Here is a 44,571-nt window from a genome sequence, read left to right on the forward strand (position 1 = left end):
TGGGGCCAGAGTTCATAATGATCTGGCACAGACCTTGAAAATCACTGACGTTGACCGCCACTCCGTTACCGGTGGCAGTGATGGAGGCCGAAACGGCCAGTACGATTCGGGTTACACCGCGCATTTACTCGCCCTCTTTCTTATCGGTGTCATCACCAGCAGCGGGAGCCGCCTCAATAACACCGATGATCTGATCCTTGGCCATGCCGCTGGCCACTTCCAGACCGCGCTGCTTGGCATACTCGAGCAGTGCAGGTTTGGTCCAGCTGGAGTAATCATTGCCGGTCTGCTCTTCCTGCAGCTCCACGCCATCTTCTTCGGTGGCCAATACTGCCTTGCCGCGATGGAGGAAGTTCTTGGCTTCCGCTTCGCTCACTTCCACCAGTGAACCAGGCTTGTGGATCTGGCCATCGATGGCGATCGCACAGGTCAGCTTCAATACATAACTTTTCATCCGGTCACCCTCTTGGATGTAAGAGGGCCGCCCTATCGAATGGAAGGCGGCCACCCCTTAATTACGCGACGTTCTGGCTGCCCCAGCAGAACGACTCCACACGGCGCAGGACAAAGTCAACGTCCTGGAATACCACGATGCGCAGGCCGCCGGATTTGCTCAGGCTGTACGGGTCAACGGTCAGATCCAGACCGCCCCACATACCGATCAGCATGTCGGCGAAGTTGCCGAAGAACACATCGCCTTGAGCGATCTGGTTGCTGATCTCGCATTGGTAGCCGTTGACGGTGTTACCAGGCTCCCAGATGGTCGCTTCGGTACCGGTGCCAAACTTGGCAGTTGACTTGCAGTTGCCGCGGAAACGGGCGTTACCGATGTAACCCATCTGGCCGATATCGGCGTTGTCTGCCGCGATCTCGGATTCCATCGCCACCAGCTCGGCATAGGTAGGCCACAGCGCAGCAAAGTCAACGGCGTTGATCCCGGTGTAGTTCTTGATGCCGCGCGGCTGGTTGCCAGCGCCGCTGCCGTAGTAACCGGCGTAGTCGATGGCCTGCGCCATGGCATTGACCAGATCACGGCGCACGATGCCTTCGGCATCCATGCTGGACTGCATCAGCAGACGGCGGGTGATATCGGTGTAGGCGCCCAAGGTCTTGGGAGACAGCTCGAGCTGACCGATGGTCGGGGTACCTTCTTGCGCATCTTCACCTTCACCAAGCCAGTAGGCGGTAGCGCCACCGGTTTGACGGGGGATATCCACGTTGCCGACCAAACCGCCCATGGTGGTGGCCAGGCGCATGATGGTGGTGCGGTTGCGCAGCATCTCGATAAAGCTGCCACCCATAAAGGTGGTATCAACCAGATTCTGGCCTGACTGCGCACCAGCCGGGGTATTGGCTGCACCGCCAGCATTGAAGGCGCGGGAATTCAGTACGTCCTGCGGGATCAGAATGCCCTGGGCGGTCTTGCCGAGTTGACGCTGGGCGGCCTCGGAACATTCGAGTTCGAATGCAGCCGCGTCGCGGTCAGCCCGGGTTGCATTGGGTTGCAGGGCGCGCACTGCACGGAAGATGGAGTAGTTGCACACTTCCTGATCGGTCAGGCCGATATCGGCGCTGGGCATCTCGGAAAGCGGAGTGCCGGAGCGCTGGGAAGGCTGGGCCGGTTGGCCTGCCGGCTTCTTGGCACCGCGGGTGTTGATGTGATCCAGCACCGCGGCGCGGAAAGCGTCTACGGTATCGCCTGCGGCAACGGCTTTTTCGGCCAGTTCACGGCAGTCGTATTGGGTACCCATCTGCAAAATGGATGCGGTACGCTCGCGCTCGGCCTTGGCCGCGTTGTTTTGGGCCGCACGAACATCTGCGCCAGCCTCTTCCAGTACCTCGAGCACCTCGAGGATCTTGCCTTCGGCATCAACCAGGGCGCGTACCAGATTGCCCTTGCCGTCACGCAGTGTTTTTTCCATCTTTCTGACTTCCTCAGTAGTTGAGTCTTTAGCGGTCGCGCCACTTTCAGTGATTGCAGTTTCACCAATGCGCCGTTTCCCATCCTCTTGGGGGATTTCCAGTGAGCGGCCCACGCCAACGTCATCATCTGCGGCGACAGAAACAAGGCTCACTTCATAGGGAGTCCATGACACCCGGAACACATCGACGCCATCACGCTCTTCAATAAGGCGCAGGCCATTAACGAAGTAGCCAACCGATACCTTGGTGACGATGTCATCAGCTACATCCTGAAATAGCTTTTCGCCGTCTTCTGAGCGGCTGAACCGAACCTTGCAGCGCCCCTTCTTGTCTTTGTCGATACGGGCTGTCCCCTGCTCGATCACGCCGCGCTGATCGTCCCAGTCGTGCATCCAGAGCAGAGGGGCCTTGTTGTTGAGGCGGGTCAGGTCGCATTCGCCAGCTTCATGACCAAGGATCTCGATACCAAACCAGCGCTCAACACCCTCTGTTTCGCTGCTGAAAGACAGCTCAACGGTGCGCGCCTCCTTGTCGATGCTGACCACGGTTGCTTCGCGGTATAAGGCACCACGGCTTTGAATCTCTTTCAGGCGCTGAGCCATGCGCTCTTGTGCTGTTTTTTTCATGCTTCGGCCTTATCAGCTGATGGTGTTGGTGCAACTTTCGGTTGTGGCCTGCCCATGGAGAGCAATACCAGTTCTTTGGCGGTGGCTTCGTCGATCCCTTCCGATTTGTAGGCCTCGATCATCGCGGCGACATCGCGGGCCGACTCTTGCCAGACGGTTTGCGGGTCTTGACCCTGCTCGCGGATAATCTTGCCCGGGCTGGTCAACATGTTGTTCTTGGCCTCGACGGCGGAGTTCACATCGGCGCGCGGGTCGATCCACTGCCAGCGGCGGGCTTGCCACTCCACCACCCGATACTGATCAAGGCGCTCGGCTGGCAACGGTTTGCCTTTGACCTTGATCAAACCAGCCAGCAGCGCACGGGGAAGCCATGCCTCGAAAACCGGTTCGATCAGGCTTTCGATCAGCCACTCCTGCAGATCCTTCCAGTGCTCCCGCTCATCGAGGGTGCCCTGCCTGATGCTTGAGAAGTTCACCCCTTCCAGATCACTGGCGAGGTTGTTGTAAAGCACCCCGAATCCGGCGGCCATGCCGCGCAGGGCTTGCTTGTAGAAGGGGGCGTATTCACCGGTAGGGTATTGCGGGTTACTCTCTTTGACGCGGGCACCGGACGGCAGCACTCTCCATTCGCCTGGCTCGCTGTCGATGGTCAGCTCTTCATCTTCGTCATTCTCTGGGCCGGTGTTCTCGTCCCACTCGATAAAGCCCATCTGGTTGGCGCCGGTGCGGGCCTTGATGATGGCCGCCTCTTCCATGGCGCCGAGCTGGCGCATGCGGAACAGAGCGGTTGCCATCCACGGCAGGCCGCGCTTCTGGCCAACCATGTCCTCGAGAAAACCGTGAATAATCTCTTCCGCCGGGATCCGCACATAGCTTTTACCGCCCCAGTGGTAACCGGCCTCGCTCTCGTCGGTGGTGGTGAAGTAGTAGGCCAGCGGTCGGCCGTATCGGTTGAACTCGATCCCTTGCCGGATAAAGGCGCCAGTGCGCGGGCGCTGGTCGTTGAGGTTGATCGGGCAGCGCTGCGGATCAAGCACTTGCAGGGAAAATCCCCACGGCCCTCCATCGGCACCAAACACCAGCCGCACCATAAACTCGCCATCTTTGGCGGCACTGGTGATGCAGTTGTTCTGAATGGCGCGCCATGAGCGGCGGCCGGTCACATCGCAGTTCTTGCGCTTGCCCCACTCCAGCCAACCATCTTCGATCGCCTGGTTGGCGGCGTTGTCGAGCTTGCCGCGGGCTGTCATGCTCTGGGCTTGCAGCATTACCCCTTTCGGGCCAACGATGTTTTGCCGGCACATGCGCAGGAAGGAGCGGCCGTAATCGTTGTTGGCTGACTGCTCGCGGGATCGGGCCACCAGCACAACCTGATTGCGATCAACAATTTCATCGGCGGTGAGCGGGGTGCCACCCCATGCGGTACCGAGCCGGTCTTGCCGGGCTGCGGCAAACATGCGGGCGCCGGTGCGGTTGCGCATAAAGTGGCGCTCTTGCTGTGCCGAGGCAGCTTCGCTTTTGGCGAATTTACGCTTGAACCATGCGAACATCAGCGGAGCCTCACTCTGACGGTGTTGCCAAACGGGTTGCGGCCGCAGGCGAGATCCTGCTCACGCTTGACCAGTCGAACATAGTGGTCGCGCAGCTTGAGCAGATCGGGGATTGAGGTGCGATATAGCTCGCGGTTGTTGATGCGGTACCGTTCCTGATCCAGCGTGGCCCGCTGGGCGATCACCGCCTCGATGGCATCGAGGGCGATCTGGTTTGGCGTCCGACCATCAAAACCAACAGGGGCATTGATCAGATCCGGGGTGATGGTGACTTGCCCGCACTCCACCTCGACCATTTCACTGGTCGCGGCATCAACGGCGCGCAGGGTGTACCAGTAATCACCGGGCACCCAGCCCGCTGTTTCGGTGACTTCGGCGCGAAAGCGATGCTGCGCCCCTTCCGATGTGGCGGTAATGGTCATTGCACCGGGGCCGCGCATGGATACAAAGACGCTCCACGCGGGAGCAGGGTATGCGGTTAATGTCAGCAACAGGTTAAACGTTAACCCGGCTCCGATTTTTGCAGGAAAATTGCAGCTCACCAGCCCCTCACCCATCCGCCTTTATTGCGCCCCGAGACGGATTTGGAGCGCTTGATCGTGGGTTTAGTCTGGGTTTGCGGGGGTTTTGCTTCCTCTTGGGGGATTTCCTTTGGTCCTTCCGGCTTGATGTGGCCGCCCTGCGCTGGCCGTTTGGCGGCTGTTTTATGGGTTGGCGCCGCGTCTTCATCAGGATTGGCGAAACGCTCGGCCAGCCGCTTGAATGACGGGTTCATGATCTTGAGCGCCGCATAGGCATACACCCGACAGTCAAGCGCCTCGTTGCGAGCGCGATCCGGTTTGTGCCACTCCCTGTATGGCTGTCCCTTCACATACTTGGTGACCAGTTTTTCGGCGGTGATCTGCTTGTACCACTCGGCATCACGATCTGTCGGGGTGTGGCAGTATCCGGGGCCGCTGGTTCTCTCCCCAGCGCCGACCGTGGCGGCCAGTCGGCGCATCACAATCAGCTTTCCTTCATCTACACCAACCCTGAACAGATCGACCTTGCGGGAGTTCTTGCCTGACTGCTTGCGCTGCGGCTTTTCAACGATGGGGCGGCCCCATCCAGGGATCCCCTTGATGGCGAACAGGCGGCGGCCCGTCTTGCCCTTGGCGTAGTCATAGGCCGCCTGGGTCATGCCGTTGGTACCACCAGTATCAAGACAAGCCGAGCTGATCGACATTATCGCTCCGGATTCGTGCTGATAGGTGCCGGCCAGCACATCATCCAGATCGTCCCATACATCCTGCTGCAGTGGGTCACCCCACAGCACGTAGTAAGCGATAGACCAGCTTTCATCTGCCTCGCCCCATGCCACAATTTCGCACTCGAGGCGGTCCATCTGCATATCGATACCAGCGGTCAGGTACAGGCCGCCCATCGGCACATCGGCGCGGTACTCTTCTGCGCGCAGTTGCAGCCCGGACGGATCAGCCTTCTCTCCCTTCTCGGCATAGACCTCTGCCAGCGAGACGTTGACGAAGGATTGCATATCACCCACCGCCAGCTTGTCGAGGTAGGACTGGACGATATCCCGCATCTTGCGGAAGGTGCTCAGCATCTCGGGGCCGTGGAATGAGGCATGCCCCCTGAATGGTTTAGCGGCGCGCCACCCTCCCCCGTTCTTCTCTGCATCCCGGATCGAGGCGATGCGCTCGCCATCAGTCCAGATCGCGCCGCATCCCTCGCAGGCATAGCCAGCCGTCTCCGGCAGGTGCTCCTTGCCGATATCCTCCTCTGCATCATCAATGCCGGTTGACAGGCGACCTTGCCAGGTGACGTTTTCCCACTTCAACACCTGGGCGTGGCCGCAGTGCGGGCACGGCACATAGAAACGGCGCTGATCCCCCTCTTCGTAGGCGATGGAGATCCGGCTCGAGCCTTCAATGGTTGGGGTGCTGGACTCGGTTCTCAGCGCTTCATCCCCGAACGATGCCGCCCGCTGGGCCAGCAGTTCACTGAAATCACCCTCTGGCAGCGGGTCATAGCCGTCGATCTCGTCCTGATGGATCACCGGGGCAGAGCGGCCGCGGGCTGTTTTCGGTGAGCCTGACCAGCAGAACATCAGCCAGCCTCCGATATAGGAGATCATCCTGCTGTTGTTGACCCCTTCCCGCCCGCGCTGCTTGGCCATGACGCTGGAAAGCTCAGGGTTGGCGTCCAGCATCGGGCGCAGCTTGGTCTCCTGAAATGTCTGGATGTCGCCCTGCGAGGGTTGGGCAAAGATCTGGGATTTCGGCTCGTGCTTGATGAAGTAAGCCGCGATGCACTGCTGAATGGTGGTCTTGCCCATCTGGGCGCCGAGCTTGTAGGTGACGCGGCGGATCCCGGGTTGCTTGATGACATCGATCATCCCGCGCTGTGGTGGGGCGTTATCAAACCGGATCGGGCCTGGCTTGGCGTTACCGACCGGGATGCGGACGTTATCCTCTGCCCAGACGCTTGGCAGCACATCCGCAGGTGGGATCAGGTTTACCGTCGCACGGCGCAGCGCCTCGGCAACAGCAACCGGATTGCTGAACTGGTGCGCCTTAGTCATCGTCCCCGTCTTGCTCCTCATCATCATCGAGCAGTTGGTCATCTTCTGCCGCTGTCTCCAGCGCCAGCACCAGCTCTGCTCTCAGCTTGGTTTTGAACTCGGTTTCATCGCTGCAGCCGATCAGCTGCATCACGGCGCGGCCTGGCACCTGCATCACGTTCTGCCGGATCACCGCCATCAATGCCGCGGTGGCCCGCTCAAACTCACGGACGGGAGCGACCTCACCCTTTGCCTTCGCCAGCTCCAACTCGGCTTTCTCAGCCTCCGCCGCCAACTTGCGCAGCTTGAGTTCTTCCTCTGACGCCTGCGCCGTGCCGCGGCCTTCATCCCTGGCTTTGTCGCGCAGCCACTTCATCACATCGGCAGTATTGAAGGTGGCGGCAACCCCGCGGGATCCTTTCTGAGTGATCGGGCAGCCGTTGCGCACCCATCCGTCAACAGTCGGTGGGCTCACCCCCATGATCACGCACAGCTCTGACTTGTTGACATTCTGGCCGGCGTTCTTGACTGCCATAACGAACCCTTATCGAGGCTTTAGTTATAATTAAAAATTCTTATCTGGCGGCCCACGCAGATATCAAATACCGCGGAGTCAATGCCCCCGCAAGGGAGGGGGGCAGAGGAAGGACCCAGCCGAAAACGAGTGGCAGAGTCATGGTTCCACACGCCCAGCGCGCAGCGCGTCGTAGGCCCGTTCACAGGCTAATCCTGCGGCTCTTGAGCGGTCATAAGCCGCTGCCAGCTCCCCCGCTCTCGCGTCAGCCCTGCCGAGCACGTCGGCGAGCACCACGCCGGGCTCTGCTGCTGTCGCGCCTGACTGGGTAGCTGCGGGATTGCTGGGGCACTTACCTGCTCTGGCTGCCAATCGCTTGGCTTGCTCGAGCACGCCGTCAGCAGCATCGCGGGCAGCAAGAGCATCACTCTCAGCCCGGGCAATCTGTTTTTCTGCATCGTCTCTCACCTTGTCGATTGAGGCTTGGCGGCGCTGTTCCTCCTCCCTCGCCTTCAACTCAGCCTTGGCCTTGGCTGTCGCCTGCTGTTCGGCCTGCTTATCCCACTTGGCTGACCATTCCAGATCTTTGGCATCAGCCCCTGACTGATACCCTGAGTGATGCAACCACCACCCGCAAACACCGATAGCGAGCATCAGGGCGATACCTAATAGGATCGGGATAAGGCGGCGCAACGCATCTATTCCCATGGTCTAACCTCGCCAACTAACTTCGAAGGCCAGGCAACGCCAAACCATGTAAATGAGCGCATGGCAACAACACCATCGAAACACTCTCCTTCCTCGATGTCAGCCATGCTGCATACCGGGTAATAACCGTCATCACGAAGCCCAAGGGCGACATCCTCCGTGATGTATCGCGGAGTCAGTAGATCGATGATAAAAATGGCGAATTCTTTCATAGTCAGTCCTTGGCAACCCATTTACCGACCGCTTCGACGGCTTGGGCATAGAGCGCATTCCAGGTGCTGCGGTGCGGCTTACCAGGGCGCCAAGTGCGGTAATAGAGATCCCATGCAGCATCAACATCACCGATGCGCGGCAGGCTCTTGCGATCAGTCCACAGCAACAAGCGGGCGAAGCCGGCGGCCAGCACATCATCACGCTCCAGCGCTTCATAGATGGCTTGCGCCTCAAACTTCACATTGCGAAGCTCGCACAAATGAATCGCGTGGTCGCGCGACATGCAGTGAGTCATCACGCCGCGTACACCACCGCCACACTCGAACTGCCAGAAGCCACGAGCAGGGCCGCCAATCTGGCGACGATGTTCAAATCGGCTCTCTTGCAGGCCTATCGCCAGCAACATCACCACCGCCTCCGGACTGGCAAGTTTCGGCTGACCATCAAGATCAAGCAGTGCCGGCCCAACGGCCGTTTCCAATACCTCTTCCAGCTTCATTGCATCACTCCGGCTTATTGGGGCAGTTCTTGCACCTGAGATGGCTCAGCACAAAGTCCCGCACCCGTGGGTAATAGGTTTTCATCCACCAATGGCGGATAGCCAAGGCGGCCACAGATAGATTCAGCAGCACCTCGGCATCCTGCCCGGGATTGCTCAACACCCCCAACGCAGCCAGCATCAGCAACAAACACAGCACCTTGCCGACGAGCCCATCGTTGATATCTGGCGATAGCCAGCACCAGAAGGCCCACAGCACAATGGCCGTCACGGCGATGGAGTTGATGAACATCATTGACCGCCTCCTGTTCGACTGAAGCGCTCTTTCACCAGCTCAATGAGATCCAGCCCCCTGATGGTGCGCAGGCCGGCAGACAGCAGCGAGCCACCAAACGCGCCCAGCAAAAAGCCGACCCCGCCTGATAAGCCGGGGTCGATGTTGTACATGCTGATCGCCAAAGGGGTGGTGAAATACGCACAAGCCGCGCCAGAACCGATGAAGACCAAGCGCCCTCGCCAGGTGCTCAGCTCCTCATGAAATGGTACGGCCACCAATGCGCCGATAAGGCCAGCAAGAGCCCATTCGGCATTTGTGAGGATCCGCTCGATTAGGCCCATACAGTGCGGGCCCCCATGTTATTTTTCATTGGCATAGCTCCGGTGCTCTTACACTTCGGAGTTTTTACAATATTTCTTGGCGCTGCCTCTTTGGTTATTTCCTTGCTGCAAATTGCCTCTATTACTTTTCTCTGGTCTGGCACTTCTTTTTTTCTTATTGATATAACCTGACGTTCTGAAAGTTGGAATGAAGCTGCAATTAATTTGGTTGACGCTCCGCTATCGATCATCACAGAGATCGCATCATTTCTGTTTTTTATTACTGGAGCTGGGTTGCTATAAAAATAAAGACTTTGCCCACCAAACTCATGAATTAGCCTACACGCATCGTTAACTCCTACAAGATTAACAAGCTGGCTATTTAGATTGCAGTGCTTTGGAATCCATAGAGTTTTTCTGTTGCGAACAGCTGCTGGTCTGCGCTTGTCTCTCTGGGCCTTTGCTGGCAAGGCATTTAGCACGAAAAATGCCTTTTCAGCACCTATTACTGCCGCCACCTTTTTGAAGTGATTAGACATAAGAGCAATTGAAGCTTCTTCATTGGCTTTCTTCTGGTCTGGCACTTCTTTACATGAAATGTTTAATACCTGTTTGACACTAAGGTTGTATCTATGTGCAAGTTCTTGAATTGAAACACCAGCAATGATGGCCTTGGCTATTCTTTCGTTGCGATGTTTTCTATATATATTCATGCAGTTGCCAGGGTAAAGTATTTCCCCTCCAAACGCACTTGAAAGTCGCTTTGCATCATCACTACCGAGAATTGAAACCAGCTGATGATCGTCAGTTAATTCATGAGGAACGTAAAGAGATACGCGACTTTCAACACAATTGTGATGCTTGCTCTTCACCTTAGTCCGTGGAAGGTTGGCAATCAGGTGAACAGCCTTGACCACCCCGATCACTTTCGCGATGGGTTGAACGCTTGCCGGAAGGTCACTCATCTGGATCATGCCGCCTCCTTCACTGAAATGGTCACCCGCAGTTCGCCACCCTTCACAACCTGGGCGCGCTCCACGCTCAATAGATCGATCTGGCTGTCATCCAGCCACACCCCGGCATGGGTCAGTGCGTCCAGCGTGGCCTTGAGCACGTTATCGAGATCCCGCGCCCGGCGATCCGGTGGGCAGGCAACCAGCGACACCGCAAGGCGGCCGGCCAGCTGACGGTTATTGACCCCGCCCAGCATGCACATCTGCGCGGCCGTGGTGCGAAACCGGCGGCCTTCCTCACTGAGCAGGGTTCTAGGCTTGCCCTTCACCGCCACATTGCGCCAGATCCGGTTGGTTGAAGGTGGCCACGGCAGCGTGACGGTGAATGACTCAGGCTTTTTCATTGAACACTCCCAAGGAGCAGGCGAGCTCCAGTGTGTTGATAACGTGCTTCAGCTGCGATCCGTTCTTTGCCTCCCAAGCCTTCCATCCCATCTGGTGCAACTCCATGTGCGGCTGGTGGGCGAGCGGAAAGGTGAAAATGTCGTGGGCCTTGCTGCCCATCACGCTCATGCCGTGGCCCACGACGTGGTGCGCCTCCACACCATCGCGGCTGCCGGTCAGCACACAAGGCAACTGGCGCACAAAGGCCAGATAGGGCTCGCACTCCCAGCGCTTGCGCTTCGGCTTGCCCATAAACAGGGCGGCGGGTTCAGGGTCGATATGGCGAACGGCCGGTTTGGCCTTGATGCGGGCGCGCAGATCGGCCAGCGGATCATCAGCCAGCAGATCGGCCTTGTTGACGCGATAGCGGGTGTCGGTCTCCTTGTAGCCGCGCCCTGGCACCAGCACCCGCTCAGGCTCCAGCGGTGGCAAGCGGCAGGCATCGCGCAGCACAGAGGTAGGAAGGCAGTGCTGCACCTTGTAGACGGTCGCCCACCAACAGAGGTCCCGCACACCCAGATCGACCTGCGACACCCCGCACCAGCCAGCCACCTTCTGCAGCACCACCCGGGCAACCCACTCAGACACCGCAGAAAGGGAGATCGGCAACTGCCCATCGTGGCGCTCGTTGTCGTGGTGCCAGCACAGCGGCAGATGAACTCCATCCACCTCGGCAGTGACCGACTCACCGGCGCAGTCATGGCCGATCACGCAGTGACCGGCATTGGCGGTCAGCAACTCCCCACCGGCGGCATTCACCACCTCTGCACAGGCCAGAGCGGCCACCAGCTCGGGGAACTGGCGCAGCAGATCGGCGCTATGGTCGCGCACCAGCCGCACCGGATGCCCAGCCAGATGGTGCTTGGTGGCAGCCAGGTTTTCACCCAGCTGCACCAGTGCCAGCCCCATAGCCTCAACAAAAACAGCGTTGGTGGTCACGAGGCGGCACTCCGGATCTGGTTCATCAACTGGCGGAACCACTCGCGGTGCTGCTCATCCACCGCCTCGATGGCGTCGATCACATCCTGCCGGCTGATATCGTTGCGGCGACGGCGCCAGAACAGCAGATGAGCCTGCTTTTCCAGCTCGATGCGCTGGCGGTCGTGCTCGGGGAGTTGGGCGAGGTTGTTAGTCATTACCTCCCTCCCCGCTTTGATTTGTTTTTCCGGCGGGTTGCTTTGCGCTTTGATGACGCTACGCAATCATTTCGCGGATCTGGCGCTCTGTATTGGTAGAACGGCTCAATAACTTGGCTTGATTGCCACTCATAAAGGCATCTTGAATTCAGGTTAAGAGCGGCAACAACCATAGCTGTATAAAATTTCATGCCGCCACCCCGCGCAGTACGCCTTCACGGATAAACCGCTCCACCAGCCACTGCTGGCCCTTGCCGGTGATCAGCGGGGTAAAGCTGATCCGCTTCTCCCCGTTCGAATCAAAGCTGCTCTCCCGGGTGGCGAAGTAGCCGCGATCCACAAACTCCTGCATCGGCAGGTTCCAGCGCTCACCGCGGCAACTCATCAGGATCTTGCGCTCGCGCAGCATGGCGAACAGCTTGGTGGGGCCAAGGCCAACTGTCTTGGCGAATGCAGACAGGGTAATCCCCTTCTCCACGCTGGCGATCTGCTTCGCAAACGCCACGGCCGGGGCATCCAGCGCCACCTTGCGCTCCAGCTCCATCTTCTGCTCGGCCAGCTCGGCAGCCAGGCGCAGCGCCTCCGGCAACGTCTGGGGGATCATCATCGCTGGACGGTTGGCCTGCTGCTCCAACTCCTGCCAGCGGCGAATGATGCGGATGCGCAGTACGGCGCTGTAGCCGGAGATCAGACAGATGGTCTCCTCCTTGTCCAGCAACATGCACGGCTGGGTGCGGCCACGGCCATCCTGATAATCTCCTGACTTTTCAGGAGATTGAATTTCCACCAGCATCCGGCGGATATCGGCCATCACGTTGTCGTGGCGCTTTCCGGTCAGCTCGGCGATCTCGATGCTGCTCATCACCGGATTGGTCAGTGCAGTCATGTTCATGCGGCACCGCCTTTGGCCTTTGCGATTGCAGCGTCAATATCAGCAATCAACCCCATCACGATACGGGCATCGCACTCCGTATACTCAAGGCGATAGCGCACATAACGCTGAGCCTCGAGCAGCAAACTGGAAAGCTCGTCTCGCCGCTTCTCAAGCGTTGCAATGCGTTTTTCCATGACGCCAAGCAAAATTCCGCCTTCGAGCTCCTCGTTGCTCATACCTTCACAGGCATTCACGCAGGCTGCGATGCGGCGGGCGTTTTCACGTTGGTCTTGGCCCTTGCAAATGGCCACATAAAATCCGTTGTTCAATTGGTCGCTTTCAGCGGCCACACAGGCCCCAGAAATAACCCACGGTTCTGGTGTGTGTTTACCCATCACTTCACCCCCATCGACACATTCGCGGCCAGATACACAGCCAAACCAACCATCACCACCAACATCAGGGTGCTCTTCATGAAATCGCGCATTTGATCATCTCCAACGTGGCGGGCCGCTGTTGCTGGCCGCGCAGGGCGTTTACAGCCTCAACTACATCTGCAGGGTCGTCATCCACCACCAGGTAATAACCGGCGTTGTGCGACCATGAGGTAGACCCAAGCTGATGCAGGCAATCCGACACCTCAAGGCGCACCTGCACCGGCAGCCAATCCTTCACCTCTGGATACACCGCAACCCGCACATGCTTGGCGGCCTTGATGTCCCGCTCGCAGGCTTCACTGAATGTCACTGCCATCACTGCACCCCCAGACAACTGATGTTCGCTATCAGAAGCGAGGCCATCTGCGCCACTGACGACTTGGTGATCACCTCGACCGATGACAGCTCGAAATCGTCACCTTCACCGACACAGGCCAGCACCAGCTCGAACTCACCGGCGTTGTTCGCCATGGTCCAGCTCCAGCCAGCTGGCGCCTCCGGGATCTCGATATCGAAGGTGCAGGGCCACATCTTGTGCAGCTGAGCCATGGCCGCATTGGCGATCAGCTCGTGTTTATTGGCCACCATCACATCACCCTCCCGCTGATCACCGCGCCACGCTGGCGCATCTCGCCCATAACGGCGGAAATCTCGCCTTGCAGCTCATCCCACCGCACGGCACCGCTGCGCATGAATACCCGCGCCTCGGCGATCATCTCGCAGGCCCTGACCGAAATGGTTTGTCCGATCGGCGCAGATGACTGGACTGGTGCCAGCATCGCCATCGCGGCGGCCTTGACCTCAGCAGGACGCGGAGCGAACTGGCGGGCGGTATCGTTGGCCAGCACCATCACCGCTTCCGAGATCTGCTCGGCAGTCAGGCCGCGCAGTTGCAGGCCCCACGCCGCGGCAACCCCGCGAACATTGCAGTCAAGCTGGTTGGCGCTGGCAGGCCACAGACCAGCCATCAGAGGCAGCAGCTCGTCAGCCAGGAACATGGTCATGCCGGTGCTCACCTGCAGCGGGTCTTGGGTAGTTGGCAGGCCAGATGGGTTACAGGGGAGTATTGCGGTCATAAGACACCCCCTGTTCGCGCAGGGCTTGCGCCTGCTTCTGGGCCTGCATCAGGTTGGAGAGGTGCTGCGGCTTGGCAGATGGGACGCTGCGCTTGGCAACCAGCTGATCCCACTTCTCGCGCAGCTTCTGCGGGGAGAGCACGTTGGCGCACCAGAACGAATCGCGGCTCACCCAGTCGTACAGCTCGCAAATCTCGCGGTGTGTACGCTTGTCAAGCTCGCGCATCTGGCGCACCACGTTGGCCCACTGCGCCCAGTTGGGCTCTTTCGCGGTCGGGTTGAGTTGCTGCACCCGCTTGAACATCCACTGCGCGGTTTGCAGGTCTTCAGCGGTGCCCCATGCTTTGCCGTTCGGGGTCTGGACTGCTGCACCCTCGATGATGCGGGTCTTTTGCTTTGCAGAGCCCTGCTCGGTCTGGCCTTGCTCAGCAGTGGCCAGCGCATCGCTTGCACCCTGCTCACTCTGCTGGTCTCGACTCGCGTCAGCGAGTTGGGACGAAGAGGGTTTAAGATCTTTACTTGTTTGATTGTTTATATTGTTTAGAGATTCGGCGTGAAACTCCGCGCCTAACTCCGCGCAATCAGATTGCGATACCACCTGCAACCCCATATCTGATGCGGCTTTAAACTCCGCGCCTAACTCCGCGCCATCGTGTTCTGAAACTCCGCGCTGATACTGGTCGTAATTGAGAACAGTTATCAACGTGTAACCCTTGGTTCCCTGCTTGCTGATGCGGGTGATCATCCCGTCGCGCTCGAAGGCATCCAGAGAGCGGCGGGCGCTATCTTCGGAGATGCCACAGGCCTCACCAAGTGAACGAGCAGAGCTAACCAGCTGGCCACGGCTCAGGGTGACGCGGTTGCCGTTGAAGGTATCCTCTGTGCGCTCGTGAGTGACCTCGAGCAACAGGTGCAGCCACAGGGACTTGCGAGCAGGGTCACGGTAAAACGTGGCATCCTTGATGCTCTTGTACAGCAGCACAAACCCGCTGCGGCGGTTCTCGTTCACGTTGCAGCCTCGCTGTGTGGTGGGTGCGCTGGCCGGTGCCAGGCGAACGACGTTACCCATGAGCCACCTCCTGCAGGTGCTGCATCAGGCAGTTCAGGTGACGCTTGGCCTGCTCTTTGGTTGCCGGGATCTTGATGCCGCGCAGCAGACCGCCATAGACCAGATAGGACTGGCCCTGACTCTCCACCAGACGCGGGATCACTGCCGGGATCACGTTGCGGCGCTTGCCTTGCGCTTTGGTGCCAGCTTCGGTACGCTTATCCATGTTGTTTTCTCCAAGAAAATTGACCGCGGGTCGGGCTGTTACAGCAGCGCCGGCCCAATCTTTTTGAACTCCATTCATCACTTCGCCCCTCCTTGCACAGCCACCGGCAACGGACGAACCTGACTTGCCACTGACTCTTCCAAACTCAACAGCTCCCTGATGGCGCGATGCACCGCCGCAGTAATCGCCTGACGCTCAATCGGGTCAATCACCCCGTCCTGACGCGCCAGATGCAGCTCACCGAACACGGCCCCCACCACCGAGGTGACGGTCATCACCTGGTCGGCCAGCTCTTCCTCGCTCACCGTGCTATCCGGCAGGGCCACCAGCACATGGCCACGAGACAGCGCCCAGGCTTGCAGAATGGCGTTGTCACCGGTCAGTTCGGTCACGGCCATAGCCTCAGACAGGGTCAGGTGATGGTCTTCGCACTGCGGGTTGAACTTGTTGTTCAGGGTGGTCGGGCGCTTGTTGCCCATCAGCTTGGCCAGCTCGGTGATGTTGTACCGGCGGCTCAACTGATAAGCGGCGTCAATAGGGTCAGATGCGTGGGAGTGATCCCGCTTGACTCTCGTGGTTGTTTTTTTGGCTTCTGTCATGATGGTTCTCAGCAGTTTTCAGGGGGGAATACATCGTTGATGGAGCACTTCACCCCCCAGCGATTGATGACAGACGCAATCTTTCTGCAGGTGTCCAGCCCTGGCTTGCGACGGCTCTTCTCGTAGTGAGCAACCGCCCCTTGAGTGATTCCGAGCTCGGCGGCCAAATCGGACTGCGTCTTGCCCGCCTTGTCGCGCAGTTCCTTGATGTTGTTCATCGACAACTCCGTTCTCTTTGGGGTGACTTAATACGATATGTACTATAACACGATTTGCAGCCATGACAATTTGTGCGTTGAGAAAAACAATACACAACGTAATATTTTCAGCATGGAAAAAGAGACATGGCACAGCCTGGCCAAGAGCCGGATGAAGAAGCTCGGCATCACTCAGGAGCAACTAGCTGAAAAGCTGGGGGTAACTCAGGGGGCGATCGGGCATTGGTTGAATAAACGCCGCGAACCAGCAATGGACGTGATCCTCAACATCATGAGCGTTCTTGATCTCAAGAGCATCAATATCGGGGTGGATGGCAATATCGTCGGCGACGAACCGAATATGGAGATGGCTCAGCCGGACATACACCGGATCCCTGTAATCAGCTATGTACAGGCAGGGGTATGGACAGCACCGAACGAGATCCGCGAGTGCGATGGCAATATGGCCTACATCACCACCGATCTTGAGCTGGGCGAGCGCGCCTTTGCCATCGTGATCCGGGGTAACTCCATGGAGCCGGAATTCACCGAAGGCGATCTGGTGCTGATTGACCCGGACGAACCGCTCCACCCTGGTGACTTTGTGGTGGCCAAGAACGGCGAGGAAGAGGCCACCTTCAAGAAGTACCGCCCCCGCGGCTACAGCGAAGATGGCAAAGAGATCTTCGAGCTGGCCCCGCTCAATGACGACTACGCCACCATGCGTTCAGACCGCCAGCCCATTCAAATCATCGGCACCATGGTGGAACACCGCCGCCGCAGACGACGCCGCTAGGGATAGACCATGGATGGTTTATTTCAGCGCCTTCCGTATCATTGCCAGCGCATCATCCTGCCCACGCTGGTAGGCCTTTTTCGGCCCGCTCACCATCACCTCGGCCAGCACATCAAACAACAGCGCGGGCTCAATCTCCGGCAGCCTGGCTGCAAAATACTCTCCGCACCGCTGGCTGTCCCAAGTACCCACTACCCCGTAATTCATTACCCGCAGCAGATCGGCCCGCAAAAAATCCCGTTTCGTGGCCCCGCCCTGCACTTCATCCTTACCCTTAACATCAGGATCAGACATGACAACCTCCAATATTGAACAGTTCGACATGATTGCCGGTAAGACCTTTGCCGCGCTCTATCAGGCCTTCCCGATGCCAATAGATATAGCACTGGAAGAATATACAGTACATGGTTCAGCCAGTGAAGACAGGGGCGATGGAATTGAGGCGATGACCGAAGAGGCATCACTGATCATGGCGTCATGGTCATGGCTGGTAGAGGCGGACTATATCGACGCGAACGTGCAGGATGATATCGGCCTGAAAGAGGCGGTACTGTCTGCCAAAGGGATATCCATTCTCAAATCAATGGCCCTGCCGTACACCCTGACGCTTGGTTATAGGTTAACAACCGCTATCGATGATGGTGATCAGGATAAGGTCAGAACGTTTGCTTCAATGGTCATAGGGTTTGGTATCAACACCTTAAAATAAAAAAGGAATAGAGCAATGGGATATAAAAACAAATCGGCAATTCTCGGGGTGATGTTATTCCCGATCTCTGCAATGGCTGGCTTTATCCACCCGATGGATTTTGATGGTTCTGAGGCCCAGAAGCAGGAAGTGATTAAGTACATCAAGGATCGCGTCCAGCAAGACTACTGTGAAAGCCAGCTCGATATGTGCCAGCCGTCAATGCTGCGCATGATGGAAGATCAGAACCTCAACTCATTCAAGAAAGCGACGCAGGCCACTGATCGCAAAGTGATGGATCGGGTTATCAACGATTACTGCAATAGCGGGATCGATATGTGCAACTACGACAACCTGCTGATGATGTACAACGAGAATCTAAAGGCAAGCAAAAAGGAGCTTAGCTGGTAATGAGTAACATGAAAACGCACACACTAACAAAACTTCTATCAGACTCTCCAAGCTCATTAAATGCCAGCGTAATATTGAAGGTATTAATTTCGCTTGAAATGGCAGAGAACGCAGAGTATGCATCGACTACGGGATCCGGTGAAATAAAAACATTTTATAGGCTTATCGGTGATGGATTGAATTACGGTAAGAATATTTTATCAATGGGCCACCCGTTCAAATCAAGCCCGAAGTTTTACCAAGAATCGTTCAGTGAACTATTGGAGCTGGTGGTCGTAAAACTGCAACAAGAAATTACTGTGCAAAAAGGAGAATTGCAATGAGCCTAATTAACTGCCCTGAATGCGCTGCGGAAGTGAGTGATGTGGCACTTAAGTGCCCTAAGTGCGGGTTCCAGATCCGCAAACCAAAACGCGGCTTCTTCGGCAAGTTGTTCAAGTGGGGATTTATCCTCTTTAACCTGCTGATGGCGTTCTGGCTGTTCTCCTACTGGGGCTCTGTTGGCGACATGATGCAGGGTGCCAACGATGCCGAAAAGGTTGGCGGAGCGATCGGTACCACCATCGGCACCAGCATGATCTTTGGTATCTGGGGATTTGGCGATCTCATTATCGGCCTGTTCGTACTATTCACCAGACCGAAGTAACATCGCCATCCTAACCTGCAAAACATGGCCCACCAGCACGGTGGGCTTTTTCATGCCCAAGCACTAAAAAATACAAATCGTATTGACCAACACAAATACATATCGTATTTTTATCCCAGATACACCAGTAAACGGGATGAACCATGTCGAACCAACAACGCAAAATCGTCTACATCGCAGGGCCAATGTCTGGCCTACCGGAATACAACCGCCCTGCCTTCAACACCGAAGCGCTCCACCAGCAGCAAAAAGGCCACGTCGTACTCAACCCGGCAACCCTGCCGGACGGCCTCACCCAGCAGCAATACATGGGCATCTGCATCGAGATGGTCAAGATCGCCGACGAGGTGATCATGCTGCCGAACTGGGTCAACTCCCAAGGCGCCACCGCCGAATTTCACTACGCCATGAAGTGCGGCAAGGTCATCCGCCAAGCCGAAGATGGCTTTGTCTGGTATCCGGAAAACACAGGGGATGCAGCATGAGACTCACCAACGAAATCAAGCTCCAGATCATCAAGGCCGCTGCCGTCAAGGCTGGCATTCCTGCAGAAGAAGAAGCGCTGCGCCTGCGCCGCGTTGATTGGGCAGAGGATGTGCGTGTCGATTCCCTTGGTGGCAAGGAAGGTGCTGAGGCTGTCGATAAGGCCATCGAGCAAATTAAGGCCATCACAATGGCGCTGCCGGAAGGTGTCACCACCGGATACCAACCAATCAACGTTGATAGCGACTTTTACCTGAACTGCGGCGGTATCAGCCTTCGCCCGCGCTTTAACGGCACCTTTGGCTATGACTCTTGCCATGAGGCGGTAAGAAAGCCATGCCGTTCATGCAAGTTGGCGGCAGATCATCCGCTTGCCATCGAGTTCCACCAGCTGGAGCAGGATGCCAAATCGCTCAAGGAGAAGCGCGAGCACATCGAAAACAGCGTGGCTGCAGCGATGAGCGGCATCAACACCGATAACCAGCTGCTGAAAGTGTGGCCGGAAGCCGCCGAACTGATGCCGAAAGAGATCAAGAAGGTGCAGCTGCCGGCAGTGCAAACCGCAGACCTTAACGCGCTTATCGGCCTGCCGAGCGACAAGGATGCTGCATGAACATCGACATCTTCAACACCGATCGCAAATACCGCGTCATCTACGCCGATCCAGCTTGGCAGTTCAACAACAAGAACACCGGCGGCAGCATGACCAGCTCTGCCGAGGCGCAATACACCGTCACCAGTCTGGCCGACATGGCCGCACTGCCGGTTGCCAAGCTTGCTGACGATCACTGCCTGCTGGTGATGTGGTGGGTCGGCAGCATGCCGCAAGAAGCCATCGACCTTTGCAAAGCGTGGGGCTTTCGCCTGGTCAACATGAACGGCTTTGTCTGGCGCAAGATGACCAAGCGCTGGCTCCCCCACTTCGGAATGGGGTTCACCACCCGCTCTGGGTCTGAATCTGCCCTGATTGGGGTGCGCGGCAAACTGAAGCATCTCATCAAAGATCACTCCGTGCGGTCAGTCATCGAGGCAGAGGTGGGCAAGCACAGCCAGAAGCCGAACGAGTTTCGCGTAGCCATCGAGAAGATGTGCGGTGCAGTTTGCAGAGATGTGCCGCGCATCGAGCTGTTCGCCCGCGAATCCGCCGCTGGTTGGGACTGCTGGGGAAATGAAGCGCCGGCAGCAGAGGCACCCAGCGCACCGGTTAACCCGCTGGCTGATATCGAACCGTTGGCAGACTGGCGCAACTTCCCTGCCGTCAAGGCGGTGATGTACCAGGTCGATGAGGTTGAACTGCTCACCCCGAGCAACACCAACCTGCTGGCCGGCTACGTGCGCGACATCATCGACAGCGGTAGCGATGACGCCACCACCATGACCTGCGCCACTGATATGGCCAGCCGCCTGCTGCATCCGGATGAAGAACAGCTCCAACTCGCTATCGACAACGGGGAGGCAGCATGAAGGCGATCGATCTGTTCTCTGGGTTGGGTGGCTGGTCTACCGGAGCCGTGATGGCTGGTTGCGAAGTGCTTTGGGCGGCAAACCACTGGCCGGAAGCTGTTCACTGGCACAGTGAGAACCACCCTGACACTCAGCACGTCTGCCAAGACCTGCATCAGGCTGACTGGACGCAAGTGCCTAGCCATGATCTGCTGCTCGCCTCACCATGCTGTCAAGGGCACAGCAAAGCGCGTGGCAAAGCCAGCGGCAACCCGCAGCATGATGCCAGTCGCTCAACAGCGTGGGCCGTGGTCTCTGCCCTTGAGTTTCACCGCCCGCCTGCCGCCATCGTAGAGAACGTGCCGGAGTTCCTTGAGTGGCCGCTCTATCCGGCATGGGCAGCAGCCATGCAGGCTCTCGGCTATGCCTTGGCTCCACATGTAGTCAACTGCGCGGATCTCGGTGTTCCGCAGGAGCGGATCCGGATGTTCATCGTCTGCACCCGCTCGGCAAACCCATTAACCCTGAACCTGCCAAAGCTGGAGCATGTTCCTGCGACCAAGTTCATCGACTTCGCCGCAGGGCGCTGGTCACAGATAGCCAAGCCGGGACGAGCAGAAGCAACTCTGGAGCGAGTTGCCAACGGCAGAGCGGCCTACGGCGACCGGTTCGTGATGAGCTACTACGGAAACACCCGCACCGGGCGAAGCATTGATCGGCCGATCGGCACTATCACCACCCGCGACCGCTGGGCTGTCGTGGACGGTGACCGCATGAGGATGCTCACGGCAGAGGAAAACCTGCTGGCGATGAGCTTCCCGCGCAATATCAAGCGCCCAAACAACCACAGGTTGACTGTTCACATGGCAGGCAACGCCGTCCCGCCACTGGCTGGAAAGCGAATCATCCAGGCACTGATGGAGGCAGCATGAAAATCCAACTTACCCAGGCAATGCGCATGCAGCTGTTCTACGCCGAATCGCTCGAGATTGAACTGCCAGAAGGCTGGGTTCTGGTACCGAAACAGGCCACGCCAACCATGATCGCAGTCGGCCAGCATGCCGACGATAACGCCCCTGCCCTGCGCGATGAGCAGGTGGCGCGGGTGTGGCAAGACATGGTGACCATTGCCCCCACACTCGACCAGGACGGATGGAAGATATGACTAAACAACAAGCCGCCGGACTCACCATTCTGGCACTCAACACACTGGCCGCCTTCGTGGCGCTGGCACTGATTTAAGGTGGCTGCATGAGCATCGTTCAAGACGTGGCCGAGTGGGTTCATACCAGAGCGCAGGGGGCCGTCAGCGCTGACGTGGCGGCCGAATTCAACGTCAGCACCTCGCGGGCCAGCGGGATCATCGCAGCCATTCACCGCGAACCGAGATTCGATACCCGGGTTGAAAAATGCCAGATCTGCAACTCGCTCGGGGCACAGGCATCAGGCCGCCGCCTCTATGTGGACAAGGTCACCCCGTCACAGTGGGAGTGCAAGCCGGTGATCGGCACCTATCGCAACGGCAATACCGTCCAGTTCGGCAGCATCCACGAGGCACACCGCAAGATGGGGTTTGACAGGGAGATGATCTCCCGCTGCCTGCGCGGCGAGCAGAAGCACCACCGCGGCTACCGCTGGCATGTAGCCACAACCGAGCAGGTGACAGGATGAAGGTACACCTCAAGGAATGGGCTGACGTTAAGCCAGGGTTTATGCAGAGTATTGGCCCCTACTACGTCAGGAAATGCGACATGTTGCAGGTGAAAAAGGAACGCGCAGCATCACTCACGGATAATCCGGAAGCGGTGACCTGCAAACACTGCCTCAAGGCAATGGCGAAGAGATAAGGGTAAAGGCATGGCAGCAATTGTAGAGAAGGGGCCGGAGACCATCACGATCCGTGGCCAGAAAGTACCTGAGTGGTTTATTGACGAGTTCGGCCGCCGCTATGTATTCGATTCGATGGCGGTACTTGATAAGGATGGCGGGTTCGAGATGTCGCAGCTCGCCGATAACCAAAGCATTCTCTCCCCTGGCGCTATCTACGAGCGCAAGGGCAACTGATAGAGGAAAAACCATGCGACTAGGAAAATTTGCAATACAGGGTGACCGGTTCAGACGCCACGACTATGAGCTGATGCGGTCCATACAGAAAGATATGGTCGTGCTGGATATCGAGCACAACCTCTACCGCGACACCGCCACCTACACCGCCGAGCACCCGGCATTTGATGAGGTTGAACTGGGCGAGAAGCTGCCAACCTACGAAGTGCTGGTTGACGTGGATGACAACGACAACATGGTGGTTGAATTCAAAAGGATCGCAGAATGAAACGAGGCATCAACAAGGTCATCCTGATCGGCAATCTGGGGCAGGATCCTGAAGTGCGCTACAACCAGGGCGGCGGAGCGGTGACCTCAATCACCTTGGCCACCTCCGAATCATGGCGCGACAAGCAGACCGGTGAGCAGAAAGAGCGCACCGAGTGGCACCGCGTAGTGTTCATGGGCAAGCTGGCCGAGGTAGCAGGCCAGCACCTCAAGAAGGGAACGCAGGTCTACGTAGAAGGAAAGCTGCAGACCCGAAAATGGCAGGCGCAGGACGGCAGCGACCGCTACACCACAGAGGTGCTGATCGATAGCTTCACCGGCGTACTGCAGATGCTGGGCGGCAGACCGCAGCAAGGCCCGCCGCAACAACCACCAGCATCACAGCCACAGGGCGGATATGGCCGCCAAGCACAGCAACCGGCACCGCCCGTTTACAACGAGCCGCCGATTGATTTTGACGACGATACCCCGTTCTGACGGAGGACCTATGGCACAACACACCCAAACCCCGGCACTGATCCGCCGTTGTGACATCGAGCAGCTGCTCGGCGGGATCGGCAGAACCACCTTCTATCGCCGCAGACAGGAGTGGGCCGCCGCCGGCACCCCGTTCCCGGAGCCGCTTAACTGGATGGCCAAGGGCGGCACCCTGTGGCGCCGTCACGAAGTAATCGCATTCCTGGTTGCCCGCGGGCTGATGCCTGCTGAGTCAGCCACCAGCACCACGCATTGAGCGATATGTGCGGCCCATTGTTCAAGGGCCGCCCGCTGCTCATCCAGATAGTCGTGCTGGTCATAGACGGCGAGAATGCCAGCCAGTCTATGGCCGAGCACTTTCTCAGATACATGGGGGTGAATCCCGATCCGGCTCATCACCGTTTTCATGGTGCGGCGCAGATCGTGGTTTCCCCAGTCACTTACCCCCATCACCTTTCCTACCTGCTTTGCCAGGCTCAGCAGCACACTGGCCGCCATGGGCCGATCGTCAAGGCTGCGCGCAGGCGGGAACACATAGACATGGTCAGGGAAGAATGCAAAGGCCTCGGCCAGCAGATCGCAAGCCTGCTGCGACAGGCCGCGCACAAACCCGATCCCCGTCTTTGAGTCGTCATCACTGACGCGCCACAGACCCTTCGCCAGATCGAAATCAGCCTTCTTGGCAATCCGGATCTCCACCCCACGGCAACCGGTGAGCAGGATCAGCTTCATCATGATCTTGTGGGCATCGGTCATGTCGGTGAGGTCCACCGCCTGCCAGAACTTTCCGATCTCCTCATCGCTCAGGTAGCGAGAGCGCGACTTGATGGGGGTTCCAACGTCCTTCACCTTCCAGCTGGAAAGGATATTGCTGCTGATCATGCTGCGGCGCTGGGCGTAATCAAGCACCTCCTTGAGCTTGCCGAGCAGGATCCCGGCTTGGGTGCTGGCATCCTCCTGCATAGGGGAAAAGACCTTGTCCCAGTGCTGGGTGGTCATCTCCTCCACGACGAACTGACCGACAACCGGCATAACGTGCAGGTCGAACAGCCGGCGCCACTGGTTGATCTTGACCAGCCGTATCGCCTGCGGACTATCGAGCCAGGCATTCAGGCAGTCGCTGGCCGTCACGGCGGCATGGCGATCTCTGATCTCCATCATCCGCACCGTAGCGGGGTCGCTGCCGGTCTGCAATATCCGGCGCGCTTCGGCATGGCGCTCCCGCGCCTCCTTGAGGCTGACGTCACCATAAGCACCGAGCGACATCCTGCGGGCCCGCTGGCCGTGCCGGTACCGATACTGAAAGCTGATGTGTCCGGATTGGCTGATGCGGGCAGACAACCCCTGACCGTCTGGCAACTCTGTCGGCCCGTCATACGGCTTGCCTGCAATCTTGCGCAGCTTCGCGTCACTCAATGCCATTGCACTGCTCTCGTCTTGTGTAATGTGTCCATGGTACACACTTTGGTGCACAATTTTAAATAGACAAGTCAGAACCAACGCGAACAGCTTGGAACAGGAATGACACTTAGACCATGATAAAACAATGAGTTAGAGTGCAGAAATGAATGGAAATAAACAGGATGGATCAGGATTGGTGACTACTACCAAAGGTCACATGCGGGATGGAAAAGAGATTCAAAAAGGTGATGTTCTGGTTCTCCACAGCACTTTGCGAAGACGGCCCGCCATCCGAACGAAAGGTTCAAGGTGACAAACCAAGCCAAAACGGCCCCATGCTACCAGAAGTAACCGTGGCTGTATCGGGTTTGATGAGATTTTCTACAGTTAAATGAGACGGTTGCCGACTATTCACCAAGCAGCGGCTGCCAGTTGAAGTCAAAATCGCTGGCGCCCTCCTCGGCCAGGGCCAGTTGCTGCAGCACGTGCAGCGCCAGTTTGTTGCCCTTTTGCGCCGCCTGATAGAGCCACTGTTTCCCCTGCGAGAGATCGACACGCCCGCTCGCCCCCATCAAATGGAGCACCCCGACTTTCAGCATCGCCGGCACATCGCCATTGCGGGCGGCAAGATCCATCCAGTGAAAGGCTTCGCGCAGATCCCGCTTCACTCCGGCGCCGCGCAAATAGGCGTCCGCCAACCGGTACTGGCCAAAGGGATCGCCCGCCTGCGCCGACTGACGATAGAGTGTGATGGCCCGATTGATATCCTGCTCACTCCCCTGCCCCACTTCATGGCTCCAGCCCATCAGCGCCTGTGCCCTTGGTTGCCCTTGCTCGGCCAGCGGCGACCAGATCCGGGTTGCCTCATCAAAATGGCCGGTTCGCCAGGCACGGTTGGCCGATGCCAGCTCCTGCTCCGTGGTGAGCGGAACAAGCCGCCAGATAACCAGGGCGATCAGCGCAATGAACAGCCAGCGAGTCGTGGTTGGGCTCATATCGATTTCCGTGATCCAGTTCGCATTTTGTTTATGTAAACGAAATGTAGCCGCCGGATCAAGCCAGAGATGCCCTACCGATGCAATTTAAAGTCGGGTAGTGACAAAGAGACTTGTCTTTGGTGAGCGATGATCACAGAATAACTGTATGCACATACAGTAAAGATGAAATTCATGGCCGGACGAGGCAGCAACCACAATATCGACCACCGTTTCAGCGGCCCGCGGATCGAGACGGTCGACGATGGCTGGCACTCTTACGATTGGGATGCCGCCTTCACAGCCTCTGCCCCCGGCACAGAAGTACGCGAAATAGAGGCCCGCAGCATTATCAGTTACAACAGCTCGCCGGATGTGCCCTTTGGCCGCTCCATCAACCCCTATCAGGGGTGCGAACACGGCTGCATCTACTGCTATGCAAGACCCAGCCACGCCTATCTGGAGCTATCCCCCGGCCTCGATTTCGAAACCAAACTGTTTGCCAAGCTCAATGCAGCCGAGTTGCTGCGCCGGGAGTTTGCCAAACAGGCGTATCAGCCACAGAGCATCGTCATCGGCGCCAATACCGACCCCTACCAGCCTGTTGAGCAGCGCTATCGTCTCACCCGTCAACTGCTGGAAGTGATGCTGGCCCATCGCCATCCGGTGGGCCTTATCACCAAAAGCGCCATGATCCTGCGCGATCTCGACTTGCTGAGCGAACTCGCCAGAGAAGGGCTCTGTCAGGTGATGGTGTCGGTGACAACCTTGAATGAAACCCTGCGGCGACAACTGGAGCCCCGCGCAAGCACGGGCGCCGGTCGCTTGAAAGTGGTCGAGAAGCTGGCCAGCGCCGGGGTACGGGTTGGTGTGCTGGCAGCCCCGATGATTCCGAGGCTCAATGAGCCTGAGCTGGAGCAGATCATCAAATCGGCTGCCAACGCTGGCGCCTGTTGCGCCGACTATATCTTGCTGCGCTTGCCTCACGAGCTGGCGCCGCTGTTCAGTGACTGGCTGGATGAGCACTATCCCGGCCAGAAGGAGGCAATTCTGAACCAGCTGCGGGCCAGCCGCGGTGGCGGGCTCAACAGTGCAGCCTTTGGCACGCGTATGCGTGGTGAGGGACACTTTGCCGACCTGTTGTCCCAGCGCTTTCGCCTGATCAGCAAGCGGCTGGGTCTTGGCAAGCGCCATGTTCAATTAAGGGAGGATCTCTTTATCCGCCCGGGCGAGCAGCTGACACTCTTCTAAAAAGCCAAGGGCTGCGATGTAACATGCAAGCCTTCAGGGTACGCGCTCATCCCTGCCCTGCTCCAACAGTTCTGCCGGGAGTCGTGACGGCTCATGGGCCACTTCCAGCGACTCTTCACCACGGGTTGGCAGCTCTGATTCACCCCATACCCGACTCCACCAGATCTCCCAGGTTATCCAACTGGTCATATGCAGCTCCTGTGCGGTCAATGTGAACCACGCTGAGTGTGATGTCAGGATGCATCACTCGCCGGACAAGATAACCCGCTGTGATGACAAGCTGGTGACAAACAAATTACTAAAAAGCGTCACCTCGGCGGCATAGCAACCAGAGCCATTGAAATCTGAAATTGCTCACAACTTCAGCGAACTCACCTTGAAATCCATCACAAATCCACCGGAATGCGATTGCGATTGACCCTGGTTGTGCCAAAGCTGCTCTGCCCATTTCAGGCATAGTCACAACAACAAGAAAGGGAAATAACAATGAAACACACAGCGGGAATGCTGGCGATCGCAGGTATGCTGATCGCCCCCTTGGCGCACGCCGATGTCATACTGCACGCCTTCAACTGGAAGTACAGTGAAGTGACCGCCAAAGCTGATCTCATCAAGAGTGCCGGCTATAAACAGGTGCTCATCTCACCGCCACTGAAGTCCTCGGGCAACGACTGGTGGGCCCGTTACCAACCCCAGGATCTGCGCCTTGTCGACTCCCCCCTTGGCAACAAGCAGGATCTCGAGCAGCTGATCGCCGCCATGAGGGCGCGAGGTATCGCCGTCTACGCCGATGTGGTGCTCAACCACATGGCCAACGAAAGCTGGAAACGCAGCGATCTCAACTATCCCGGCAACGAGCTGCTGCAGAGCTACGCCAGCAACCCCAGCTACTTCGAGCGCCAGAAACTGTTTGGCGATCTGGGGCAAAACTTCCTCTCCGGTCAGGATTTTCATCCGGAAGGGTGCATCACCGACTGGAACAATCCGGGCCATGTCCAGTACTGGCGGCTGTGCGGCGGACCCGGTGACAAGGGCTTGCCGGATCTTGACCCCAACAACTGGGTGGTGAGCCAGCAACAGGCCTACCTGCAGGCACTCAAGGGGATGGGGATCAAAGGCTTTCGGGTCGATGCGGTCAAGCACATGAGTGATTACCAGATCAATGCCATCTTCACTCCCGAAATCAAACAGGGGATGCACGTCTTTGGCGAGGTGATCACCACGGGGGGCGCCGGCAACAGCGACTATGAAAACTTCCTCAAGCCCTACCTCGACAGCAGCGGTCAGGGCGCCTATGACTTCCCGCTCTTTGCTTCCCTGCGCGGCGCCTTCAGTTATGGTGGCAGCATGAACCTGCTGGCCGATCCGGGTGCTTATGGTCAGGCACTGCCTGGCAGCCGTGCGGTCACCTTCGCGGTCACCCACGACATCCCCACCAATGACGGCTTTCGCTACCAGATCCTGAACCAGACAGACGAGTCACTGGCATATGCCTACCTGCTCGGGCGCGATGGTGGCTCACCACTGGTCTACTCCGATCATGGCGAAACCCGAGACAAGGATGGCTTACGCTGGCAGGACTACTACCTGCGCGCCGATCTCAAGGGAATGATCCGTTTCCACAATGCAGTACAAGGGCAACCGATGCAGCTGATCGGCAGCGACAACTGCTTCGTACTGTTCAAACGCGGCAAGCAGGGACTGGTTGGCATCAACAAATGCGGGCAGGAGCAGGAGTACTGGCTCGACACCACCAAATACGAGATGAACTGGTATCGCAACTACCGGGATGTTCTCGATCAGAATGCGATAGTCAATGTGCAGAGTCAGTGGGTACGGCTGGCGATCCCTGCTCGCAGCGCCAGAATGTGGCTGCAGGAGTAATGATGATGCCCCGGCAGCTCGGGCCAAAGTGAAGAAAACATCCAAACGAAGAAAATAAAAGAGCGACCGCAAGGTCGCTCTTTTTATCTGCTGCAGCAAGGGGGGAACGATTACTCGTCGCCCGCCTCGCCATCAACGGAACCGGCGGCGTCTGCTGCGGTATCAGTGCCTTCGGACACCTCACCCTCAGCAACCACTGCATCGTTCTCGTCTTCATCGCTTTCGGCGATGCGCTGCAGACCGACTACGGTTTCGTCTTCACCGGTACGGATCAGACGCACACCACCGGTGTTGCGACCAATAATGCTCACCTCGGCCACACGGGTACGCACCAGAGTGCCGCCGTTGGTGATCAGCATGATCTGATCGGTCTCTTCAACCTGGATGGCATCGATGACCTTGCCGTTGCGATCGTCCACCTTGATGGAGATAACGCCCTGGGTACCACGGCTCTTGGTCGGGTACTCGTCGAGTGCGGTACGCTTGCCGTAACCGTTCTCGGTGGCGGTGAGGATGGCACCTTCGCCGCGCGGAACGATAAGGGAAACCACCTTGTCGCCAGCGGCCAGCTTGATACCACGGACACCGGCGGCGGTACGGCCCATCGGACGCACGCCCTTGAAGGTACCCTTGCTTTCGGTGCCTTCACCGTTGTCGCTGCCATCATCGTCGTTGCCGGCATCGTCGTCGGTTTCGACCTCATCGCTGGCATCCGCATCGGCGCGACCGCTGCCTTCAGCGAAGCGAACAACCTTGCCCGCATCGGAGAAGAGCATGATCTCGTTGCTGCCGTCGGTGATATCCACCCCGATCAGCTCATCACCCTCTTTGAGGTTGATGGCACGGATACCGGAGGAGAGCGGACGGCTGAAGTCGGAGAGACTGGTCTTCTTCACGGTACCGTTGGCGGTCGCGAAGAAGACATACTTCTCGGCATCATACTCCTTGACCGGCAGAATGGCGGTGATGCGCTCACCCTCTTCCAGCGGCAGCAGGTTGATGATGGGACGACCACGGGCGCCACGGGACGCTTCCGGCAGCTGGTAAACCTTGAGCCAGTAGACCTTGCCGCGGGTAGAGAAGCACAGAATGGTGTCGTGGGTGTTCGCCACCAGCAGACGCTCGACGAAGTCCTCTTCCTTGATCCGGGTCGCGGACTTGCCCTTGCCGCCACGGCGCTGGGCTTCGTAATCGGAGAGCGGCTGATACTTCACGTAACCCTGGTGGGACAGCGTCACCACCACGTCTTCCGGGGTGATCAGATCTTCGATGTTGATCTCGGCACTGGACATGCTGATTTCGGTACGACGCTCGTCGCCATACTGGTCGCGCACGGCCAGCAGCTCATCGCGGATCACTTCCATCAGACGAGCCGGGCTAGCCAGGATGTGCAGCAGCTCGGCGATGAGATCCAGCAACTCCTGATACTCTTCCAGGATCTTCTCGTGCTCAAGGCCGGTCAGCTTGTGCAGACGCAGGTCAAGGATGGCCTGTGCCTGCTGCTCGGTCAGGTAGTAGTAACCGTCGCGAATGCCAAACTCGGGCTCCAGCCACTCGGGGCGCGCCGCGTCGTCACCGGCTTTTTCCAGCATGGCAGCGACGTTGCCGAGCTCCCAGCCCTTGGCAACCAGGCCCGCTTTCGCGTCAGCCGGGGTGGCACTGTGACGGATCAGTTCGATAACCGGATCGATGTTGGCCAGCGCAACCGCCAGACCTTCAAGGATGTGCGCCCGATCCCGCGCCTTGCGCAGTTCGAACACGGTCCGGCGGGTCACCACTTCGCGGCGGTGCAGCAGGAACGCATCCAGGATCTCTTTAAGGTTCATCACCTTGGGCTGGTTGTTATCGAGCGCCACCATGTTGATGCCGAACGTGGTCTGCATCTGGGTGTGCTTGTAGAGATTGTTCAGCACAATCTCGCCGGACTCGCCACGCTTGATCTCGATAACGATGCGCATACCGTCCTTGTCGGACTCGTCGCGCAGGGCACTGATACCCTCGATCTTTTTGTCTTTGACCAGCTCGGCGATCTTCTCGATCAGACGAGCCTTGTTCACCTGATAGGGAATTTCGTGAACGATGATGGTCTCGCGACTGGTCTTCTCGTCCACTTCCACTTCAGCCTTGGCCCGCACATAGATGGAGCCACGACCGGTACGGTACGCCTGCACGATACCGGAACGACCGTTGATAATGCCGCCGGTGGGGAAATCCGGGCCGGTGATGTAGGTCATCAGCTCGTCAATGGTGAGGTCGCCGTTTTCGATCAGCGCCAGGCAGCCGTTGACAATCTCGGTGAGGTTGTGAGGCGGAATGTTGGTCGCCATGCCCACCGCAATACCGGAGGAGCCGTTGACCAGCAGATTGGGAACCTTGGTGGGCATGACAGCCGGGATCATCTCGGTGCCGTCATAGTTCGGCACCCAGTCCACGGTCTCTTTGTCCAGATCGGCCAGCAGCTCGTGGGAGATGCGTGCCATCCGCACTTCGGTGTAACGCATGGCCGCGGCGCTGTCGCCATCGACCGAACCGAAGTTGCCCTGACCGTCGACCAGCATGTAGCGCATGGAGAAATCCTGCGCCATCCGGACGATGGTGTCATACACAGCGATATCGCCGTGCGGGTGATATTTACCGATTACGTCACCGACCACACGGGCCGATTTTTTATAGGGCTTGTTCCAGTCGTTCCCCAGCTCGTTCATTGCATACAGAACGCGGCGGTGAACCGGTTTCAAGCCATCACGCACATCCGGCAGAGCTCGTCCTACGATCACGCTCATGGCGTAATCAAGATAGGAACTCTTGAGCTCTTCTTCGATGTTGACCGGCGTGATCTCTCTGGCCAGATCGCTCATAGAAAGCCTTAATCCCTAATTAGTTGTTCTTTGGCTTAAACAGCGCGACATGGTAACACACCAAGGCGGATTCCTTAAGCCACAAATCGGGCTGGTTTGACAAAGTCCGTCCGTTATAATGCCCGCCAGGACAATAGATTGCGCGCGAGTCACCCGCTCTGCGCGCCCTGCCACAGGATCTTCGATAAATGAACAGTGACGCCAATGTCGACTTGACCGAAATCGCCAAATTTGAAGCCATCGCCTCTCGCTGGTGGGACATGGAGGGGGAGTTCAAGCCCCTGCACCAGATCAATCCGGTGCGACTTGACTGGATAACCAACAAGAGCGGCGGCCTGTTTGGCAAGCGCGTGCTCGACATCGGCTGTGGCGGCGGCATCCTCGCCGAGAGCATGGCCCGCCGCGGGGCACAGGTGACCGGTATCGACATGGGCAAGGAGCCCCTCGGTGTCGCTCGCCTGCATGCACTGGAGCAGGGTGTCGAGCTCGAGTACCGCCAGATCACTGCCGAAGCACACGCTGAAGAAGCACCCGGCCAGTATGATGTGGTCACCTGCATGGAGATGCTGGAGCACGTGCCTGACCCGGCTTCAGTGCTGCGCGCCATCGCGACCCTGGTGCGCCCGGGTGGCCGGGTGTTCGTCTCCACCATCAATCGCAATCCCAAATCCTATCTGATGATGATCCTCGGGGCCGAATACCTGATGAAGATGGTGCCCAAGGGGACTCACGATCACAAAAAGTTCATCATGCCCGCCGAACTCTGTCGCATGGGTGAAGCCGCGGGCCTGTTGGTGCGCGACATGAGCGGCGTCCACTACGCGCCACTCTCCAACAGCTTCCGGCTCGGCCGCAACGTCGACGTCAACTATATGGTGGAGTTCATCCACCCGGAGCACGGCTGATGAGCACCTCTCACCCGCAGCCCCTCGGCTGTGTGCTGTTCGATCTGGACGGCACCCTGCTCGACACAGCGCCGGATCTGGGCGCCGCCGTCAATCACGTGCTGATCAGCGAAGGCTTTGCACCGCTTTCTGACGAGATCATTCGCCAGACCACCTCCCACGGCGCTCTCGGGCTGCTCAGAGCGGGGCTCGGCGACGATCTGCTGGAAGAGCTGGGTGCCACCCGCCTGCGCAATGCCCTGCTCGATTTCTACTCAGCCAATCTCTGCGTCGGTACCCGCCCCTATGACGGTATGGTGGATCTCATCGAGTGGCTCGACGAGAAGCAGCTGCCCTGGGGCATCGTCACCAACAAGCCGGCCTTTCTCACCGAGCCGCTGCTGGCGGCGCTGCCACAGCTTGCCAGCTGCGGCGTCGCCGTCAGCGCCGATACCCTGCCGGTACGCAAACCCGACCCAGCCCCCATGTATTTTGCCTGCGAAAAGCTGGGGGTCGAAGCAGCTCACTGCCTCTATGTGGGGGATCATGTGCGCGACATCGAAGCGGGCCGCAACGCCGGCATGCGCACTGCGGTTGCTGGCTGGGGCTATCTGAACGATAACGAGAATCCCGCCGAGTGGGGCGCCGATCTGCACTTTGATACCGTGCAGGCGCTGCATCACTGGCTGCGCTACGAGCTGGGCTGAAACTGCCGGTCGTGACGTTGCAAGAGTTGGGGCATCAGGTTGATGCCCTTTTTTACGGCCTTCTCCTATCCCCAACAGCTAACGAGAAGAGAGCGTAGGTGGATCACCAAGGCAACTTTAACTGTCACAAAGAGTCCATATGACAACCTTGCTCCCGTTTCGCTGAGGCAACTGTCAACAAGCAGACCGAGAAAGTGCGTTTCACATTTTGCAGTGACAACCGAGCGCTGGACAGCTTTTGTCCCTTGTTGGGCAAGGGATAATCAGCAGGCGTTTGCTAGTAAAAAGGCCCCCTTTTCGCAAGCAAAAAAAGTTATTTAAATTTTCCATCTTCGATCGGGAGGCTTGCATTTGACGAAGCGGACGAATGAAAACCCGCTCACTGTGAGCAACCACTAACAGAGACAACAACACCCACAATTTATCCACAGCAAGCCAGTTATCCACACATTGCAATGCGCAGTCGACCTCACTATCTTGTAGCTCGACATCAAAATAACACTATATCTTGTGATTCATCGCACAATAGTTACCCAACAACTGCACCGGTCTGTCCTCCTGTGACCGCCAGCAGCCGGGTGGCGTGCGATGGTTTTTCGGGAATCAACTAAAGGTCATCAGCCAATGAACTTGTTTGTGACGAAGCGTAACGGACACAAAGAACCCATCGATCTGGATAAAATTCACCGCGTGCTGGACTGGGCCGCCGAGGGTCTCGACAACGTGTCGGTCTCCCAAGTAGAGCTCAAGTCCCACATCCAGTTCTATGACGGTATCCGTACCGCCGACATTCACGAAACCATCATCAAGGCAACGGCTGACCTCATCTCCGAGCAGACCCCTGACTACCAGTACATGGCTGCCCGTCTGGCCATCTTCCACCTGCGCAAGAAGGCCTACGGCCAGTTCGAACCGCCCCACCTCTACCAGCACGTGGCTCGTCTGGTCGACATGGGCAAGTACGACAAACACCTGCTGGAAGACTACACCCAGGCAGAGTTCGAAGAGCTGAACGCGCACATGGATCACTGGCGCGACATGAACTTCTCCTATGCAGCGGTCAAGCAGCTGGAAGGCAAGTATCTGGTACAAAACCGTGTCACCGGCGAGATCTACGAGAGCCCGCAATTCCTCTACATCCTGGTGGCGGCATGCCTCTTCTCCAAGTATCCGAAAGATACCCGTCTGGACTACATCAAGCGCTTCTATGATGCGGTCTCGACCTTCAAGATCTCCCTGCCGACCCCGATCATGAGCGGCGTGCGCACCCCGACCCGTCAGTTCAGCTCCTGCGTCCTGATCGAATGCGACGACAGCCTGGACTCCATCAACGCCACCGCCAGCTCCATCGTGCGTTACGTCTCCCAGCGCGCCGGTATCGGCATCAACGCCGGGCGCATCCGCGGTCTGGGCAGCCCGATCCGTGGCGGCGAAGCATTCCACACCGGTTGCATCCCCTTCTACAAATACTTCCAGACTGCCGTGAAGTGCTGCTCCCAGGGCGGCGTGCGCGGCGGTGCGGCCACCCTGTTCTACCCGCTGTGGCACACCGAAGTGGAAAGCCTGCTGGTGCTGAAGAACAACCGCGGCGTGGAAGAGAACCGTGTCCGTCACATGGACTACGGCGTGCAGATCAACAAGCTTATGTATCAGCGCCTCATCAAGGGCGGTGACATCACCCTGTTCTCCCCGTCCGATGCGCCGGGCCTATACGACGCCTTCTTCGCCGATCAGGACAAGTTCGAAGAGCTCTACGTCAAGTACGAGCAGGATCCGGCCATTCGCAAAAAGACCCTCAAGGCCGTCGATCTCTTCTCCCTGATGATGCAGGAGCGTGCCGGTACCGGTCGCATCTACATCCAGAACGTCGATCACTGCAACACCCACAGCCCTTTTGATCCGAGCGTGGCGCCGGTGCGCCAGTCCAACCTCTGCCTCGAGATTGCGCTGCCGACCAAGCCGCTCAACAACATCGACGACGAGAACGGCGAGATCGCCCTGTGCACCCTCTCAGCCTTCAACCTGGGTGCCATCGACAAGCTGGAAGATCTGGAAGAGATGGCCGATCTGGCCGTGCGTGCCCTCGATGCCCTGCTCGACTATCAGGACTACCCGATTGCCGCCGCCAAGCGTGGCAGCATGGGTCGTCGTACTCTGGGGATCGGCGTCATCAACTACGCCTACTACCTGGCCAAGAACGGTGCCCGCTACTCTGACGGCTCCGGTCTGGCCCTGACTCACCGTACCTTCGAGGCCATCCAGTACTACCTGCTGAAAGCCTCCGCGCAGCTGGCCCGCGAATTCGGTCCATGCCCGCTGTTTGGCGAGACCACCTATGCCCAGGGCATTCTGCCGATCGACACCTACAAGAAGGATCTGGATGCGCTGTGCAACGAGCCGCTGCATCTGGATTGGGAAAGCCTGCGCGAAGAGATCAAGTCCGTGGGCTTGCGCAACTCCACCCTGACCGCCCTGATGCCGAGCGAGACCTCCAGCCAGATCTCCAACGCCACCAACGGTATCGAGCCGCCGCGCGGTCTGGTATCGGTCAAGGCATCCAAAGACGGCATTCTCAAACAGGTAGTGCCCGAGTATGATCGCCTGAAAGATCAATACGAGCTGCTCTGGAAGCAACCGAGCGTTGACGGCTACCTTCAGCTGGTCGGTATCATGCAGAAGTTTGTGGATCAGGCGATCTCCGCCAACACCAACTACGACCCGGCCCGTTTCGAAGGCAACAAGGTGCCGATGAAGCAGCTGCTGAAGGACTTGCTGACCGCCTACAAATACGGCCTCAAGACCCTCTACTATCACAACACCCGTGATGGTGCGGACGATGCCCAGACCGATCTGCAAGATGACGGTTGTGCTGGCGGGGCTTGCAAAATCTAAGTCACGGCAAGATCTGATAACCGGGCGGGAGCGACAAGCTCCCGCTCTCCTGTTTTCTCCATACAGACATTCTGGTAACCATGGCCTATTCAACTTTCTGCCAAACCCAAAACGACCAGCTCAAAGAGCCGATGTTTTTTGGCCAATCGGTCAACGTAGCCCGTTATGACCAGCAAAAGCACGAAGTGTTCGAGCGGCTGATCGAAAAGCAACTCTCCTTCTTCTGGCGCCCGGAAGAGGTGGATGTCTCCCGTGATCGCATCGACTATCAGGCCCTGCCGCCCCACGAGCAGCACATCTTCATCTCCAACCTGAAGTACCAGACCCTGCTGGACTCCATTCAGGGTCGCAGCCCCAACGTAGCGCTGCTGCCGCTGGTCTCCATTCCGGAGCTGGAAACCTGGATCGAGACCTGGGCGTTCTCCGAGACCATCCACTCTCGCTCCTACACCCACATCATCCGCAATATCGTCAACACCCCCGCCCAGGTGTTCGACGACATCGTGACCAACGAGCAGATCCTCAAGCGCGCCGGCTCCATCAGCCACTTCTACGACGACCTGATCGAAGCGACCGCCCTCTACAACCTGCACGGTGAAGGAACCCACACCGTTGCTGGCCGCGAGGTAACCATCACCTTGCGTGAGCTCAAGAAGAAGCTCTATCTCTGCCTGATGAGCGTCAACGCGCTGGAAGCGATCCGCTTCTACGTCAGCTTCGCCTGCTCCTTTGCCTTCGCCGAGCGCGAGCTGATGGAGGGCAACGCCAAGATCATCAAGATGATCGCCCGCGATGAGGCACTCCACCTGACCGGTACCCAGCACATGCTGAACCTGATGCGCAGCGGTCAGGACGATCCCGAGATGGCCGAGATCGCCGCCGAGTGCGAACAGGCCTGCTTCGAGCTGTTCAAAGAGGCGGCCATTCAGGAGAAAGAGTGGGCCGAGTACCTGTTCCAGGGCGGCTCCATGATCGGCCTGAACAAGGACATCCTCTGCCAGTACGTCGAGTACATCACCAACCTGCGGATGGCCGCCGTCGGTCTGCAGCCAGCCTTTGCCGGCACCAAGCAGAACCCGATCCCCTGGATCAACACCTGGCTCTCTTCCGACAACGTGCAGGTCGCCCCGCAAGAGGTGGAGGTAAGCTCCTATCTGGTAGGTCAGATCGACAGCGAAGTGAATGCCGACGATCTGGGTGATTTTGAGCTGTGAGTGACGCCATCCGCACGCTGACCCCTGCCCAGCACTCGCCTGCCGAACAGCAGGCGGTACAGGCACCACGGGTACATACCCGGGATGCCGTGCTGCACGCTAATCCCGGCGAAAGCGTGCTGGAAACCCTGGAGCGCCACGGCCATCGGGTCGAGTTCCAGTGCCGCAGCGGCTATTGCGGTGCCTGCCGCACCCCGCTCATCGCGGGCAAGGTGCACTATCCCAATGTGCCGCTCGCCTTTGTCTCCCAGGGGGAGTGTCTCCCCTGCTGCTGCAAGCCGGTCGGCGCCATCAAGCTGGATATCCAGAAACGCTGATCCCGCTTGCAGCACCTCGAGCACGCAAATAAAAAGCTGCCGGATTGCTCCGGCGGCTTTTTTACATCCATCTCTATACCTCGTGGGCAGGCGGCTGATGTACCACCCGCCCCTACTGAACCTTACAGCCAGGGCGCGGCAGTCGGCCCGTGGTGCAGACCCAGCTTCCAGACCCGGCCGAAGTGCTTGTAATGCCCCGCCGCGACACCGGCCTTCTCGCCCATGCCGTGGTAGAGGTCGAGGTGGCCCTTCTTCACCGCGCCGCCCACATCCAGCGCAATCAACAGCCGCAGCTGATGTTTGCCGGTCCAGTTGCCCTCTTTGTCGAGCAAGGGCACTTCGGCGAGGATCGGTGTGCCCATCGGCAACAGGGTCTTGTCGGCAGCAACGGCCGCCAGCGGCAGCAGCGGAATGCCGGCGGCACCAATAACATCGTTGGTCGGGCGGCGCTCGAAGAAGACATAGGAGGGGTTCTGCTCCACCAGCTCCTTGACGCTCTCCTCAGGCTGGCGGCTCGCCCAATCCTTGATGGCCTTCATCGACATCTGCTCCTTGGGCACTTCGCCGCGGTCGATCAGCACCCGGCCGATACTCACGTAACCGTGACCGTTCTTGCCGCTGTAGCCCAGATATTGCAGCCGATCCTCGTCGCCATAGTGCACAAAGCCGGAACCCTGCACATCCATCAGGAAGTTGTCGATAAGGGATTTGCTGTAACCCAGCTCCAGCCCGCGGTTGGCCAGCGCCCCCTGATGGATCTGGGCCCGGGTCGGACAACGGCTGCCACAGTTGGGCATGGCATAAATTGGATATTTGTACTTGGCATCGGGGCGACGACGCACCTCCAGCACCGGCGAGTAGTAGCCGGTGAAGAGCACGTTACCCATCCGATCCGCCCCGCCCAGCTGGGCCAGGCTGATGCCGTACCGGGTGATGTCGGCAGGGTTGCCGCCATTGGCCACCCAGCGGGAGAGCTTGTGGTAGAGCTCGCCATAGCGGCGATTCATCTTGCCGGAGCGCTCCAGCACCAGCCTGCTCTGGGGGCCAAACTTGCTGTAATCGGCTCGTGCACGGCTATTGACCCGCTCAACCCTGACCAGCTCCCCCGGCAAGGTGCCGTCCAGATACTGCTTGCCCAGATTTACCGGCACCTCGCAGTTCAGGAAACATCTGTTGTCGGTCTGTTTTTTGGGCACCTGATTTTGCTCAGAGTTGCCTGCACACCCGGCCAGACCCAGCACCACGGCGGTCAGCCAGTACGCGTGTTTGTTCATATGTCCTCATATAACGCCAATAGCCATGCTCGGCGGGGAAGATGCCAAATTTGCAGGGGGAAAGCAAACGACATCAATCACTTGAAGAGGGATTTCGCCAAAGGTGACAGCTGGGTTATAACAAGGTGACAGGATGTGCGAGGTGATGGATGGAACAGCTCGAGATCTTCCCGCTGCAAAGCCCCTGCATCGGGGTCTGCGAAGTGAACAACAAGGGCTACTGCAAAGGGTGTTTGCGCAGCCGCGAAGAGCGTTTCAACTGGCTCGCCATGACCCCCGCCCAGCAGCAGGATGTAATGCGCCTGTGCCGCGCCCGCAAGGCGCGGGTCGAAGCCGCCCGCCGCAAGGCACAGGAAGGAACTCAACCCGAGCAGCAAGAACAACCGGGCTGGGATTTTTGATCTTCTCTTGGTCTGTTACCCGCTTTCACTTCTCCTTTCTGCCACCCTTGCCAGCTCGCTAAACGCCACAAACAGGTGGTAGAAGGTACTGGCTGGGGCATGAGTTGTCAGCGGCCGACCGGTAACATCGACCTGATCGACCCATTGGCCGGGCAAGGCTGGCGTCAGGTAGTAGTGGAAGATCCGCCTCACCACCTCGCCAATCTGATGGGCTATCTCTGCGTCCCCTTGCCGCTCATAGGTCGCCAGCAGCGCCTTGAGATGCTCGGTCTGGCACCAGAGCCGACTGGTCGCCCGATGGAGCTGCCCGTCATCGGTAAGCTCATCCATCACCAGCCCGGTCGGCCCGTGGCCGTGAGCGGTGGCAAAGCGGTTCAGGATGGCGATCCCCTCATCTATCTCGCGCTCACTCGGCCCACACCTCCACCCTTTTGCCAATGCCCGATAGCGGGCCAGCAGCCAGCACCATTCGTAGTGATGACCCGGGTCGATCAGGTGCGAATCAGGATGAACCGGGAGAAGCCGTTCATCGAAGAACTCCCGCAGCAAGACGGGCTCCAGAAAGCGCTGGCGAAACAGCTGATAGAGCCGATGGGCACGAACTTGCCAGCGGGGATCATCAAAACTCTCCGCAGCCACCAGCAGTGCTTCGAAAAGATGCATATGGGGGTTTTGGCTGCGCAGCGAACCGGCTGGCCAGCTGGAGTGAAACCCGCCATACACAGGATCGGCAAAAAGCTGCACGATGGCCTGATAGCGCGACTCGGCCTGTTGCTGCCAGCACGGCTCGCCGCTCAAGCGGTAGAGCCAGCATTCGGCCAGCAGGGCAAAGGCGTATTCGTAGCAGCACACCGAACTGTCGGCAGGAGAACCATCGGCATTAAGGGAAAACAGCTGGTTGCCGGCACCATCATCAAAGTGCCTCATGCCGAACCTGGCGCAGCGCTCTGCCAGCTCGCCTCCCTCATACCAGCCGAGCAGGGCTGCGTGGCTGAACACATAGATCTGCCGACTCTGCACCCGAAATCGGGTGGGTTGCCAGAGGGGCTCGCCAGCACCATCCAGCCCTTCGGCAAACAGCCCCCTTTCCAAATCAAATCCCCGAGATCCCCAACGGGGCAGCGCCTCCTCCACCAGCCAACGTTGACAGCGCTGCGCCGCGGCTCTTATCTCATCATGCATCTCATCACCTCGCCTCCACCCGACCCAGGACCCAGTCCATGAAAAAGGGAGAGCCTCGCTCTCCCGTTATTTGCTCTCACTCTCCAAAATCGGCCTAGAAGAGACCGATGGCGACCCCGACAAAGGCCACTACCAGCAGCCCCAGCATCGCCTTGACCGGCGAGACATTGCGTCTGGCCATCAGATACCAGGTGCCCAGCACCACCAGCAGCGGCATCAGTTTGGGGAAGATGCCATCCAACATGGCCTGTACCTGAATATTGACCCCGTCCGAGGTGACAAAATCGAGCCCGGTGGAGAGGTTGACATAACTGGCGGCCACCCCGCCCATCACGAAGACCCCGAGCAGGGAGAGCGCCTCGCGCAGTTTGACCGACTCCGAGCTCACCAGCGCCTCCACCGAGCCGGTTCCCATCCGGTAGCCCTTCATGAACAGCATGTAGGAGCCGGTGATGACGATGGCGTTGAAGCTGATTATGTAAAAGAGCGGCCCCAACACGCTGCCGCCGGCGGCCAGTGCCATGCCGATGCTGAGCAGAATGGGCACCAGCATGCCCGGGATCATGGAGTCCCCGATCCCGGCGATGGGGCCCATCAAGCCGACTTTCAGGGTGTTGATGGTCTCGCCATCGATCTTCTCGCCGTTAGCCCGCTTCTCCTCCAACCCCACCGCCAGCCCGTTGATGATGGCGCCAATCTGGGGCTCAGTGTTGTAGAAGGAGGCATGGCGTTTCATCGCCTCCATCCTCTCCACCTTGCCGGGATAGAGCTTCTTGAGTGCCGGCATCATGCCAAGGCAAAAGCCGAACGATTCGAGACGTTCGAAGCTCATGGAGGAGAGGTTGTACATCATCCACGAACGCCAGCAGGCACGCAGATCCTTGGGAGTGAGAGCCACCGGCGCATTGTTCACCGGCTGGCCCGCTTGCAGCTTTGCGTCCATCAGAATTCATCCTCATCATCGGTTTGGGTGGCTGCACGGGCAACCGGTGCAGGGCGTGGTTCCGGCTTGTAGTTGTAGTGGATGAGTGCAAGCAGGGCGCCGATCATCACCAGCCCTACCATGTTGAGCTTGAGAAAAACGATCCCGACAAAGCCCACCAGAAAATAGATCAGCATGCTGCTCTGCTTGATGATCTGCTTGAGCAGGATGGCAATGCCGACCGCCGGCAGAATACCGCCCACCACCGTCATGGTGCGGATCACCAGCTCAGGCAGGCTGTTCATGAAGCCTTCGATGTACTGATTGCCAAAATAGACGGCGATAAAGGTGGGCACGAAGCGCAGTACGAAGTTGCTGACCTGCGGGAAAATGGCGCTGTTGAGATACACCCCCTTTTCATCCGCCTGCTCCAGCGCCACGTCGGCCCTGTGGTTCCAGTAGGAGTTGAAGACCATCATGAAGTTGAAGAGGATGGTACCGGCAATGCCGATGGTGGCGGCAATGGCCACGGCAACTGACGGCTCCTTGCCCGACATGACGCCGAGGGCGATGGCCGGAAAGGCGACGAAGTTGAGATCAGCCGGCATGGAACCGCCCGGCGTCACCATGGCGATATAGACCGCCTGCACCGCCACCCCGATGAGGATCCCGGTCTGGATATCACCGAGGATGGCCCCCACCAGCATGCCCGAAACCAGCGGACGGGTAATGGTGTACCAGCCCCCGGTCAATCCCAGCAGCCAGGGACTACTGAGGGCACCGAGATAACAGAGTATCCCGATGAGAGTTGCTTCCAGAAACATGATGTTTGCTCCCTATTTCAGCTTTTTCTGGGCATCCGCCCAGCTGTAGTGGCTGGCGTCCGGCACCAGCCGAAAGTCAATCTCGTGGCCAAGGCTGGCAAGATAGTCAAAAGCAGCGATCTCCTGCGCCGTCACCGACTGGTTGGGGCCTATGGTGGTGGTCTGCTCGCGGGCACTCATGGGCCCGACGTTGATCTTGCCGTTGTGGTTCTCAAGAGAGATGCCGGCGGCGCAGAGCCGCTGCAGGGTGACCGGCGACTTGCCAATCACGAAGTAGCGCTTGTCACTGGCGATCACCTTGGGCAGCTTGGCAATGGCCGTCGCCACGTCGAACAGCCACACCTTGGTGTCCGGCACAGCGCCTATCATCACCTGGGAGAGCAACGGATCGGCCGCCACCTCGTCATCAATCGCGACGATGCCGTCGCAGGGCAGCTCTCTGGCCCAGCGCGTCACCAGCTGGCCGTGGATCACCCGATCGTCAATGCGTACAAATGAAATCGCCATCTCGCTCTCCTAGAAGTTGTCATCTTGCTGGTGTGCCGCCGGGGCCGCGATCACCATGGATTCCAGTGCTTGGGCCAGCAACTGGCGTGCCGCCTCGTGCACATCGGTCGCCGCCAGCCAGTCGGCACTCATCAGCAGCATGGGAAAGTTCACCCCGGTCACCACGGCCACCGGCTGCGGCCATGCGGAGTCAAACGCAAAGCGGCATGCCACGTTGTAGGGGGTGCCGTACTCCATGTCGCACAGCACCAGCACCCCGTCAGCCCCCGCGCCATGACGGCGCAGGGTCTGTTCAAACTCGGTGCGAAACGCCTCTATCCCCCCCTCTTCGGTGAGCGAGACGGTCGCCACCGCGGGCAGCTCGCCGTAGACCATGCTGGCGCTGGCCAGCAGGGCCGGCGCCAGTGAACCATGGGTTGCGATAAGGATCCTCAGCATCTTGGTTACCCCCTCACATAGGCCTTGATGGTGGCGATGGTCGCCCCTTCACTCTCGCCGCTCGGGCGGATGCGATAACGCCCGACCGAGGCCGGTACGATGAAGGTCTCGGCGTAGTGCACCACAAACGGTGCGAACGCATTGTCGGGACTCTCCACCGTCGCCTCTTGTCCCTCAATCAGATTGAGCACCTGCACCGTACCGCCGGTGTCGTGCTCCACCGGCACACTGAACCAGTGGCGACGGGTCTCGATAAATTCCCGCTCATGCAGTCCGGTACGCTCCTCGCGCCAGCCCGGTCCTTCGGCGACGAGCTCGATGCGATTGACCAGATGCTCGCGGGTCCAGTCGGTGTCGCGCTCCCACTGGATCACCTTGCTGCCATGCTCCAGATGGATGGGGCGCGGGATGCCGTCGAGCCCGACCCGACCCCAGTCCCACAGCTTGAAGGTGAAGATGTAGGGGGTTGCGCTGATCTCGAGCACCATGGCCCCCTCTCCCGAGCAGTGGACGGTTCCGGCCGGGATCAGGAAATGATCGTGCTTGCGGGCCGGGAAGCGGTTGATGAAACGCTCGTCATCGAAAGGCTTCTCGCCGCGCTGGGCGGCAGCCAGATCTGCCAGCATCTCCTGCGGGTCGATACCGTTGCGGGTGCCGAGGTAGACGCAGGAGTCCGGCTTGGCATCGAGCATGTAGTAGCTCTCGTCCTGGGTGTAGTGCATGCCGAACTCCTGCTGGATGTATTCGGTCAACGGATGCACCTGCAGACTGAGCGGCTGCCCCCCCACCGTATCGAGAAAATCGAACCGGATCGGGAACTCGGCGCCAAAGCGGGCGTGTACCCGCTCCCCAAGCAAGGCGCTGGGCTGGCACAGCACCAGGTTTTGCGACGGGATCTCCACCCTCACCTCGCCAAAGCGCAGATAGAGGCTGTTCTCCTCGGGTACACAGTCAAAGCACCAGGCGTAGTTGGGTTGGGCCGGGTCCAGATCACACACCTGCTTCATCCACTGCCCGCCCCAGACTCCCGGGTCGAAGAAGGGCACCACCCGGAACGGCTGGCGCGCCGCCTGATGCAACCCTTGTTGCAGTGCCGCCCCCGTTACCATGGTCGGCTTGCCCCTGGTGTTGGTGTCGAGCAGAAAATCGATGGTGGGCAGCTGGGCCAGTTTATGGCGGTCAAACA

Annotated in this window: 60 protein-coding genes; 24 read left to right on the plus strand and 36 right to left on the minus strand. The window is 58.6% G+C overall.

Going from position 1 to position 44,571, the window contains the following annotated elements; all coding sequences use genetic code 11:
* Positions 1-124: 124 nt before the first annotated feature.
* The 24 genes from AACR93_RS21365 to AACR93_RS21480 all read right to left on the minus strand — a co-directional run bounded on the left by AACR93_RS21365 (position 125) and on the right by AACR93_RS21480 (position 16,201).
* Positions 125-454: a hypothetical protein gene (locus AACR93_RS21365; protein WP_043851875.1), complete on the minus strand. Its 330-nt coding sequence runs from the start codon at positions 452-454 to the stop codon at positions 125-127.
* Positions 455-515: 61 nt separating this feature from the next.
* Complete coding sequence (locus AACR93_RS21370; RefSeq protein ID WP_082044168.1) at positions 516-2,549, minus strand: phage major capsid protein; 2,034 nt, start codon at positions 2,547-2,549, stop codon at positions 516-518.
* Positions 2,546-4,099, minus strand: a complete 1,554-nt coding sequence (locus AACR93_RS21375) for a phage portal protein (RefSeq protein ID WP_082044169.1) — start codon at positions 4,097-4,099, stop codon at positions 2,546-2,548. The genes AACR93_RS21370 and AACR93_RS21375 overlap by 4 nt, the downstream gene beginning before the upstream one ends.
* Positions 4,099-4,521 carry a hypothetical protein gene (locus AACR93_RS21380; RefSeq protein WP_052497099.1) on the minus strand — a complete coding sequence of 141 codons (423 nt, stop codon included), beginning with the start codon at positions 4,519-4,521 and terminating at the stop codon, positions 4,099-4,101. The genes AACR93_RS21375 and AACR93_RS21380 overlap by 1 nt, the downstream gene beginning before the upstream one ends.
* 116 nt (positions 4,522-4,637) lie before the next feature.
* On the minus strand, positions 4,638-6,680 hold the full coding sequence (locus AACR93_RS21385; RefSeq protein ID WP_052497100.1) for a phage terminase large subunit family protein: 2,043 nt from the start codon (positions 6,678-6,680) through the stop codon (positions 4,638-4,640).
* A complete protein-coding gene (locus tag AACR93_RS21390) occupies positions 6,673-7,194 on the minus strand; it encodes a terminase small subunit (RefSeq protein WP_043851878.1) in 522 nt (173 codons plus the stop codon). The genes AACR93_RS21385 and AACR93_RS21390 overlap by 8 nt, the downstream gene beginning before the upstream one ends.
* Positions 7,195-7,332: 138 nt before the next feature.
* Positions 7,333-7,881 (minus strand): DUF2514 domain-containing protein, encoded by a 549-nt coding sequence (locus AACR93_RS21395; protein WP_043851879.1) that lies wholly within the window; start codon positions 7,879-7,881, stop codon positions 7,333-7,335.
* Positions 7,872-8,093, minus strand: coding sequence for a hypothetical protein (locus AACR93_RS21400; protein ID WP_052497101.1), 222 nt, complete (start codon positions 8,091-8,093; stop codon positions 7,872-7,874). The genes AACR93_RS21395 and AACR93_RS21400 overlap by 10 nt, the downstream gene beginning before the upstream one ends.
* A 2-nt stretch (positions 8,094-8,095) precedes the next feature.
* Positions 8,096-8,593, minus strand: a complete 498-nt coding sequence (locus AACR93_RS21405) for a hypothetical protein (RefSeq protein WP_043851881.1) — start codon at positions 8,591-8,593, stop codon at positions 8,096-8,098.
* A 4-nt stretch (positions 8,594-8,597) separates the two neighbouring features.
* Positions 8,598-8,888 carry a hypothetical protein gene (locus AACR93_RS21410; protein ID WP_043851882.1) on the minus strand — a complete coding sequence of 97 codons (291 nt, stop codon included), beginning with the start codon at positions 8,886-8,888 and terminating at the stop codon, positions 8,598-8,600.
* Positions 8,885-9,211 (minus strand): hypothetical protein, encoded by a 327-nt coding sequence (locus AACR93_RS21415; RefSeq protein ID WP_043851883.1) that lies wholly within the window; start codon positions 9,209-9,211, stop codon positions 8,885-8,887. Before AACR93_RS21415 ends, AACR93_RS21410 begins: the two co-directional genes overlap by 4 nt.
* Complete coding sequence (locus AACR93_RS21420) at positions 9,202-10,164, minus strand: Mor transcription activator family protein (RefSeq protein WP_052497102.1); 963 nt, start codon at positions 10,162-10,164, stop codon at positions 9,202-9,204. The genes AACR93_RS21415 and AACR93_RS21420 overlap by 10 nt, the downstream gene beginning before the upstream one ends.
* The gene (locus tag AACR93_RS21425) at positions 10,161-10,547 is read right to left on the minus strand and encodes a RusA family crossover junction endodeoxyribonuclease (protein ID WP_043851884.1); all 387 of its coding nucleotides are present in this window, start codon (positions 10,545-10,547) and stop codon (positions 10,161-10,163) included. The genes AACR93_RS21420 and AACR93_RS21425 overlap by 4 nt, the downstream gene beginning before the upstream one ends.
* Entirely contained in the window at positions 10,534-11,526 is a 993-nt protein-coding gene (locus tag AACR93_RS21430) for a DUF968 domain-containing protein (RefSeq protein WP_231556997.1), read from the minus strand. Before AACR93_RS21430 ends, AACR93_RS21425 begins: the two co-directional genes overlap by 14 nt.
* Positions 11,523-11,723: a DUF3283 family protein gene (locus tag AACR93_RS21435; protein WP_043851885.1), complete on the minus strand. Its 201-nt coding sequence runs from the start codon at positions 11,721-11,723 to the stop codon at positions 11,523-11,525. The genes AACR93_RS21430 and AACR93_RS21435 overlap by 4 nt, the downstream gene beginning before the upstream one ends.
* A gap of 187 nt (positions 11,724-11,910) precedes the next feature.
* Positions 11,911-12,615 (minus strand): phage antirepressor KilAC domain-containing protein, encoded by a 705-nt coding sequence (locus AACR93_RS21440; protein ID WP_052497103.1) that lies wholly within the window; start codon positions 12,613-12,615, stop codon positions 11,911-11,913.
* Positions 12,612-12,992, minus strand: a complete 381-nt coding sequence (locus AACR93_RS21445; protein WP_043851886.1) for a hypothetical protein — start codon at positions 12,990-12,992, stop codon at positions 12,612-12,614. The genes AACR93_RS21440 and AACR93_RS21445 overlap by 4 nt, the downstream gene beginning before the upstream one ends.
* Positions 12,993-13,068: 76 nt before the next feature.
* Positions 13,069-13,350 (minus strand): hypothetical protein, encoded by a 282-nt coding sequence (locus AACR93_RS21450; protein ID WP_043851887.1) that lies wholly within the window; start codon positions 13,348-13,350, stop codon positions 13,069-13,071.
* Positions 13,350-13,622 carry a hypothetical protein gene (locus tag AACR93_RS21455; RefSeq protein ID WP_043851888.1) on the minus strand — a complete coding sequence of 91 codons (273 nt, stop codon included), beginning with the start codon at positions 13,620-13,622 and terminating at the stop codon, positions 13,350-13,352. The genes AACR93_RS21450 and AACR93_RS21455 overlap by 1 nt, the downstream gene beginning before the upstream one ends.
* Positions 13,622-14,110: a hypothetical protein gene (locus AACR93_RS21460; protein ID WP_156153034.1), complete on the minus strand. Its 489-nt coding sequence runs from the start codon at positions 14,108-14,110 to the stop codon at positions 13,622-13,624. The genes AACR93_RS21455 and AACR93_RS21460 overlap by 1 nt, the downstream gene beginning before the upstream one ends.
* Positions 14,088-15,179 (minus strand): hypothetical protein, encoded by a 1,092-nt coding sequence (locus AACR93_RS21465; RefSeq protein WP_043851890.1) that lies wholly within the window; start codon positions 15,177-15,179, stop codon positions 14,088-14,090. Before AACR93_RS21465 ends, AACR93_RS21460 begins: the two co-directional genes overlap by 23 nt.
* Positions 15,172-15,384 (minus strand): hypothetical protein, encoded by a 213-nt coding sequence (locus AACR93_RS21470; RefSeq protein WP_043851927.1) that lies wholly within the window; start codon positions 15,382-15,384, stop codon positions 15,172-15,174. Before AACR93_RS21470 ends, AACR93_RS21465 begins: the two co-directional genes overlap by 8 nt.
* Positions 15,385-15,461: 77 nt before the next feature.
* Positions 15,462-15,983 (minus strand): phage regulatory CII family protein, encoded by a 522-nt coding sequence (locus AACR93_RS21475; RefSeq protein WP_052497104.1) that lies wholly within the window; start codon positions 15,981-15,983, stop codon positions 15,462-15,464.
* Positions 15,984-15,991: 8 nt separating this feature from the next.
* Positions 15,992-16,201, minus strand: a complete 210-nt coding sequence (locus AACR93_RS21480; RefSeq protein ID WP_043851891.1) for a helix-turn-helix transcriptional regulator — start codon at positions 16,199-16,201, stop codon at positions 15,992-15,994.
* Positions 16,202-16,313: 112 nt separating this feature from the next.
* Here AACR93_RS21480 and AACR93_RS21485 point away from each other — a divergent pair, with 112 nt between their 5' ends.
* The gene (locus AACR93_RS21485; RefSeq protein ID WP_043851892.1) at positions 16,314-16,976 is read left to right on the plus strand and encodes a LexA family protein; all 663 of its coding nucleotides are present in this window, start codon (positions 16,314-16,316) and stop codon (positions 16,974-16,976) included.
* Positions 16,977-16,994: 18 nt separating this feature from the next.
* Here the strand turns inward: AACR93_RS21485 and AACR93_RS21490 are convergent, their stop codons facing one another.
* Positions 16,995-17,270, minus strand: a complete 276-nt coding sequence (locus AACR93_RS21490) for a hypothetical protein (protein ID WP_043851893.1) — start codon at positions 17,268-17,270, stop codon at positions 16,995-16,997.
* On the opposite strand from AACR93_RS21490, the gene AACR93_RS21495 reads away from it, so the two are divergent.
* The 15 genes from AACR93_RS21495 (at position 17,269) to AACR93_RS21565 (ending at position 23,711) form a co-directional block, all read left to right on the plus strand.
* Positions 17,269-17,685, plus strand: a complete 417-nt coding sequence (locus tag AACR93_RS21495; RefSeq protein WP_043851894.1) for a hypothetical protein — start codon at positions 17,269-17,271, stop codon at positions 17,683-17,685. The two genes, AACR93_RS21490 and AACR93_RS21495, sit on opposite strands and share 2 nt — an antisense overlap.
* 15 nt (positions 17,686-17,700) lie before the next feature.
* Positions 17,701-18,075, plus strand: a complete 375-nt coding sequence (locus AACR93_RS21500; protein ID WP_043851895.1) for a hypothetical protein — start codon at positions 17,701-17,703, stop codon at positions 18,073-18,075.
* Positions 18,075-18,398: a hypothetical protein gene (locus AACR93_RS21505; protein ID WP_043851896.1), complete on the plus strand. Its 324-nt coding sequence runs from the start codon at positions 18,075-18,077 to the stop codon at positions 18,396-18,398. Before AACR93_RS21500 ends, AACR93_RS21505 begins: the two co-directional genes overlap by 1 nt.
* On the plus strand, positions 18,395-18,721 hold the full coding sequence (locus tag AACR93_RS21510) for a zinc-ribbon domain-containing protein (RefSeq protein ID WP_043851897.1): 327 nt from the start codon (positions 18,395-18,397) through the stop codon (positions 18,719-18,721). The genes AACR93_RS21505 and AACR93_RS21510 overlap by 4 nt, the downstream gene beginning before the upstream one ends.
* A 143-nt stretch (positions 18,722-18,864) precedes the next feature.
* Entirely contained in the window at positions 18,865-19,206 is a 342-nt protein-coding gene (locus AACR93_RS21515; protein WP_043851898.1) for a DUF4406 domain-containing protein, read from the plus strand.
* Complete coding sequence (locus tag AACR93_RS21520; protein WP_043851899.1) at positions 19,203-19,817, plus strand: Nmad5 family putative nucleotide modification protein; 615 nt, start codon at positions 19,203-19,205, stop codon at positions 19,815-19,817. The genes AACR93_RS21515 and AACR93_RS21520 overlap by 4 nt, the downstream gene beginning before the upstream one ends.
* Positions 19,814-20,668: an MT-A70 family methyltransferase gene (locus AACR93_RS21525; RefSeq protein WP_052497105.1), complete on the plus strand. Its 855-nt coding sequence runs from the start codon at positions 19,814-19,816 to the stop codon at positions 20,666-20,668. Before AACR93_RS21520 ends, AACR93_RS21525 begins: the two co-directional genes overlap by 4 nt.
* Entirely contained in the window at positions 20,665-21,579 is a 915-nt protein-coding gene (locus AACR93_RS21530) for a DNA cytosine methyltransferase (protein WP_043851900.1), read from the plus strand. The genes AACR93_RS21525 and AACR93_RS21530 overlap by 4 nt, the downstream gene beginning before the upstream one ends.
* The gene (locus AACR93_RS21535) at positions 21,576-21,812 is read left to right on the plus strand and encodes a hypothetical protein (RefSeq protein WP_043851901.1); all 237 of its coding nucleotides are present in this window, start codon (positions 21,576-21,578) and stop codon (positions 21,810-21,812) included. Before AACR93_RS21530 ends, AACR93_RS21535 begins: the two co-directional genes overlap by 4 nt.
* Before the next feature lie 86 nt (positions 21,813-21,898).
* The gene (locus AACR93_RS21540; RefSeq protein WP_043851902.1) at positions 21,899-22,318 is read left to right on the plus strand and encodes a hypothetical protein; all 420 of its coding nucleotides are present in this window, start codon (positions 21,899-21,901) and stop codon (positions 22,316-22,318) included.
* A complete protein-coding gene (locus AACR93_RS21545) occupies positions 22,315-22,494 on the plus strand; it encodes a hypothetical protein (RefSeq protein WP_043851903.1) in 180 nt (59 codons plus the stop codon). The genes AACR93_RS21540 and AACR93_RS21545 overlap by 4 nt, the downstream gene beginning before the upstream one ends.
* Before the next feature lie 10 nt (positions 22,495-22,504).
* Positions 22,505-22,711 carry a hypothetical protein gene (locus tag AACR93_RS21550; protein WP_043851904.1) on the plus strand — a complete coding sequence of 69 codons (207 nt, stop codon included), beginning with the start codon at positions 22,505-22,507 and terminating at the stop codon, positions 22,709-22,711.
* Between the two features lie 73 nt (positions 22,712-22,784).
* Positions 22,785-22,979, plus strand: a complete 195-nt coding sequence (locus tag AACR93_RS21555) for a hypothetical protein (protein ID WP_156153035.1) — start codon at positions 22,785-22,787, stop codon at positions 22,977-22,979.
* Complete coding sequence (gene ssb, locus AACR93_RS21560) at positions 22,976-23,455, plus strand: single-stranded DNA-binding protein (RefSeq protein WP_043851905.1); 480 nt, start codon at positions 22,976-22,978, stop codon at positions 23,453-23,455. The genes AACR93_RS21555 and ssb overlap by 4 nt, the downstream gene beginning before the upstream one ends.
* Positions 23,456-23,465: 10 nt before the next feature.
* Complete coding sequence (locus AACR93_RS21565) at positions 23,466-23,711, plus strand: helix-turn-helix transcriptional regulator (protein ID WP_043851906.1); 246 nt, start codon at positions 23,466-23,468, stop codon at positions 23,709-23,711.
* Here AACR93_RS21565 and AACR93_RS21570 read toward each other — a convergent pair.
* Complete coding sequence (locus AACR93_RS21570; RefSeq protein ID WP_043851907.1) at positions 23,639-24,877, minus strand: tyrosine-type recombinase/integrase; 1,239 nt, start codon at positions 24,875-24,877, stop codon at positions 23,639-23,641. The genes AACR93_RS21565 and AACR93_RS21570 overlap by 73 nt on opposite strands.
* A gap of 386 nt (positions 24,878-25,263) precedes the next feature.
* A complete protein-coding gene (locus tag AACR93_RS21575; RefSeq protein WP_042031030.1) occupies positions 25,264-25,851 on the minus strand; it encodes a tetratricopeptide repeat protein in 588 nt (195 codons plus the stop codon).
* A gap of 174 nt (positions 25,852-26,025) precedes the next feature.
* Between AACR93_RS21575 and AACR93_RS21580 the strand changes: the two genes are divergently transcribed.
* Positions 26,026-27,081 carry a PA0069 family radical SAM protein gene (locus tag AACR93_RS21580; protein WP_043851908.1) on the plus strand — a complete coding sequence of 352 codons (1,056 nt, stop codon included), beginning with the start codon at positions 26,026-26,028 and terminating at the stop codon, positions 27,079-27,081.
* A gap of 33 nt (positions 27,082-27,114) precedes the next feature.
* Here AACR93_RS21580 and AACR93_RS21585 read toward each other — a convergent pair whose 3' ends face one another.
* Positions 27,115-27,270, minus strand: a complete 156-nt coding sequence (locus AACR93_RS21585) for a hypothetical protein (protein ID WP_197077978.1) — start codon at positions 27,268-27,270, stop codon at positions 27,115-27,117.
* Between the two features lie 297 nt (positions 27,271-27,567).
* On the opposite strand from AACR93_RS21585, the gene AACR93_RS21590 reads away from it, so the two are divergent.
* Positions 27,568-28,965, plus strand: coding sequence for an alpha-amylase family protein (locus tag AACR93_RS21590; RefSeq protein ID WP_043851909.1), 1,398 nt, complete (start codon positions 27,568-27,570; stop codon positions 28,963-28,965).
* Positions 28,966-29,075: 110 nt separating this feature from the next.
* Here AACR93_RS21590 and gyrA read toward each other — a convergent pair whose 3' ends face one another.
* Positions 29,076-31,823: a DNA topoisomerase (ATP-hydrolyzing) subunit A gene (gyrA, locus tag AACR93_RS21595; protein WP_043851910.1), complete on the minus strand. Its 2,748-nt coding sequence runs from the start codon at positions 31,821-31,823 to the stop codon at positions 29,076-29,078.
* 188 nt (positions 31,824-32,011) lie between these two features.
* Here gyrA and ubiG point away from each other — a divergent pair, with 188 nt between their 5' ends.
* From ubiG to yfaE, 5 genes are all read left to right on the plus strand, one after another.
* A complete protein-coding gene (gene ubiG / locus AACR93_RS21600; protein WP_043851911.1) occupies positions 32,012-32,728 on the plus strand; it encodes a bifunctional 2-polyprenyl-6-hydroxyphenol methylase/3-demethylubiquinol 3-O-methyltransferase UbiG in 717 nt (238 codons plus the stop codon).
* Positions 32,728-33,414, plus strand: a complete 687-nt coding sequence (locus AACR93_RS21605; RefSeq protein ID WP_043851912.1) for an HAD family hydrolase — start codon at positions 32,728-32,730, stop codon at positions 33,412-33,414. Before ubiG ends, AACR93_RS21605 begins: the two co-directional genes overlap by 1 nt.
* 624 nt (positions 33,415-34,038) lie before the next feature.
* Positions 34,039-36,306, plus strand: coding sequence for a class 1a ribonucleoside-diphosphate reductase subunit alpha (gene nrdA, locus AACR93_RS21610; protein WP_043851913.1), 2,268 nt, complete (start codon positions 34,039-34,041; stop codon positions 36,304-36,306).
* An 80-nt stretch (positions 36,307-36,386) separates the two neighbouring features.
* Positions 36,387-37,520 carry a class Ia ribonucleoside-diphosphate reductase subunit beta gene (gene nrdB / locus AACR93_RS21615; protein WP_019445145.1) on the plus strand — a complete coding sequence of 378 codons (1,134 nt, stop codon included), beginning with the start codon at positions 36,387-36,389 and terminating at the stop codon, positions 37,518-37,520.
* Positions 37,517-37,837 (plus strand): class I ribonucleotide reductase maintenance protein YfaE, encoded by a 321-nt coding sequence (gene yfaE / locus AACR93_RS21620; RefSeq protein WP_043851914.1) that lies wholly within the window; start codon positions 37,517-37,519, stop codon positions 37,835-37,837. Before nrdB ends, yfaE begins: the two co-directional genes overlap by 4 nt.
* Positions 37,838-37,959: 122 nt before the next feature.
* Here yfaE and mltA read toward each other — a convergent pair whose 3' ends face one another.
* On the minus strand, positions 37,960-39,111 hold the full coding sequence (gene mltA, locus AACR93_RS21625; RefSeq protein WP_043851915.1) for a murein transglycosylase A: 1,152 nt from the start codon (positions 39,109-39,111) through the stop codon (positions 37,960-37,962).
* 149 nt (positions 39,112-39,260) lie between these two features.
* Between mltA and AACR93_RS21630 the strand changes: the two genes are divergently transcribed.
* A complete protein-coding gene (locus tag AACR93_RS21630) occupies positions 39,261-39,512 on the plus strand; it encodes a DUF1289 domain-containing protein (RefSeq protein ID WP_043851916.1) in 252 nt (83 codons plus the stop codon).
* A gap of 15 nt (positions 39,513-39,527) precedes the next feature.
* Here the strand turns inward: AACR93_RS21630 and AACR93_RS21635 are convergent, their stop codons facing one another.
* The 6 genes from AACR93_RS21635 to AACR93_RS21660 form a co-directional block, all read right to left on the minus strand.
* Positions 39,528-40,694: an AGE family epimerase/isomerase gene (locus tag AACR93_RS21635; RefSeq protein WP_043851917.1), complete on the minus strand. Its 1,167-nt coding sequence runs from the start codon at positions 40,692-40,694 to the stop codon at positions 39,528-39,530.
* 94 nt (positions 40,695-40,788) lie between these two features.
* Complete coding sequence (locus AACR93_RS21640) at positions 40,789-41,637, minus strand: PTS system mannose/fructose/sorbose family transporter subunit IID (RefSeq protein WP_043851918.1); 849 nt, start codon at positions 41,635-41,637, stop codon at positions 40,789-40,791.
* Positions 41,637-42,440, minus strand: a complete 804-nt coding sequence (locus AACR93_RS21645; RefSeq protein WP_043851919.1) for a PTS mannose/fructose/sorbose/N-acetylgalactosamine transporter subunit IIC — start codon at positions 42,438-42,440, stop codon at positions 41,637-41,639. Before AACR93_RS21645 ends, AACR93_RS21640 begins: the two co-directional genes overlap by 1 nt.
* A gap of 12 nt (positions 42,441-42,452) precedes the next feature.
* Positions 42,453-42,947 (minus strand): PTS system mannose/fructose/N-acetylgalactosamine-transporter subunit IIB, encoded by a 495-nt coding sequence (locus tag AACR93_RS21650; protein WP_041207847.1) that lies wholly within the window; start codon positions 42,945-42,947, stop codon positions 42,453-42,455.
* 9 nt (positions 42,948-42,956) lie between these two features.
* The gene (locus tag AACR93_RS21655) at positions 42,957-43,385 is read right to left on the minus strand and encodes a PTS sugar transporter subunit IIA (RefSeq protein WP_043851920.1); all 429 of its coding nucleotides are present in this window, start codon (positions 43,383-43,385) and stop codon (positions 42,957-42,959) included.
* A 5-nt stretch (positions 43,386-43,390) separates the two neighbouring features.
* Positions 43,391-44,571, minus strand: a 1,181-nt coding sequence (locus AACR93_RS21660; RefSeq protein ID WP_043851921.1) for a class I mannose-6-phosphate isomerase, incomplete at its 5' end; no start/stop codon positions are given.

It is taken from the genome of Aeromonas sp. L_1B5_3, from assembly GCF_963866575.1.
Lineage (GTDB): Bacteria > Pseudomonadota > Gammaproteobacteria > Enterobacterales > Aeromonadaceae > Aeromonas > Aeromonas jandaei.

Bases quoted from the DNA above. Each gene is read 5' to 3' on its own strand.
- AACR93_RS21450 (WP_043851887.1), bottom strand. From the start codon at position 13,350: ATGGCAGTGACATTCAGTGAAGCCTGCGAGCGGGACATCAAGGCCGCC.
- AACR93_RS21520 (WP_043851899.1), top strand. From the start codon at position 19,203: ATGAGACTCACCAACGAAATCAAGCTCCAGATCATCAAGGCCGCTGCC.
- AACR93_RS21510 (WP_043851897.1), top strand. From the start codon at position 18,395: ATGAGCCTAATTAACTGCCCTGAATGCGCTGCGGAAGTGAGTGATGTG.
- AACR93_RS21395 (WP_043851879.1), bottom strand. From the start codon at position 7,881: ATGGGAATAGATGCGTTGCGCCGCCTTATCCCGATCCTATTAGGTATC.
- ubiG (WP_043851911.1), top strand. From the start codon at position 32,012: ATGAACAGTGACGCCAATGTCGACTTGACCGAAATCGCCAAATTTGAA.
- ssb (WP_043851905.1), top strand. From the start codon at position 22,976: ATGAAACGAGGCATCAACAAGGTCATCCTGATCGGCAATCTGGGGCAG.
- AACR93_RS21380 (WP_052497099.1), bottom strand. From the start codon at position 4,521: ATGACCATTACCGCCACATCGGAAGGGGCGCAGCATCGCTTTCGCGCC.
- AACR93_RS21400 (WP_052497101.1), bottom strand. From the start codon at position 8,093: ATGAAAGAATTCGCCATTTTTATCATCGATCTACTGACTCCGCGATAC.
- AACR93_RS21475 (WP_052497104.1), bottom strand. From the start codon at position 15,983: ATGACAGAAGCCAAAAAAACAACCACGAGAGTCAAGCGGGATCACTCC.
- AACR93_RS21565 (WP_043851906.1), top strand. From the start codon at position 23,466: ATGGCACAACACACCCAAACCCCGGCACTGATCCGCCGTTGTGACATC.
- AACR93_RS21540 (WP_043851902.1), top strand. From the start codon at position 21,899: ATGAGCATCGTTCAAGACGTGGCCGAGTGGGTTCATACCAGAGCGCAG.
- AACR93_RS21490 (WP_043851893.1), bottom strand. From the start codon at position 17,270: ATGTCTGATCCTGATGTTAAGGGTAAGGATGAAGTGCAGGGCGGGGCC.
- AACR93_RS21525 (WP_052497105.1), top strand. From the start codon at position 19,814: ATGAACATCGACATCTTCAACACCGATCGCAAATACCGCGTCATCTAC.
- AACR93_RS21365 (WP_043851875.1), bottom strand. From the start codon at position 454: ATGAAAAGTTATGTATTGAAGCTGACCTGTGCGATCGCCATCGATGGC.
- AACR93_RS21630 (WP_043851916.1), top strand. From the start codon at position 39,261: ATGGAACAGCTCGAGATCTTCCCGCTGCAAAGCCCCTGCATCGGGGTC.
- AACR93_RS21425 (WP_043851884.1), bottom strand. From the start codon at position 10,547: ATGAAAAAGCCTGAGTCATTCACCGTCACGCTGCCGTGGCCACCTTCA.
- AACR93_RS21470 (WP_043851927.1), bottom strand. From the start codon at position 15,384: ATGGATAAGCGTACCGAAGCTGGCACCAAAGCGCAAGGCAAGCGCCGC.
- AACR93_RS21370 (WP_082044168.1), bottom strand. From the start codon at position 2,549: ATGAAAAAAACAGCACAAGAGCGCATGGCTCAGCGCCTGAAAGAGATT.
- AACR93_RS21480 (WP_043851891.1), bottom strand. From the start codon at position 16,201: ATGAACAACATCAAGGAACTGCGCGACAAGGCGGGCAAGACGCAGTCC.
- AACR93_RS21585 (WP_197077978.1), bottom strand. From the start codon at position 27,270: ATGACCAGTTGGATAACCTGGGAGATCTGGTGGAGTCGGGTATGGGGT.
- AACR93_RS21645 (WP_043851919.1), bottom strand. From the start codon at position 42,440: ATGTTTCTGGAAGCAACTCTCATCGGGATACTCTGTTATCTCGGTGCC.
- AACR93_RS21590 (WP_043851909.1), top strand. From the start codon at position 27,568: ATGAAACACACAGCGGGAATGCTGGCGATCGCAGGTATGCTGATCGCC.
- AACR93_RS21550 (WP_043851904.1), top strand. From the start codon at position 22,505: ATGGCAGCAATTGTAGAGAAGGGGCCGGAGACCATCACGATCCGTGGC.
- AACR93_RS21435 (WP_043851885.1), bottom strand. From the start codon at position 11,723: ATGACTAACAACCTCGCCCAACTCCCCGAGCACGACCGCCAGCGCATC.
- AACR93_RS21535 (WP_043851901.1), top strand. From the start codon at position 21,576: ATGAAAATCCAACTTACCCAGGCAATGCGCATGCAGCTGTTCTACGCC.
- nrdA (WP_043851913.1), top strand. From the start codon at position 34,039: ATGAACTTGTTTGTGACGAAGCGTAACGGACACAAAGAACCCATCGAT.
- AACR93_RS21515 (WP_043851898.1), top strand. From the start codon at position 18,865: ATGTCGAACCAACAACGCAAAATCGTCTACATCGCAGGGCCAATGTCT.
- AACR93_RS21635 (WP_043851917.1), bottom strand. From the start codon at position 40,694: ATGCATGATGAGATAAGAGCCGCGGCGCAGCGCTGTCAACGTTGGCTG.
- AACR93_RS21500 (WP_043851895.1), top strand. From the start codon at position 17,701: ATGGGATATAAAAACAAATCGGCAATTCTCGGGGTGATGTTATTCCCG.
- AACR93_RS21650 (WP_041207847.1), bottom strand. From the start codon at position 42,947: ATGGCGATTTCATTTGTACGCATTGACGATCGGGTGATCCACGGCCAG.
- AACR93_RS21545 (WP_043851903.1), top strand. From the start codon at position 22,315: ATGAAGGTACACCTCAAGGAATGGGCTGACGTTAAGCCAGGGTTTATG.
- AACR93_RS21640 (WP_043851918.1), bottom strand. From the start codon at position 41,637: ATGGACGCAAAGCTGCAAGCGGGCCAGCCGGTGAACAATGCGCCGGTG.
- AACR93_RS21455 (WP_043851888.1), bottom strand. From the start codon at position 13,622: ATGGTGGCCAATAAACACGAGCTGATCGCCAATGCGGCCATGGCTCAG.
- AACR93_RS21530 (WP_043851900.1), top strand. From the start codon at position 20,665: ATGAAGGCGATCGATCTGTTCTCTGGGTTGGGTGGCTGGTCTACCGGA.
- AACR93_RS21420 (WP_052497102.1), bottom strand. From the start codon at position 10,164: ATGATCCAGATGAGTGACCTTCCGGCAAGCGTTCAACCCATCGCGAAA.
- gyrA (WP_043851910.1), bottom strand. From the start codon at position 31,823: ATGAGCGATCTGGCCAGAGAGATCACGCCGGTCAACATCGAAGAAGAG.
- nrdB (WP_019445145.1), top strand. From the start codon at position 36,387: ATGGCCTATTCAACTTTCTGCCAAACCCAAAACGACCAGCTCAAAGAG.
- AACR93_RS21445 (WP_043851886.1), bottom strand. From the start codon at position 12,992: ATGGGTAAACACACACCAGAACCGTGGGTTATTTCTGGGGCCTGTGTG.
- AACR93_RS21375 (WP_082044169.1), bottom strand. From the start codon at position 4,099: ATGTTCGCATGGTTCAAGCGTAAATTCGCCAAAAGCGAAGCTGCCTCG.
- AACR93_RS21410 (WP_043851882.1), bottom strand. From the start codon at position 8,888: ATGATGTTCATCAACTCCATCGCCGTGACGGCCATTGTGCTGTGGGCC.
- AACR93_RS21440 (WP_052497103.1), bottom strand. From the start codon at position 12,615: ATGAACATGACTGCACTGACCAATCCGGTGATGAGCAGCATCGAGATC.
- AACR93_RS21460 (WP_156153034.1), bottom strand. From the start codon at position 14,110: ATGACCGCAATACTCCCCTGTAACCCATCTGGCCTGCCAACTACCCAA.
- AACR93_RS21465 (WP_043851890.1), bottom strand. From the start codon at position 15,179: ATGGGTAACGTCGTTCGCCTGGCACCGGCCAGCGCACCCACCACACAG.
- AACR93_RS21485 (WP_043851892.1), top strand. From the start codon at position 16,314: ATGGAAAAAGAGACATGGCACAGCCTGGCCAAGAGCCGGATGAAGAAG.
- AACR93_RS21405 (WP_043851881.1), bottom strand. From the start codon at position 8,593: ATGAAGCTGGAAGAGGTATTGGAAACGGCCGTTGGGCCGGCACTGCTT.
- AACR93_RS21505 (WP_043851896.1), top strand. From the start codon at position 18,075: ATGAGTAACATGAAAACGCACACACTAACAAAACTTCTATCAGACTCT.
- AACR93_RS21580 (WP_043851908.1), top strand. From the start codon at position 26,026: ATGGCCGGACGAGGCAGCAACCACAATATCGACCACCGTTTCAGCGGC.
- AACR93_RS21385 (WP_052497100.1), bottom strand. From the start codon at position 6,680: ATGACTAAGGCGCACCAGTTCAGCAATCCGGTTGCTGTTGCCGAGGCG.
- AACR93_RS21655 (WP_043851920.1), bottom strand. From the start codon at position 43,385: ATGCTGAGGATCCTTATCGCAACCCATGGTTCACTGGCGCCGGCCCTG.
- AACR93_RS21555 (WP_156153035.1), top strand. From the start codon at position 22,785: ATGCGGTCCATACAGAAAGATATGGTCGTGCTGGATATCGAGCACAAC.
- mltA (WP_043851915.1), bottom strand. From the start codon at position 39,111: ATGAACAAACACGCGTACTGGCTGACCGCCGTGGTGCTGGGTCTGGCC.
- AACR93_RS21570 (WP_043851907.1), bottom strand. From the start codon at position 24,877: ATGGCATTGAGTGACGCGAAGCTGCGCAAGATTGCAGGCAAGCCGTAT.
- AACR93_RS21575 (WP_042031030.1), bottom strand. From the start codon at position 25,851: ATGAGCCCAACCACGACTCGCTGGCTGTTCATTGCGCTGATCGCCCTG.
- AACR93_RS21605 (WP_043851912.1), top strand. From the start codon at position 32,728: ATGAGCACCTCTCACCCGCAGCCCCTCGGCTGTGTGCTGTTCGATCTG.
- AACR93_RS21495 (WP_043851894.1), top strand. From the start codon at position 17,269: ATGACAACCTCCAATATTGAACAGTTCGACATGATTGCCGGTAAGACC.
- AACR93_RS21415 (WP_043851883.1), bottom strand. From the start codon at position 9,211: ATGGGCCTAATCGAGCGGATCCTCACAAATGCCGAATGGGCTCTTGCT.
- AACR93_RS21390 (WP_043851878.1), bottom strand. From the start codon at position 7,194: ATGGCAGTCAAGAACGCCGGCCAGAATGTCAACAAGTCAGAGCTGTGC.